The organism is Streptomyces sp. NPDC039465 (genome assembly GCF_055639315.1).
Genome location: NZ_JBVKAP010000009.1, coordinates 1 through 55303 on the forward strand (window position 1 = coordinate 1; position 55303 = coordinate 55303).

52 protein-coding genes, 2 pseudogenes and 1 riboswitch (1 of these 55 cut by a window edge) are annotated in these 55303 nt (G+C 73.5%); of the genes and pseudogenes, 33 read left to right on the plus strand and 21 right to left on the minus strand.

Annotation, left to right across the window (positions count from 1 at the left end; all coding sequences use genetic code 11):
• Positions 1–127: 127 nt before the first annotated feature.
• The gene (locus ACZ7LT_RS26770; RefSeq protein ID WP_471238661.1) at positions 128–1111 is read left to right on the plus strand and encodes an IS481 family transposase; all 984 of its coding nucleotides are present in this window, start codon (positions 128–130) and stop codon (positions 1109–1111) included.
• Here the strand turns inward: ACZ7LT_RS26770 and ACZ7LT_RS26775 are convergent.
• Complete coding sequence (locus tag ACZ7LT_RS26775; protein WP_471238862.1) at positions 1108–2364, minus strand: streptophobe family protein; 1257 nt, start codon at positions 2362–2364, stop codon at positions 1108–1110. The two genes, ACZ7LT_RS26770 and ACZ7LT_RS26775, sit on opposite strands and share 4 nt — an antisense overlap.
• Positions 2365–2539: 175 nt before the next feature.
• Between ACZ7LT_RS26775 and ACZ7LT_RS26780 the strand changes: the two genes are divergently transcribed.
• Positions 2540–3883: a DUF6777 domain-containing protein gene (locus tag ACZ7LT_RS26780; RefSeq protein WP_471238662.1), complete on the plus strand. Its 1344-nt coding sequence runs from the start codon at positions 2540–2542 to the stop codon at positions 3881–3883.
• 8 nt (positions 3884–3891) lie between these two features.
• Here ACZ7LT_RS26780 and ACZ7LT_RS26785 read toward each other — a convergent pair whose 3' ends face one another.
• Positions 3892–4044 carry a hypothetical protein gene (locus ACZ7LT_RS26785; protein WP_471238872.1) on the minus strand — a complete coding sequence of 51 codons (153 nt, stop codon included), beginning with the start codon at positions 4042–4044 and terminating at the stop codon, positions 3892–3894.
• On the opposite strand from ACZ7LT_RS26785, the pseudogene ACZ7LT_RS26790 reads away from it, so the two are divergent.
• Positions 4034–5196 (plus strand): annotated as a pseudogene (locus tag ACZ7LT_RS26790) (glutamate dehydrogenase). The gene ACZ7LT_RS26785 and the pseudogene ACZ7LT_RS26790 sit on opposite strands and share 11 nt — an antisense overlap.
• Here the strand turns inward: ACZ7LT_RS26790 and ACZ7LT_RS26795 are convergent.
• Positions 5193–5348 carry a hypothetical protein gene (locus tag ACZ7LT_RS26795; protein WP_471238663.1) on the minus strand — a complete coding sequence of 52 codons (156 nt, stop codon included), beginning with the start codon at positions 5346–5348 and terminating at the stop codon, positions 5193–5195. The pseudogene ACZ7LT_RS26790 and the gene ACZ7LT_RS26795 overlap by 4 nt on opposite strands.
• Before the next feature lie 8 nt (positions 5349–5356).
• The gene (locus ACZ7LT_RS26800; protein WP_471238664.1) at positions 5357–5791 is read right to left on the minus strand and encodes a VOC family protein; all 435 of its coding nucleotides are present in this window, start codon (positions 5789–5791) and stop codon (positions 5357–5359) included.
• Positions 5792–5873: 82 nt separating this feature from the next.
• Here ACZ7LT_RS26800 and ACZ7LT_RS26805 point away from each other — a divergent pair, with 82 nt between their 5' ends.
• Positions 5874–6497: a TetR/AcrR family transcriptional regulator gene (locus ACZ7LT_RS26805; protein WP_471238665.1), complete on the plus strand. Its 624-nt coding sequence runs from the start codon at positions 5874–5876 to the stop codon at positions 6495–6497.
• Positions 6498–6532: 35 nt separating this feature from the next.
• On the opposite strand, the gene ACZ7LT_RS26810 is transcribed toward ACZ7LT_RS26805, so the two are convergent.
• Complete coding sequence (locus ACZ7LT_RS26810) at positions 6533–6700, minus strand: hypothetical protein (RefSeq protein WP_471238666.1); 168 nt, start codon at positions 6698–6700, stop codon at positions 6533–6535.
• Between the two features lie 8 nt (positions 6701–6708).
• Positions 6709–7254 (minus strand): type 1 glutamine amidotransferase domain-containing protein, encoded by a 546-nt coding sequence (locus ACZ7LT_RS26815; protein ID WP_471238667.1) that lies wholly within the window; start codon positions 7252–7254, stop codon positions 6709–6711.
• A 141-nt stretch (positions 7255–7395) separates the two neighbouring features.
• Between ACZ7LT_RS26815 and ACZ7LT_RS26820 the strand changes: the two genes are divergently transcribed.
• Both ACZ7LT_RS26820 and ACZ7LT_RS26825 read left to right on the plus strand, forming a co-directional pair.
• Positions 7396–8274, plus strand: a complete 879-nt coding sequence (locus ACZ7LT_RS26820; RefSeq protein WP_471238668.1) for a LysR family transcriptional regulator — start codon at positions 7396–7398, stop codon at positions 8272–8274.
• A gap of 112 nt (positions 8275–8386) precedes the next feature.
• A pseudogene (locus ACZ7LT_RS26825) lies at positions 8387–10123 on the plus strand (amidohydrolase).
• A 7-nt stretch (positions 10124–10130) separates the two neighbouring features.
• Here ACZ7LT_RS26825 and ACZ7LT_RS26830 read toward each other — a convergent pair.
• Positions 10131–11117, minus strand: a complete 987-nt coding sequence (locus tag ACZ7LT_RS26830) for a LysR family transcriptional regulator (protein ID WP_471238669.1) — start codon at positions 11115–11117, stop codon at positions 10131–10133.
• Positions 11118–11229: 112 nt separating this feature from the next.
• On the opposite strand from ACZ7LT_RS26830, the gene ACZ7LT_RS26835 reads away from it, so the two are divergent.
• Entirely contained in the window at positions 11230–11649 is a 420-nt protein-coding gene (locus ACZ7LT_RS26835) for a hypothetical protein (RefSeq protein ID WP_471238670.1), read from the plus strand.
• A gap of 68 nt (positions 11650–11717) precedes the next feature.
• Positions 11718–14006, plus strand: coding sequence for a protein translocase subunit SecD (gene secD / locus ACZ7LT_RS26840; RefSeq protein ID WP_471238671.1), 2289 nt, complete (start codon positions 11718–11720; stop codon positions 14004–14006).
• Between the two features lie 33 nt (positions 14007–14039).
• Here secD and ACZ7LT_RS26845 read toward each other — a convergent pair whose 3' ends face one another.
• Both ACZ7LT_RS26845 and ACZ7LT_RS26850 read right to left on the minus strand, forming a co-directional pair.
• A complete protein-coding gene (locus tag ACZ7LT_RS26845) occupies positions 14040–14705 on the minus strand; it encodes an HAD family hydrolase (RefSeq protein WP_471238672.1) in 666 nt (221 codons plus the stop codon).
• 85 nt (positions 14706–14790) lie between these two features.
• Positions 14791–15012, minus strand: coding sequence for a DUF6381 family protein (locus ACZ7LT_RS26850; protein WP_471238673.1), 222 nt, complete (start codon positions 15010–15012; stop codon positions 14791–14793).
• Positions 15013–15173: 161 nt separating this feature from the next.
• On the opposite strand from ACZ7LT_RS26850, the gene ACZ7LT_RS26855 reads away from it, so the two are divergent.
• Together ACZ7LT_RS26855 and ACZ7LT_RS26860 are read left to right on the plus strand one after the other, a co-directional pair.
• Entirely contained in the window at positions 15174–16136 is a 963-nt protein-coding gene (locus tag ACZ7LT_RS26855) for an LLM class F420-dependent oxidoreductase (RefSeq protein WP_471238674.1), read from the plus strand.
• Positions 16137–16188: 52 nt separating this feature from the next.
• Positions 16189–17238, plus strand: a complete 1050-nt coding sequence (locus tag ACZ7LT_RS26860; protein WP_471238675.1) for an NAD-dependent epimerase/dehydratase family protein — start codon at positions 16189–16191, stop codon at positions 17236–17238.
• Between the two features lie 128 nt (positions 17239–17366).
• On the opposite strand, the gene lysA is transcribed toward ACZ7LT_RS26860, so the two are convergent.
• Together lysA and ACZ7LT_RS26870 are read right to left on the minus strand one after the other, a co-directional pair.
• Positions 17367–18713 carry a diaminopimelate decarboxylase gene (lysA, locus tag ACZ7LT_RS26865; RefSeq protein ID WP_471238676.1) on the minus strand — a complete coding sequence of 449 codons (1347 nt, stop codon included), beginning with the start codon at positions 18711–18713 and terminating at the stop codon, positions 17367–17369.
• 10 nt (positions 18714–18723) lie between these two features.
• On the minus strand, positions 18724–19182 hold the full coding sequence (locus ACZ7LT_RS26870; RefSeq protein WP_471238677.1) for an SAV_915 family protein: 459 nt from the start codon (positions 19180–19182) through the stop codon (positions 18724–18726).
• Positions 19183–19521: 339 nt separating this feature from the next.
• On the opposite strand from ACZ7LT_RS26870, the gene ACZ7LT_RS26875 reads away from it, so the two are divergent.
• A complete protein-coding gene (locus ACZ7LT_RS26875) occupies positions 19522–20097 on the plus strand; it encodes a 3'-5' exonuclease (RefSeq protein WP_471238678.1) in 576 nt (191 codons plus the stop codon).
• Positions 20098–20165: 68 nt separating this feature from the next.
• Here the strand turns inward: ACZ7LT_RS26875 and ACZ7LT_RS26880 are convergent, their stop codons facing one another.
• On the minus strand, positions 20166–20663 hold the full coding sequence (locus ACZ7LT_RS26880; protein WP_471238679.1) for an NUDIX domain-containing protein: 498 nt from the start codon (positions 20661–20663) through the stop codon (positions 20166–20168).
• A gap of 177 nt (positions 20664–20840) precedes the next feature.
• Between ACZ7LT_RS26880 and ACZ7LT_RS26885 the strand changes: the two genes are divergently transcribed.
• Entirely contained in the window at positions 20841–21824 is a 984-nt protein-coding gene (locus tag ACZ7LT_RS26885; protein ID WP_471238680.1) for a bile acid:sodium symporter, read from the plus strand.
• Here the strand turns inward: ACZ7LT_RS26885 and thrS are convergent.
• Positions 21776–23074 carry a threonine--tRNA ligase gene (gene thrS, locus ACZ7LT_RS26890; RefSeq protein ID WP_471238681.1) on the minus strand — a complete coding sequence of 433 codons (1299 nt, stop codon included), beginning with the start codon at positions 23072–23074 and terminating at the stop codon, positions 21776–21778. The genes ACZ7LT_RS26885 and thrS overlap by 49 nt on opposite strands.
• A gap of 303 nt (positions 23075–23377) precedes the next feature.
• Here thrS and ACZ7LT_RS26895 point away from each other — a divergent pair, with 303 nt between their 5' ends.
• From ACZ7LT_RS26895 to ACZ7LT_RS26945, 11 genes are all read left to right on the plus strand, one after another.
• Entirely contained in the window at positions 23378–24112 is a 735-nt protein-coding gene (locus tag ACZ7LT_RS26895; protein WP_471238682.1) for a DJ-1/PfpI family protein, read from the plus strand.
• 78 nt (positions 24113–24190) lie between these two features.
• Entirely contained in the window at positions 24191–24724 is a 534-nt protein-coding gene (locus ACZ7LT_RS26900; RefSeq protein WP_471238683.1) for a GNAT family N-acetyltransferase, read from the plus strand.
• Positions 24725–24834: 110 nt separating this feature from the next.
• Positions 24835–25827, plus strand: a complete 993-nt coding sequence (gene dhaK, locus ACZ7LT_RS26905; RefSeq protein ID WP_471238863.1) for a dihydroxyacetone kinase subunit DhaK — start codon at positions 24835–24837, stop codon at positions 25825–25827.
• 8 nt (positions 25828–25835) lie between these two features.
• Positions 25836–26447, plus strand: coding sequence for a dihydroxyacetone kinase subunit DhaL (gene dhaL / locus ACZ7LT_RS26910; RefSeq protein WP_471238684.1), 612 nt, complete (start codon positions 25836–25838; stop codon positions 26445–26447).
• On the plus strand, positions 26444–26854 hold the full coding sequence (locus ACZ7LT_RS26915) for a PTS-dependent dihydroxyacetone kinase phosphotransferase subunit DhaM (protein ID WP_471238685.1): 411 nt from the start codon (positions 26444–26446) through the stop codon (positions 26852–26854). Before dhaL ends, ACZ7LT_RS26915 begins: the two co-directional genes overlap by 4 nt.
• A gap of 45 nt (positions 26855–26899) precedes the next feature.
• A riboswitch (cobalamin riboswitch) is annotated at positions 26900–27092 on the plus strand.
• Positions 27093–27122: 30 nt separating this feature from the next.
• Positions 27123–27827, plus strand: a complete 705-nt coding sequence (locus tag ACZ7LT_RS26920) for an energy-coupling factor ABC transporter permease (protein ID WP_471238686.1) — start codon at positions 27123–27125, stop codon at positions 27825–27827.
• Positions 27824–28216 carry an energy-coupling factor ABC transporter substrate-binding protein gene (locus ACZ7LT_RS26925; protein ID WP_471238687.1) on the plus strand — a complete coding sequence of 131 codons (393 nt, stop codon included), beginning with the start codon at positions 27824–27826 and terminating at the stop codon, positions 28214–28216. Before ACZ7LT_RS26920 ends, ACZ7LT_RS26925 begins: the two co-directional genes overlap by 4 nt.
• A gap of 6 nt (positions 28217–28222) precedes the next feature.
• On the plus strand, positions 28223–28972 hold the full coding sequence (gene cbiQ, locus ACZ7LT_RS26930) for a cobalt ECF transporter T component CbiQ (RefSeq protein WP_471238688.1): 750 nt from the start codon (positions 28223–28225) through the stop codon (positions 28970–28972).
• Positions 28969–29808, plus strand: a complete 840-nt coding sequence (locus tag ACZ7LT_RS26935) for an energy-coupling factor ABC transporter ATP-binding protein (RefSeq protein ID WP_471238689.1) — start codon at positions 28969–28971, stop codon at positions 29806–29808. The genes cbiQ and ACZ7LT_RS26935 overlap by 4 nt, the downstream gene beginning before the upstream one ends.
• Before the next feature lie 130 nt (positions 29809–29938).
• Entirely contained in the window at positions 29939–31954 is a 2016-nt protein-coding gene (locus tag ACZ7LT_RS26940; protein ID WP_471238690.1) for an NADPH-dependent 2,4-dienoyl-CoA reductase, read from the plus strand.
• Positions 31955–31977: 23 nt separating this feature from the next.
• Positions 31978–32568: a PadR family transcriptional regulator gene (locus ACZ7LT_RS26945; protein ID WP_471238691.1), complete on the plus strand. Its 591-nt coding sequence runs from the start codon at positions 31978–31980 to the stop codon at positions 32566–32568.
• Between the two features lie 111 nt (positions 32569–32679).
• On the opposite strand, the gene ACZ7LT_RS26950 is transcribed toward ACZ7LT_RS26945, so the two are convergent.
• Positions 32680–34602: a heavy metal translocating P-type ATPase gene (locus tag ACZ7LT_RS26950; RefSeq protein WP_471238692.1), complete on the minus strand. Its 1923-nt coding sequence runs from the start codon at positions 34600–34602 to the stop codon at positions 32680–32682.
• A gap of 126 nt (positions 34603–34728) precedes the next feature.
• On the opposite strand from ACZ7LT_RS26950, the gene ACZ7LT_RS26955 reads away from it, so the two are divergent.
• Complete coding sequence (locus tag ACZ7LT_RS26955) at positions 34729–35106, plus strand: ArsR/SmtB family transcription factor (protein ID WP_471238693.1); 378 nt, start codon at positions 34729–34731, stop codon at positions 35104–35106.
• 33 nt (positions 35107–35139) lie between these two features.
• Entirely contained in the window at positions 35140–36549 is a 1410-nt protein-coding gene (locus ACZ7LT_RS26960; RefSeq protein ID WP_471238694.1) for an NAD(P)/FAD-dependent oxidoreductase, read from the plus strand.
• 14 nt (positions 36550–36563) lie between these two features.
• On the opposite strand, the gene ACZ7LT_RS26965 is transcribed toward ACZ7LT_RS26960, so the two are convergent.
• Positions 36564–37892 (minus strand): DUF2252 domain-containing protein, encoded by a 1329-nt coding sequence (locus ACZ7LT_RS26965; protein WP_471238695.1) that lies wholly within the window; start codon positions 37890–37892, stop codon positions 36564–36566.
• A 297-nt stretch (positions 37893–38189) separates the two neighbouring features.
• Between ACZ7LT_RS26965 and ACZ7LT_RS26970 the strand changes: the two genes are divergently transcribed.
• The gene (locus ACZ7LT_RS26970; RefSeq protein ID WP_471238696.1) at positions 38190–38963 is read left to right on the plus strand and encodes a GntR family transcriptional regulator; all 774 of its coding nucleotides are present in this window, start codon (positions 38190–38192) and stop codon (positions 38961–38963) included.
• 58 nt (positions 38964–39021) lie between these two features.
• Here the strand turns inward: ACZ7LT_RS26970 and ACZ7LT_RS26975 are convergent, their stop codons facing one another.
• Both ACZ7LT_RS26975 and ACZ7LT_RS26980 read right to left on the minus strand, forming a co-directional pair.
• On the minus strand, positions 39022–40446 hold the full coding sequence (locus ACZ7LT_RS26975) for an amino acid permease (protein ID WP_471238864.1): 1425 nt from the start codon (positions 40444–40446) through the stop codon (positions 39022–39024).
• Positions 40447–40614: 168 nt separating this feature from the next.
• Entirely contained in the window at positions 40615–41595 is a 981-nt protein-coding gene (locus tag ACZ7LT_RS26980; protein ID WP_471238697.1) for a hypothetical protein, read from the minus strand.
• 398 nt (positions 41596–41993) lie between these two features.
• Between ACZ7LT_RS26980 and ACZ7LT_RS26985 the strand changes: the two genes are divergently transcribed.
• From ACZ7LT_RS26985 to ACZ7LT_RS26995, 3 genes are read left to right on the plus strand one after another with little or no spacing between them, the layout of a single operon-like run.
• Positions 41994–43430: an FGGY family carbohydrate kinase gene (locus ACZ7LT_RS26985; RefSeq protein ID WP_471238698.1), complete on the plus strand. Its 1437-nt coding sequence runs from the start codon at positions 41994–41996 to the stop codon at positions 43428–43430.
• Positions 43427–44830, plus strand: coding sequence for an FAD-dependent oxidoreductase (locus tag ACZ7LT_RS26990; RefSeq protein ID WP_471238699.1), 1404 nt, complete (start codon positions 43427–43429; stop codon positions 44828–44830). Before ACZ7LT_RS26985 ends, ACZ7LT_RS26990 begins: the two co-directional genes overlap by 4 nt.
• Positions 44827–46059, plus strand: coding sequence for an NAD(P)/FAD-dependent oxidoreductase (locus ACZ7LT_RS26995; protein WP_471238700.1), 1233 nt, complete (start codon positions 44827–44829; stop codon positions 46057–46059). Before ACZ7LT_RS26990 ends, ACZ7LT_RS26995 begins: the two co-directional genes overlap by 4 nt.
• Before the next feature lie 12 nt (positions 46060–46071).
• Here the strand turns inward: ACZ7LT_RS26995 and ACZ7LT_RS27000 are convergent, their stop codons facing one another.
• Positions 46072–47484, minus strand: a complete 1413-nt coding sequence (locus ACZ7LT_RS27000; protein WP_471238701.1) for an MFS transporter — start codon at positions 47482–47484, stop codon at positions 46072–46074.
• Positions 47481–48056 (minus strand): TetR/AcrR family transcriptional regulator, encoded by a 576-nt coding sequence (locus tag ACZ7LT_RS27005; RefSeq protein ID WP_471238702.1) that lies wholly within the window; start codon positions 48054–48056, stop codon positions 47481–47483. The genes ACZ7LT_RS27000 and ACZ7LT_RS27005 overlap by 4 nt, the downstream gene beginning before the upstream one ends.
• A 182-nt stretch (positions 48057–48238) precedes the next feature.
• On the opposite strand from ACZ7LT_RS27005, the gene ACZ7LT_RS27010 reads away from it, so the two are divergent.
• The 4 genes from ACZ7LT_RS27010 (at position 48239) to ACZ7LT_RS27025 (ending at position 50805) form a co-directional block, all read left to right on the plus strand.
• On the plus strand, positions 48239–48973 hold the full coding sequence (locus ACZ7LT_RS27010; RefSeq protein ID WP_471238703.1) for a D-Ala-D-Ala carboxypeptidase family metallohydrolase: 735 nt from the start codon (positions 48239–48241) through the stop codon (positions 48971–48973).
• A gap of 42 nt (positions 48974–49015) precedes the next feature.
• On the plus strand, positions 49016–49519 hold the full coding sequence (locus ACZ7LT_RS27015; RefSeq protein WP_471238704.1) for an NUDIX hydrolase: 504 nt from the start codon (positions 49016–49018) through the stop codon (positions 49517–49519).
• Positions 49520–49575: 56 nt separating this feature from the next.
• On the plus strand, positions 49576–49818 hold the full coding sequence (locus ACZ7LT_RS27020) for a hypothetical protein (protein ID WP_471238705.1): 243 nt from the start codon (positions 49576–49578) through the stop codon (positions 49816–49818).
• Positions 49819–49941: 123 nt separating this feature from the next.
• The gene (locus tag ACZ7LT_RS27025; RefSeq protein WP_471238706.1) at positions 49942–50805 is read left to right on the plus strand and encodes an alpha/beta fold hydrolase; all 864 of its coding nucleotides are present in this window, start codon (positions 49942–49944) and stop codon (positions 50803–50805) included.
• Between the two features lie 96 nt (positions 50806–50901).
• Here the strand turns inward: ACZ7LT_RS27025 and fxsT are convergent, their stop codons facing one another.
• Positions 50902–54864: an FxSxx-COOH system tetratricopeptide repeat protein gene (gene fxsT / locus ACZ7LT_RS27030; RefSeq protein WP_471238707.1), complete on the minus strand. Its 3963-nt coding sequence runs from the start codon at positions 54862–54864 to the stop codon at positions 50902–50904.
• Position 54865: 1 nt separating this feature from the next.
• Positions 54866–55303, minus strand: the final stretch of a protein-coding gene (locus ACZ7LT_RS27035) for a TIR-like protein FxsC (protein ID WP_471238708.1). It continues 894 nt past the right edge of the window; only the last 438 of its 1332 coding nucleotides appear in the window; the start codon falls outside the window, past its right edge; it ends in the stop codon at positions 54866–54868.

Genomic DNA, 55303 nt, shown 5'->3' on the forward strand with positions numbered 1-55303 from the left:
CACGACGTCCACACATCCCGCAAGACGGGCGCTACCACGTCCCGGAACAAGAAGTCGACCACTCCCCGCCCCCGCCGCACAGGTTAAAGATCAAGTTATAGGCTCCACACCACACACGGAGGTCTTCGTGTCCCACCGTAATGCCCGGCTGACCGTCTTCGGGAGGCGGCTGTTGGTCGAACGTGTCCGCTCGGGTCGTCCGGTCGCGCACGTCGCGGCCGAAATGGGCATCTCGCGGGCCACCGCCCACAAGTGGATGCGCCGGTGGCGGGCCGAGGGCGAGGCCGGGCTCGTCGATCGCTCCAGCCGGCCACGCACGACGCCGCACCGCACCCCGGCCGCCCTGGAGGCCCGCATCTGCAGCCTGCGGCAGGCCCGCAAACTCGGCCCGGCCCGCATCGGACCGATCCTGGGCCTGCCCGCCTCTACCGTGCACCGCATCCTGACCCGCCACGGCCTGCACCGCCTGGCCTGGCTCGACCGGCCCACCGGCGAACCCGTCCGCCGCTACGAACGTGTCCGGCCAGGCGAACTGGTCCACGTCGACATCAAGAAGCTCGGCAACATCCCCGACGGCGGCGGCCACAAGGTCCTGGACCGCCGCCGGGCCATGGACAACAAGATCGCCACCACGGACGAGCGCAAGAGCTGCAAGCCGGTCATCGGCTACAGCTACATCCACTCCGCCGTCGACGACCACTCCCGCCTGGCCTACAGCGAAGTCCTGCCCGACGAACGCCAGCACACCGCCGCAGCGTTCTGGCAGCGGGCCCAGGCGTTCTTCACCACCCACGGCATCACCGTCGAGCGGGTGCTGACCGACAACGGCTCCTGCTACAAGTCCAAGCTGTTCACCCAGACCCTGACCGCTGCCGGCATCGCCCACAAGCGCATCCGCCCCTACCGCCCGCAGACCAACGGCAAGGTCGAACGCTTCAACCGCACCCTGCTGGACGAGTGGGCCTACCTACGGCCCTACACCAGCAACACCGAGCGGACCGAGGCCCTGGCAGACTTCCTCCACACCTACAACCACCACCGCTGCCACACCGCACTGGACGGACACCCGCCCATCAGCCGCGTCAACAACGCTCCGGGTCAATACACCTAGTCCTGGACTTCGCCGCGGCGGCGCACGTGCGAGGCGAGCAGGCCGCCGAGGAATCCGGCGACCAGGCCCCACAGGAGGGCCAGGCCTGCCGCGGCCCACGGGTGCGGTCGTAGGAGGACCTCGCCGCCGAGGGCCTCGATGTCGCCGATGCCGAGGAGCGAGAGGCCGTAGCGGGCGGAGATCCGGGTGACGGGGCCGATGACGAGCAGGGTCAGGGCGAAGGCGACGCCGAGGTGGAGGGCGTGCTGCCAGAGCCGCGTCCGTGCCGGGGAGCGCACGGCCATGACGAACGCGGCGGCGAGCAGGAGCACGGCGGCGATGGGCACCAGCCACCAGGCGCGTTGGTCGTAGGAGGTGAGCGCGCCCAGGTCGAGGGTGGTGTTCTCCCGGCCGCGGAGCACCTGGTCGAGGATGTGCGGCATGGGCAGCCCGAACGGCCCGTCGACCTTGCCCTCCCAGGAGGCGCCGATGCCGAGGCCGAGCGCGAGCCAGGAGACGTTGGGCAGGCCGAGCAGGATCACGGCGAACGTCTCGGCGGGGTGGCCGCGGGTGGCGGCCACGACCAGCCCGATGACCAGGCCCAAGACCGCGCACGCGAGCAGCAGGAAGAGCATCGCGAAGGCGGCGGGACGGACCGGCTCCTGGTAGCGGACGAACCGGGCCGGGAGGGGCGCCGTACGGGAGACGAGCAGCGCGATGGTGAGGACGCCGAGCACCCACAGGAGCCCGAAGAGGACGGTCGGGCCCATGTCGGCCTCGAAACCGACGGTGATGGCGTCTTCGAGCAGCTCGCCGAAGATCTCGGCCGTGGGGTCCTGGCCGAGGTCGGGGGTGATGCCGAAGGTGTGCCGGGCGAGAGCGGCGGCGCCGACGAGGGCGGCCAGCCAGAGGAGCGTCGTACGGGCGATCCGGGCGAGGAGTTCGCCGGTCGAGGCGATGGCCCGATGGCGCAGGGGGCGCAGGAAGGCGATGCCGGTGGCGAGGGCGCCGGCCAGGGTGACGGTGAGGGGCATGGCGGACAGCTCGGCCTCGGTCCCGGCGAGGGGTCCCGCGTCGCCGGTCACGTCGATGGAGCCGCCGGCGGCCATCACGACGACAGCGGCGACCACGCTCGGGAAGGAGCCGTCGGGCAGGTCCGCGGCGCCGGCGGCCCACAGGCCCAGCGCCGCGAAGACGATCATGGCGAGGAATCCGGCGACCACGGCGACGAGGGCGTCGCGCCAGTCGTACGCGGCGCGCTGAGCGCCGGTCATGGCGGCGGTGGGTCCCTGACGGCTCACCCTGCCCACGCTAGGCCGCCTCTCGCGCCCTCGCCCGTCGGAGGGTCCATGTGGGCGGAGGCCTCCGACGCGACCCGGGCCCGCCCCGCCGTGCGGCGAGGGGCGTGCGACCACACAATGGCGCCGATCCGGAAGAAAGGGATGAAACGTGACTTCCGAGCCTCCCTCCGGCCGCCCGACCGGTCCTCCCTCGGGTCCTCTGTCCGGCCCCTCCTCCGGTCCTTCCTCAGGGCCGGGGCAGGCCGGTCCGCCCCCGCCGCCCGCCCCCCCTGGGGGCCGGGGCGGTCCCGGCGGGCCCGCGGGTCCCGGCGGTGAGGGCGGTGGCGGGGGCCCGTGGTGGCGGTCCGTGCCGAAGGTCGCCGCGCTCACCGCCGTTCTCGTCGCGGCGGCCGCGCTGACCGTCGTCCTCACCCGTTCGGACGGGGACGGAGGAGGCGGCGCGGCCGGGGGCGGCGGCGAGGTGTTCCTCGAGGCCGCGGCCGCGGAGGGCGCCGAGCCGTACACGAAGTCGACCGCCAACGAGAACGCCGTACCGCAGTCGCCCGCCCCGCTCCCGAGCCCGACCCAGGGCGGGACGAACACGACGCGCGGGGTCACCGGATCGTCGCCCGGGCTGTACGGCGGCACCAGGAACGTCGCCAGCTGCGACGTCGAGCGGCAGGTCGCGTATCTCGACGCCGAACCGGCCAAGAAGTCGTCGTTCGCGTCGGTCCTGGGGATCCAGCCGGACGCCGTCGCCGGGTATCTGCGCGGGCTGACGCCGGTGCAGCTGCGGTACGACACCCGTGTCACCAACCACGGCTACCGGGACGGGCGCGCCAACGCCTACCAGGCCGTCCTGCAGGCCGGGACCGCGGTCCTGGTCGACCCCCGGGGCGTGCCGCGGGTCCGCTGCGCCTGCGGCAACCCGCTCAAGGAGCCGGTGCCCCAGTCGAACCCGCAGCCCAAGGGCGCCGCCTGGCCGGCCTATCGCCCGGCCAGCATGGTGTTCGTCCGGCCGTCGGTGACGATCGTGAAGGTCTTCGTGATCTACGACCAGAAGAACCGCGAATGGGTGGCGCGGGAGCGCGGTGACCACGGAAAGAAGGACAAGAAGACCCGCCCGCCGAAGCAGCCTCCGATTCCGGTGTCGCCGATGCCTCCGAGTCCCGTGGGGCCGACCCCGTGCGTGACGGTGACGGGTGACGGCGAGTACAGCGGCACCGCGATCCCGTGCCCGCCCACCTCCAGCGCCCCGCCTCCCAAGTCCCCGGACACCGCGTCGCCCGACACCCGGTCGCCCGCGCCCCGGTCACCGGAGACCCGCTCGCCCGCGCCCCAGTCACCGGAGACCCGGTCGCCGGACACCGGGACCCCGACCGAGACGGAGACCGGGACCGAGCCGGACACGCAGTACGGCTCCCCGGCCTCCGAGTCCGCGGAGACCGCGCCGCCGCCCGATTCGCCCGAGGACGTCCCACCCTCACCCGCCTCGCCCGCACCACCGGACTGAATGAGGAGTCAGTAGCTGGGCTCGTTGACACGCACGCCGGGGCCTACCCTCGTCACCGTTCCTGAGGAGGCCTCCCGATGACCCGTGACGACGAGCCCGGCCGCGACCGCGGCGACGACCCCGGCGGCGCCCGCGGTCCCGCCGCCGCTGATGTCGTCCACCTGGACCGACCATGTCACCGGCCGACAGGGGTTTCTGGTGATTGACCGGCTCGTCCGCGGGGTGTGCAGCGGCGGGCTGCGGATGCGGGCGGGCTGCACCCGGGACGAGGTCGCGGGGCTGGCCCGCGGGATGACGATGAAGGAGGCCCTGCACTACGACCCGACGGCCCGCTACATCCCGCTCGGCGGCGCCAAGGGCGGGATCGACTGCGACCCCCGGGATCCGGAGGCCTACGGCCTGCTGGTGCGCTATTTGCACGCCATGCGGCCCTACATCGAGCGGTTCTGGACGACCGGCGAGGACCTGGGCCTCACCCAGGACCTCGTGGACCGGGCCCCCGCCGAGGCCGGTCTCGTCTCCTCCGTGCAGGCCGTCTACCCCTGCTGGACGACGAGGGGACGGCACGGGAGCGGCTCGCGGCCGCGTTCGCGGTGGACGTCGACGGCATCGGCCTCGACGAACTGGCGGGCGGCTGCGGCGTCGCCGAGTCCGTCCTCGCCGTCCTGGACCGCGCGGGTGTGCCGTACGACGGGACCCGGGTCTCCGTTCAGGGCCTGGGCACGATGGGCGGGGCCACGGCCCGGTTCCTGGCCGCCGCCGGGCTGCGCGTCGTCGCCGTCGCCGACGTCAAGGGCACGATCGCCCACCCCGACGGCCTCGACGTCGAGGCGCTGCTCGCCGCGCGCGACCACCACGGCACTGTGGACCGGGGCGCGCTCCGCCCCGGCGACCTGGAACTGCCCGGGGACGCCTGGCTGTCGGCCGACGCGGAGGTGCTCGTACCGGCCGCCGTCTCGTACGTCATCGACGCCGCCAACCAGGCACGGATCACGGCCCGTTGGGTCGTCGAGGCCGCCAACATGCCGGTCCTGCCGGAGGCCGAGGAACTGCTCGCGGCCCGCGGGATCACCGTCCTGCCGGACGTCGTCGTCAACTCCGCCACCAACGCCTGGTGGTGGTGGACCCTCTTCGGTGACATCGGCGCCGACGCGCAGGAGGCGTTCACGCACATCCGGCGGTCGATGCGGTCCCTCGTCGACGCCATGCTGACCCCCGCCGAACGCGACGCCACCACACCCCGATCGGCGGCACACACCCTGGCCGAGGACCGGCTGCCCCTGATCGCGGAGCGGTGCGGCTGGTACCCCTAGGGTCGGTCTTCGGTGGCGGCCTTCGCGCCGCCCAGGCCGTCGGGCGGGACGCCGATGCTCCGCCGCATGATGCGGCGCATCTCGCCGAGCTGGTCCCAGAACTCCACGATCTGGGTGTGCACCCGCTCCGGGGACTCGCCCCTGTTGTTCATCCGGTATCTCAGTGGAGGATGCAGAACTCGTTGCCCGCCGGGTCGGTGAGGGTGGTCCAGGTGTACGGGCCCTGGCGGCCGTGGTGGAGGAAGGTCGCGCCGCGGGAGAGGAGTCGTTCGACGACTGCCTCGGGGTCGTCCCCGCCGGTGGTGACGTCGAGATGGATGCGGTTCTTGACCTGCTTGGGCTCCGGGACGAGCTGGAAGAGGATGCGGGGCGCGCGGTCCGGGCCCTCCGGGTGGCGGATCCCCGCTCCCGCCTTCCACACCAGCGTGCCACGGTGGGTGGTCGTGTCGTCCTCGGTGGCCGCGCCTTCGGCGACCATCCGGCGGATGAACGGCTCGTCGCTCGGCTCCACCTCCCAGCCGAGCGCGTCCGCCCACCAGTCGGCGAGCGCGTGGGGTTCGTTCGAGTCGACGGTCACCTGGAAGAGATACGCCATGGGGCCGACCCTACTCAGCGGGGCACGGAAGAGGGGGCCGCGGCCGGGCCGGGGGTGTCGTGGCGCTGTGTACTGTGACGCCGTGGCCAGAGTTCGCTTGAGCGTGGAGGAGCGGCGCGAGGAGATGATGCGCGCTGCCGTCGAACAGATCGAGGCGCGTGGGGTGACGGCGGTCCGGATCGCCGATGTCGCCTCCGCCCTCGGGGTCAGCAACGCGCTGGTGCTGTACCACTTCTCGTCCAAGGAGAAGCTCGTCGCCGCGGCCTTCGCGTACGCCGCCCAGAGCGATCTGGCCCATCTGCGCAAGCTGCTCGGCCGCCGCACCACCGCCGTACGCCGGCTGCACGCCGCGATGCGCTGGTACGCGCCGACCGGGCAGGCCAAGGGCTGGCGGTTGTGGATCGAGGGCTGGGGGGCCGCTCTGCGGGAGCCGGGGCTGCGCGCGGTCACCCGTGACCTGGACCGGCAGTGGAAGGCGGCGCTGACCGACGTGATCGCCGAGGGCGCGGCGTCGGGCGAGTTCCGCTGCGCGTCCCCCGCCGACGCGGCCTGGCGCCTGACCGCGCTCCTGGACGGACTCGCCATCCAGATGACGTCGTACGCCGGCGCACCCGGCGGGCTCACCCGCGCCCGGATGCTGGACTGGACGGACGACGCGCTCGCCCGTGAGCTGGGCATCGACCGCGCGGACCTGCCGAGCCGCTGACGACCCGGCCCCCCTAGGCAGGGGCCGGGTCGTGTCTAGTCGGGCGGTTCCGGCAGGGGACGGTCGCCGGGCTCCGGGTCCATGGGGGGTTCCTCCGGCGGGCGGGGCTCGTCCGTGTCGGGCTCGGGCGGCTGGGGGTCGTGCGGTACGGGATCGGGGGTGGTCGGCACCGGGCCCGGTCCGTCTGGCGGCGGCTGGGTCATGACACCTCCTACCGGCTGCTCAGGGCCGCGAACTCGGCCAGGAGCGCCTTGTTGAACGCCTTCAGGTCGCCCGGTTTGCGGCTGGTGACCAGCGTCGAGGGGGCGGCGTGGCAGACCACGGCCTCCTCGTCCACCCAGATCCCGCCGGCGTTGCGGATGTCGGTGCGCACACTGGGCCAGGACGTGAGGGTCCGGCCGCGTACGACGTCGGCCTCCACCAGCGTCCAGGGCGCGTGACAGATCGCTGCGACGGGTTTCCCGGCCCCGAAGAAGTCCCGTACGAACCCGACGGCGGCCGCGTCCAGCCGCAGTGCGTCGGGGTTGGCGACGCCGCCGGGCAGGACCAGGGCGTCGTAGTCCTCGACCGAGCTGTCGGCGACCGTCGCGTCCACGGGGAAGGTGTCGGCCTTGTCCAGGTGCTTGAAGGCCTGGATACGGCCCGGCTTGGTGGACACGAGGGCCGGCTGTCCGCCGGCGTCCAGGACGGCCTGCCAGGGCTCGGTCAGCTCGACCTGTTCGACTCCCTCGGGAGCCATCAGGAACGCGACGCGCATACGCTCACTTCCTTCGCGCTCGTCTTGGTGCGGTAGTGCTCCAGTCGCGCGTCTGCCCCTGTCCGGCCACTTCACACAGCTTCGTGTGCCCCCGCGGCCGCGGCCCGCGGGGCCAGGTCTAGAGTCGGGACCACAGGCTTGATGATCTTGGTGGGGGCGGGTGTGGAGCTACGGCAGGTGCGCTACTTCGAGGCGGTCGTCCAGCAGGGCAACCTCACCCGCGCCGCCGAGGCCCTCGGGCTGCGCTCGTCGTCGCTGAGCGAGCAGATCATCGCCCTGGAGCGGACGCTCGGCGCGCCGCTCTTCCACCGCACCCCCTCCGGGATGGAGCCGACCCCGGCGGGCCTGGCGCTGGTGCCGTACGCCCGCGCCCTGCTGGAGACGGCTCGGGCCGCCGCACGGTCGGTGCGGGAGGCGTCGGCGGGGCAGGTGATCCGGATGGGGGTCACTCCTGGCAGCCCGCACACCGTGGTCGAGCGGCTCTGGCAGTGCTTCAAGGACCGGGAGCGCACCCTCGAACTGCTGGACGTGCCGACGGCCGACCAGCTCTGTGCCGTACGGCACGGGGCGCTGGAGGCGGGCCTTGTCGTCCTGCCCGCCGACACCGGCGGCCTGCGGACCGCGCCGGTGAGCGACGAGCAACTGGGCGTGCTCGTCGCGCACGATCATCCGCTCGCCGCCAAGTCCCGGCTCACCTGGGACGATCTGGACGGCGAGGAACTGCTCTGGTTCCCGCGCGATCTGGCGCCCGGCTACCACGACGACGTACTGTCCGTCTGCCATGCGGCCGGCTGGTGGCCGCGGCTGCGGGCCCGTCCGCCCCGCCGGAACCTCTTCGTCACCGAGCTGCGCAGCGAGCCCCGGCTGGTGGCGCTGCGGCCGCGCTGGGCGCTGGCGGACGGGGAGGGGCTCGCCTGGCGCCCGCTGGAGGGCGCTCCGACGCTGGTGCACGCGCTGATCTGGGCCGAGGGGACCGGCGCGGTGGTCGAGGAGGTGGCCGAGCGGCTACGGGTGGCCTGACCCGGCCCGCACGACGCGCGGCGTGGCCTGACCCGGCCCGTACGGCGTGGCCGAACGGACGTACGGCACCGCCGCGTGGACAGCCGAGACCATGATCGGCTTCTGTGGCGGTATGGCTACTTCTCTTCCCTCCCGCGCCGCGGACCTGGTGTTCCTCGACGGCACGGTGGTGACTGTGGACCGGGAGTTCACCGTCGCCACCGCCCTCGCCGTGACCGGTTCGGTGATCACTGCCGTGGGCGGACGCGCCGATGTCGAGCCGTACATCGGCCCGGACACGCGGGTCGTCGACCTCAAGGGCGCCACGCTCCTGCCCGGCATCAACGACTCGCATCTGCACGCCTGTCACTTCGGGCTCAGCACGCCCCCGATGGCACTCGACATCGCCTTCCCGGCGGTGCGGTCGATCGCCGACATCGCCGAGACGGTACGGGCCGCCGCCGCGTCGGCCCCCGCCGGGCAGTGGCTCACCGGCATCGGCTGGGACACCAGCACGCTCGCCGAGTGCGTCGCCGAGCCGGAGCGTCTGCCCTGACGCGCGGACCTGGACGCGGCCGCGCCGGACCACCCCGTCCTGCTCCAGGACCTCTCCGGACACGCCTCCTGGGCCAACTCCGCCGCGCTCGCCCTCGCCGGAATCGGCCAGGACACCGTCGCCCCGCCCGGCGGCGAGATCGTCAGGGACGCCCAGGGCGAAGCGACCGGTCTGCTCCGGGAGGGCGCCCAGGCGCTGGTGCAGCAGGCGGTGCCCGCGCTCACGCCCCAGGTCCGGGCCGACGCGATCCGTTCGGCCCTCGCCCAGCTGCGGGCGCTCGGCATCACCAGCTTCACCGAGCCGGGGCTCGGCCCGGGCGGCGAGGACATGTCCGGCGGCTCGATGGGCTCGGGCACCCTCGACGCGTACCGCACACTGCTGGCCGCCGGTGAACTGACCGCGCGGGTGGCGGTGTTGCTCCTGCCGACCGGACTGAGCAGCACCGCGGAGGAGTTCGCGCGTGTGACCGAGGCGCTGGTCCCGGTCGAGGACGGCGCCGATCCCCGGTGGCTGAACGTCATCGGGCTGAAGATCTTCGCCGACGGTGTGCCGCCCAACAAGACGGCCTGGATGCACGAGCCGTACGTGTCCGGGGGCTGCGGCGCCCTCGCCGTGGAGGGCGCGGACGACCCGGAGCGGATCGCCGCGATACGGGAAATGGTGCTCACCGGGCACCGCCACGGTCTCCAGCTGGGTATCCATGTGACCGGTGACCGGGGCATCGACACGGTCGTCGACGCGCTCGCCGCGGCGGCCGAGTCGGATCCGCGGGCGGACGCCCGGCACTACCTCATCCACGGCGACTTCCTGCCGGCCGGTGCGATGAAGCGGCTGGCGGCGCTCGGCTACGGCGTCAACATGAACCCCACCCTCAAGTGGGCGGTGGCCGACATGGAGGAGGAGCTGGTCGGGGCGGAGCGGGCGGCGTACGCCTGGCCGTACCGCGACGCGCTGGACGCGGGCGTCACGGTGACCAGCAGTTCGGACGCACCCGTCACCTTCCCCGACTGGCGTCAAGGGGTGTCCACGATGATGCTGCGCGAGTCCCGCGGTGGCCGGGTCAGCGGTCCCGGTCAGCGGATCTCGCTCGCCGAGGCCCTGCGGACGTACACCGCCGACGCGGCCTGGCAGGACTTCGCCGAGGACTGGAAGGGCTCCCTGGAGGTGGGGAAGGTCGCGGATCTGTGTGTGCTCGGCGGGGAGCTGCTCGACGCCGACCCGCGGGAGATCCCCGGGATGCCGGTGCTGCTGACCGTCGTGGACGGACGGGTCGTGCACGACCTGATGGCGCAGGCGCCCGAGGACGGCGTCTGACGGGGGATCACCAGTCCCGGGCCGCCGCCAGGAGCCGGTCGCGGACCAGGGCGACATGCGGGTGAGCGCCGGTGCCCGGACGCTGGACGAGATAGGCGGTGTTGATCGGCGGGTCGTCGGGGTCGTGGAGCGCGACCAGCGCCCCGGAGGCCAGTTCGGCCCGGCACAGATACCGGGGCAGCACGGTGAACCCGGCGCCCGCGGTCACCGCGGCGAGGACCCCACGCAGGTCGGGAACGGTGACGGCGGCGTGCCGGGTCAGCCGGGCGGCGAAGACGTGCCGCCAGTACCGGCGGGCGATCGGCAGGTCCTCGGCGTAGGTGACCAGCGGGACGCCGTGCAGCGCGGCGGGGCCGTCGGCGGCCACCCGGCCGGGGCCGCCGATCCGCTCGGCCCAGACCGGTGCCGCGACCAGGACGAACTCCTCGTCCGCGAGCGGCACGGCGGTCAGCGTGCGCCCCTTCGGCCGGGCCGTGGAGAAGACCAGGTCATGGCGGCCCGCGCGCAGTTCCTCCAGGAGCGGATCGGTCAGTCCTGTGGTCACCCGCAGCCGGACGCCCGCGTCGACCAGCGGTGCGAGCGCGGGCAGCGCGAGGACGCACAGCGCCTCGGCCGGGCCGGCCAGATGGACCGGCTCGGCGGGGCGGCTCCCGCCCGGGCCGTCCTCCTCGCCCGTGGCCGCGGCCAGCGCGTCGAGGGGTGCCCCGATCCGGGCCGCCAGTTCGTCGGCGTACGGCGCGGGGGCGACCCCGCGCGGCAGCCGCTCGAACAGCTCGCGCCCCATCTGCCGTTCCAGGGACCGGATCTGGGTCGTCACGGTCGGCTGGGAGAGGCCGAGCAGCCGGGCCGCGGCGGTGAACGATCCGGAGCGGTGCACGGCGAGGAAGGTGCGCAGCAGATTGAGGTCCGCCGGACCCGAGGCCGCTCCTGATCCCGATCCCGATCCCGGTCCGGGCCCGGGTCCCTGCGAACTCTCCGTACTCCTCTGTCCCATGGGTCTGATGCTAGGGGGGTTCCCGGGGCAGGGCCCACCACCGGGAGGGCGCTGTAGAGTCTGCCGGAGATACGTGTTCGGACCGGGGGACCACGGCGGGGGGCGGGGGCTGATGCGACAGCGTGTGCGCGGCATCGTCGCGACCGTACTGCCGTCCGTCCTGCTCGGCGTGTGGGCCACCTTCCTCGTCCTCACCGGTGCCACCACCCCGCCCACCCAGGCCGCCCCGGTGGCCGCCGCGGCGATGTCGCAGCCGGTACGCGCCGACGCCCCCACCCGTCTCCGGGAATCCCGGGAGACCCGGCAGGCACGGCAGACCGAACGGGCGCCGGTGGCACGGCAAGCGGTGGCCACCGACGTCACGGCGCGGCCTCCGGTGCCCACCGGCGCGCTCGAAGGGCCGGCGCCCTACGGCGACGAACGGCCGCTCGTCGGCGGTGAGTCGGTGCTGCCCCGCCAGGAGCGGGCGCCGCCGTCCCACGCGTACCACCCGCGCCACAGCCGCGCACCACCCTCCACGCGGAGCAGCTGAGCCTTCCGCCCTGCCCGTATGCCCCGTCGGCCCCATGTGCCGACGGGTTCTTCTCCGTGGAGAGACCCATGTCTTCTCGTGCCACGGCCTGGCGTGCGCTGTTCGCGCTCGCCGTCGTCGCCGTGTCCCTCTTCTTCGCCTTCCATGCCCCGGCCCGTCTCGGACTCGATCTGCGCGGCGGCACCCGTATCGTCCTGGAGACCCAGGACTCCCCCACCGTGCGCGCCGACGCGGCGGCCACCGACCGTGCCTTGGAGGTGCTCCGGCAGCGGGTCGACGCGCTCGGTGTCGCCGAGCCGACGCTCGCCCGCTCCGGTGAGCGGCGGATCGTCGTCGAACTGCCCGGCGTACGCGATCCGCGGGAGGCGGCCGCGCTGATCGGCCGCACCGCCCAGCTGTCCTTCCACCCCGTGCTCGGCCAGGCCGCGACGCCCGACGGCAAGAACGTCCTCGCCGACCCGGACGCCCCGGGCCGCGCCCTGCGCCTCGCCCCCGCCGCGCTCACCGGCGACGGGGTCAAGGGCGCCGACGCCGTCCTCGACGCCCAGTCGGGAAGCTGGCGGGTCGATCTCGCCTTCCGCGGCAAGGCCGGCGAGCAGTGGGCCCGGATCACCAGCGAGGCGGCGTGCGCCCCGCAGGGCGACCCCAAGCGGAGGGTCGCGATCGTGCTCGACGGGCGGATCGTGTCCGCGCCGGGCATGCAGACGGGTGTCCCGTGCGGCGCGGGGATCCAGGGCGGGTCCGGCCAGATCACCGGCGGATTCGACGCGGCGGCGGCCCGGGAGCTCGCCGCGCTGGTCGAGGGCGGCGCGCTGCCCGTGCCGGTGACGACGGTCGAGCAGTCCACGGTCGGCCCGACGCTCGGCGCGGACGCGATCCGGGCCAGCGCGCAGGCGGCCCTGATCGGTCTGGTGTGCACCGCCGTCTTCGTGATGGTCGTGTACCGGCTGCTCGGGGCGCTCGCGACGGTGGCGCTCGCGCTGTACGGGCTGATCGCCTACGCGTGCGTGGTCGCGCTGGGCGCCACGCTGACCCTGCCCGGTCTCGCCGGGTTCGTCCTCGCGGTCGGTATGGCCGTGGACGCGAACGTGCTGGTCTTCGAACGGGCCCGGGAGGAGTACGCGAACGGCGGCGCGCGGTCCAAGGGGGCGGGCGCTGTGCGGGATCTGCGGCGGCCGCTGCGCACCGGTTTCGCCAAGGCGTTCAGCGCCGTCGTCGACTCGAACGTGACCACGCTGCTCGCCGCCGGTCTACTGTTCTTCTTCGCGACGGGCCCGGTCAAGGGGTTCGGGGTGACGCTGGCCGTCGGCGTCGTCGCGTCGATGCTGTCGGCGCTGGTCATCACGCGGGTCCTTGCGGAGTGGGCGGTGCGCCGCCGGTTCGTGGCCCGGCGGCCGGGGCTCACCGGCATGGCGAGCACGGGCCGGGTGCGCGCCTGGCTCGACCGTCGCCGGCCGCGGCTGATGCGGCGGCGCAGGCTGTGGCTGGGGCTGTGCGCGGGGCTCGTGCTGTGCGCGCTGGCCGGTATCGGCGTGCGCGGCCTGGAGCTCGGGGTCGAGTTCACCGGCGGGCGGGTCGTCGAGTACGCGACCGGGCGGACGCTCGACGCGGACACGGCCCGGGCGGCGGTGTCGGAGGCCGGGTTCCCGCGGGCGGTGGTACAGACGTCGGACGGCGACGGGGTCACCGTACGCACCGGGGAGCTCTCCAACGACGAGCAGGAGCGGATCCGGGCGGCGCTGGCGGCGGCCGGGGGGTCGGCGAGCGTGGAGCGGGACGAGCTGATCGGGCCGAGCCTCGGAAGTGAGCTGCGCACGAAGGCGCTGATCGCGCTGGGGGTGGCGGTGGCCGCCCAACTGGTCTATCTCACCGTCCGGTTCCGCTGGACGTTCGCGGCCGCGGCGGTCACGGCGATGGTGCAGGACGTCCTGCTGGTGGTGGGGCTCTTCGCCTGGCTCGGCAGGCCGGTCGACAGTGTGTTCCTGGCGGCGCTGCTGACGGTGATCGGCTACTCGGTCAACGACACCGTGGTCGTCTTCGACCGGCTGCGCGAGCTGCGCCGGGCGGCCGGGCGCAGCCCGGTGTGGCCGGAGCTGGCCGATCGCGCGGTGACGCAGACCGTGCCGCGGACGGTCAACACCGGTATGGGCGCGCTGTTCGTGCTGCTTGCGCTCGCCGTGCTCGGCGGGGACTCGCTCACCGACTTCTCGATCGCGCTCCTCGCGGGCGTGGTCGCCGGGATCGCGTCGTCCGTGTTCACGGCGATGCCGCTGGCGGTCGTGCTGGAGACCCGTCATCCGGCGCCGGTACGTCCGGAGCGCGGCGCGGCGCGGAAGGGTACGGGCGCGGTGGTGTGACCTCCGGCGGGCTCGGACGGGTGGCCCTTCGGGTCATCCGTCCGGGCCGAAGGGGCTGTCGTCCAGGTGGGCCAGCAGGTCGGCCGGGTCGCGGAACACCACCTTGGCGCCCGCCGCTTCGAGGTCGGAGCGGGGGATGCCGCCGCACAGGAGGCCGACGCAGGGGACGCCCGCGCGGCTGGCCGCCTTCATGTCCCAGACCGTGTCGCCGACGAAGACCGCGTCCGAGGGGTCGGCGCCGACGGCCTCCAGGGCCTGTTGGACGGGTTCGGGGGCGGGTTTGCCCTGCTCCACGTCGTCGGCGCTCGCCGTGGTCGTGATGGCCTCGTCCGCGTCGATGGCGCGGCGCAGCGCGTCGAGTTCGGTGCCTTCGGCGGAGGTGACCAGGACGACCTTCCGGCCTTGGCCTGCGAGGGTCTTCAGCAGCTTCCCCGCGGAGGCGAAGGCGGTGAGCCGTTCGAAGTACGTGCCGTAGAGGGTCTTGTGGGCGTCGGAGAGGGACTCGTCCTCGTCCTTGTCGCGGTCCTCGCCGAGCACATGGGCGATCAGGTCCTCGGCGGGGCGGCCGACGGCCCGGTGGATGTCATGGGTGGGCACGCGGTGGCCGGCCTGGCGGAACGCCTCCCACCAGCAGACGACATGGAGATGGTTGGTGTCGACGAGCGTGCCGTCGACGTCGAAGAGTGCCGCGCGCGTCATGCCGCCACCTCGTCTCGGGTTCGGGGCGGCCGTGGCCGCCCGCCTTTCGCCCCAGGCTCCGCAGGGAGCCGCTCGGAGGCTCCGCCTAGCGCGGGTATTCCTCGCGGATGTCTCCCCGTTCGGTCTCCGGTTCCTGCCTCAGGGCCCGCTCGCTCTGCTCCTTGAGCCGTTCTCCCTGGTCGCGGAGGCGCTGGGCCTCCTCGGGGTCGGTGGACAGACGGGCCCGGCGCAGCAGGTTCTCGGCCTTGTCGCGCTGGTGTTCGGCCCGCGCGCGTGCGCCGTCACGCGCCCTGTATTCGTCACTCACCGTGGCCTCCTCGACGTGCGGGGCGCCCCGGGCTGACGTACGGTGCCGTACCGGCGGTGGGCGCCGCGGCCACTGGGCGGCTTCCCAGACCGCGGAACGCAAAACACGACATTCGGGCGGTCCGCACGTTTCGGCGCGGCCGGACCGGCAAACCGCCCGACATGGTGCACATCGGATACACAATGATGACCGAGCAAGCCGGCCCCCAGGAGCTGGTCGAGCACGTCGTACGGGCCGAGGAGGCCGGGTTCGACTTCTCCGTCACCTCCGACCACTACTTCCCGTGGCTCGACACCCAAGGGCACGCCCCGTACGCCTGGAGCGTGCTGGGCGCCGCCGCGCAGGCCACCTCGCGGATCCCGCTCATGACGTACGTGACCTGCCCCACGGTCCGCTACCACCCCGCGGTCGTGGCGCAGAAGGCGGCGACGATGCAGCTGCTGTCCGGCGGACGGTTCCGTCTCGGCCTCGGCTCCGGCGAGAACCTCAACGAGCACGTCGTCGGCGCCGGCTGGCCCGCCGCCCACGTCCGCCTGGAGATGCTGGAGGAGGCCATCGGCATCATCCGCGCCCTCTTCGAGGGCGAAGAGGTGAACCATCACGGCCCCCACTACGACGTCGAGAACGCGCGGCTGTGGGACCTGCCCGACACCCCGCCGCCGATCGGCGTGGCCGCCTCCGGCGACCGGTCGTGTGCCCTCGCCGGCCGGCTGGGCGATCTGCTGGTCGCGATCGAGCCGAAGAGTGAGCTGGTGGAGGCGTTCGACCGGCACGGCGGCGCGGGCAAGCCCCGGGTCGGGCAGCTGCCCATCTGCTACGACACGGACCAGGAGGCGGCGCTGGCCCGGGCCCACGAGCAGTTCCGCTGGTCGGTCGGCGGCTGGGACGTCAACGCCGAGCTGCGCGGGCCCGCCGGGTTCGCGGCGGCCACCCAGCACGTACGGCCCGAGGACGTCGCCGAGACCATCCCCTGCGGCGACGACGTGGACGCGGTCGTCAAGGCCGTGGGCGAGTTCGCCGAAGCCGGCTTCACGGAGGTCGCCCTCGTCCAGGTCGGCGGCGACCAGCAGAGGCCGTTCCTGGACTGGGCCCACAAGGAGCTGCTCCCCGCGCTGCGGGCGTGATCTCCCCAAGGAGCCCGACCGCAAGGAGCCTGACCCGAAGGAGCTTGACCCCATGCAGCCTGACATGAACAGCGACTCGGGTCTGCGGGTGGTCGTCACCGGCGCCACCGGCAATGTGGGCACGAGCGTCGTACGGGCGCTCGTCGCGGAGCCGCTGGTCGGTTCCGTGGTGGGCATCGCCCGTCGGCGGCCCGGGCTCGAACTGCCGAAGACGCGCTGGGAAGAGGTCGACCTGTCGAAGAACGAGGACGCGGGCGCGCTCCTGACGTGCGTCCGGGGAGCGGACGCGGTGGTCCATCTGGCCTGGCGGTTCCAGCCGACCCACAATCCCGGGACGACCTGGCGGGCGAACGTGCTCGGCTCGCTGCGGGTCTTCGAGGCGGTGGCGGCCGCCGGGGTGCCCTCGCTCGTCTACGCCTCGTCGGTCGGCGCGTACTCCCCCGGCCCCAAGACCGAGCCCGGGGTGGACGAGTCGTGGCCGACGCACGGCTGGCCCGGCGCCGCCTACTGCCGGGAGAAGTCGTATCTGGAGCGGGTCCTGGACACTTATGAGCGCGACCATCCGAAGGTGCGGGTGGTGCGGATGCGGCCGGCGTTCATGTTCAAGGAGCAGTCCGCGAGCGAGCAGCGCCGGATCTTCGCCGGGCGCTTCTTCCCCGGTCCGCTGCTTCGGCCCGGGCTGCTGCCGTTCGTCCCGGACATCGAGGGGCTGCGCTTCCAGGCCCTGCACACCGACGACGCGGCGCAGGCCTACCGGCTGGCCGTCATCGGCGACGCCCGAGGGCCGTTCAACCTGGCGGCGGATCCGGTGATCGACGCGCGGCGGCTCTCCGAACTCCTCGACGCCCGCATCGTGCGACTGCCCCGACGGGCCGCGCACGGCGCGATCTCCGCGGCCTGGCACATGCGGGTGGCGCCGGCCTCGCCGGATCTGTTCGACGCGGTGCTGCGGCTGCCGCTGATGTCCACGGCACGGGCCGAGCGCGAGCTCGGCTGGCGGCCCACGGAGAGCGCCCTGGACGCGGTGACCGCCTTCCTGCGTGGCGTACGGGAGGGCAGCGGCGATCTGACGGGTCCGCTCGTGGGGCGCCGGATCGGCTGAGGTGAGCGGGTGACGGGAGGGGCGCGGTGGGGCGCGCCCCTCCCGTGTGTGCCAGGGCGGGCGCGGTGGGGCGCGCTCCTCCCGGGCTTGCCGGGGCCCGTGGACCCCGGCCGCTCAGTGGCCGCGGCTCAGAGGCCGATGTCGCGGGCCCGCATGTCCTCCGGGGACTCCCGGCGGACCAGCAGCCGGGCGTGGCCGTCGTGGACGGCGACGACCGGGGGCCGGCCGACGAGGTTGTAGCCGGAGGCCATGGAGAGGTGGTAGGCCCCGGCGACCGGCACGGCGAGCAGGTCGCCGGGGCGGACGTCCCCGGGCAGCGGCACGTCGGCGGCGAGGATGTCACCGGCCTCGCAGTGGCGGCCGACGACGGTGGCCGTGGCGGGCGGGGCGTCGGTGGCGCGGCCGACGAGGCGGGGCGCGTACCGCACCCCGTACAGCGCGGGCCGGGGATTGTCGCTCATCCCGCCGTCGACGGCGACGAAGGTGTGTTCTCCGGTGCGCTTGACGGCGAGGACGCGGTAGAGCGCGATGCCCGCGGGCCCGGCGACGGCCCGGCCGGGCTCGACGGTGAGGCGGGGCACGGGCAGGTGGGCGGCGGCGCAGCTCTCGGCGAGGGCGGCGCGCACCCGGCGGCCGAGGACGGCGATGTCGAGGGCTTCCTCGCCAGGCCGGTAGGCGACGCCGTGGCCACCGCCGAGGTCGAGCTCGGGCAGCCGGACCCCGTGCTGGTCGCGGATGCGGGCCAGCACGCCGACCATGCGGCGCACGGCGGACAGGAACGGTTTGACGGTGGTGATCTGGGAGCCCAGGTGGCAGTGGAGTCCGACGAGTTGGAGTTCGGACCGGGCGAGGATGCGGGTGATGGTGTGCAGGGCGGAGCCGTCGGCGACGGACAGGCCGAACTTCTGGTCGTCGGTGCCGGTACGGATCTTGTCGTGGGCGCCCGCGGTGATCCCGGGCACCACTCTGACCAGCACCTTCTGCCGGCCGTTCGGGCCGAGGGCGGCGGCGAGGCGGGCTATCTCGGAGGCGCTGTCGATCACGATGCGGCCGACGCCGAGCCGCAGCGCGGTCTCCAGGTCCCGGGGGCTCTTGGCGTTGCCGTGCAGCACGATCCGTTCGGGCGGGAAGCCCGCGGTGACGGCGAGTTCGAGCTCCCCGGCGGAGCAGACGTCGAGGCCGAGGCCCTCCTCGTCGACCCAGCGGGCCATGGCCCGGCACAGGAACGCCTTGGCGGCGTAGACGACGTCGGCGTCCGGGAACGCCGCGCGGTAGGCGCGGCAGCGGGCGCGCACCTCGGCCTCGTCGAGGAGGTAGACGGGGGTGCCGAACCGGGCGGCGGCCTCGGTGAGCGGGACGCCACCGACGGCGAGGTCGGCGCCGTCGAGCCGGGTCGTGGAGGCGGGCCAGACCGACAGGTCGTCGCCGGTGGTCCGGGCCCGGGGCACGGACCGTACGAGCGGCATGGTGGTCATCGGGTTCCTTTCAGCCGGTCCACGGGGTGAGCGCGTCGGCGGGCGCCGCCGGGCGGTCGCCCCAGGGGCGCGCGGGCCGCCCGGCCGGGCCGGTCCCGACCGGCTGATCCGCCAGGCCGGTGGCGGATTCGCCGGGCGCGTCCCGGTCGCCGGCGGGCAGGGGTGTCGCGGCGGGGGCCGCGAGCTGGGGGTCGACGGTGAGGGCGCCGACGCCGAGCGGCGCGGTGAGCGCGCGCAGCGCGGGCTCCGCGAGTCTGATCCATGCCTGGTGTGCGCCGAGGACGGCGTGGAGCCGGCGCTCGGTGGTGAAGCCGACGGCGGTCCGGGCGCCGAGGGGCGTACGGAACAGCCGCGCGGCGTATCCGGAGGGGGCCGGCCGGACCGGGACGTACAGGGGTCCGGCCGGGGGCCGTGGTGAAGGGTCGGGGTCGTCGCCGTCGGAGGCGCTGCGGCGGGTGAACTCGGGCATGGGCTTCCTTCGTGACGGGGTGTGGGTCCGTTCGAGCTCCGGCCGCGGAGCGGGGAACCGGAGCCCGCCCTGTGACGCTATGCCCGGTGCACGGGTCCCCTCGGCGCCTCTTGACGGGACGCTGACGATGCTTTGCGAGGTGTTGACACGGCGACCGCGCGGGGGCGGCTCCGGAGCGGGCGGACGGGGTGTCAAAACCGCGCGGAGGGCGTGCCGGTGGAGCGTCGAGCGGCGCATGCGCGGGCGGCCGGGCCGCCGCCCGGGACTCAGTACGCCCAGCACATGCCCGGCGCCACAATGCGATGGCGCGGGCGGCCGGCGGCTCTCTACCCTCGGCCCATGGATCACGTGGATCAGGGTGCCGATGTCCTCAATGTCGTCGACGTGGAGGCGACCTGCTGGGACGGCCAACCGCCGCCCGGGGCCGTCAGCGAGATCATCGAGATAGGTCTGACCGTGGTCGACCTGAGGGCGGGCGAGCGGTCGGCCCGCCACCGCATCCTGGTGCGGCCCGAGCGCTCGGCTGTGAGCACCTTCTGCACCGAACTGACCGGGCTCACCCAGGAGGAGGTGGACACCGGCCTGTCCTTCGCCGAGGCGTGCCGGACGCTCGCCGTCGAGCACGCGGCCGGGATGCGTCCGTGGGCCAGCTGGGGCGACTACGACCGCCGTCAGTTCGCCCGCCAGTGCCGGGCGACCGGCACCCCGTACCCCTTCGGCCGACGCCACACCAACGCCAAGGCCGTCTTCACCGACGCGCACGGCCTTGGCAAGCGCCCGGGCATGGCGCAGGCGCTGCGGATCGCGGGGCTGCCGCTGGAGGGGCGGCACCACCGGGGCGAGGACGACGCCTGGAACATCGCCGCCCTGGTGCTGTCGCTGGCGAAGGCCGGCCACTGGGGGTCCCCCGGCTGAGCCAGGGGGGACGATCGGCGGGACCGCGGGACGGGGTGGTGACCCGATTCCTCCGGCGGCCGGGTCCGTCAGGCGAATCCCGTCTCCAGGTATACGGCCTCGCCGCTGCGGCGGGCCCGGTCGACCTGGGCGAGGTGGGCGAAGGTGCGCGGGGTCATGGTCCGCTCCCACTCGTCGAGCGAGCAGACGCGGTATTCGGTGTGTTCCTCGGGGTCCAGGACGACCTGTTCGAGCTGGGCGTCGGTGAGGGTGCCGCCGTCGAAGATGAAGCCGACGTGGCTGGCGGGCCAGTCGTCGCCGACGGGGGCGTTGAAGTGGGCGCCGAGCAGGCGGGGTTCGCCGTCGAAGACGATGCCGGTCTCCTCCCGGCATTCGCGGACGGCGGTCTGCCACAGCGTCTCGCCGGGGTCCATGTTGCCGCCGGGCCACTGCCACCGTTCCGTCCCGTACCTCGCCTTGAGCTGGAAGGGGCGGCCCTGGGTGTCGGTGAAGTAGAGGCAGGCGTACGCCGTGACCTTCGGCAGGGTCGCGATGTACTCGGCGGGTGGCAGCCAGGTGTTGGCCATCAGGTCAGCTCCCTCGTCGGGCCCGTCACGGCCCGGAGCGGCGTGTCCGGGCCGTCTGCGTCACCCGCTCATCCTCCCGGCTCGGCGGGCCCGGCCCCGTGCCCGGCGGCGGCGTCACCGGATCGTGTGATGTGCTCGTCCCGACGGGGAGTACCGACGGAACGAGGAGCGGTGCGGGTGTCGCCGAGGACGCAGGACCTGGCCGGGTGGCTGGAGCGCCGTCAGGTGCCGGTCTATCTGGGTGCGCTGGCGGCCGGGGCGCTGCTCGGGTGGGCGGCGCCCGGTGCGGGGCCGGGGTTCGAGCGTGCCATCAATCCCGTGCTCGGGGCGCTGCTGTACGTGACGTTCCTTCAGGTCCCGGCCGCCGAGCTGGTGCGCGCGCTGCAGGACGGGCGGTTCCTGGCGGCGGCGCTGGGCGTCAACTTCGTCGTCGTACCGCTCGTCGTCGCCGCGCTGTACCCCTTCCTCCCCGCCGACCAGGCGGTGCGGCTCGGGGTCCTGCTGGTGCTGCTGTGTCCGTGCGTGGATTACGTGATCGTCTTCAGCGGTCTGGCGGGCGGCAGCAGCCGGCGGCTGCTGGCCGCGACGCCGGTGCTGCTGCTCGCGCAGATCGCGGCGCTGGCGCCGCTGCTCCTGCTGTTCATGGGTCCGGGGCTGGCGGACACCGTGGCGCTGGGCCCGTTCCTGGAGGCGTTCGGATTTCTCATCGTGCTGCCGCTGGCGCTGGCCTGGGCGACCCAGGCGTGGGCCGCGCGCGGGGCGGCGGGGCGGCGGGTGTCGGCCGCGGCGGCCACGACGATGGTGCCGCTGATGGCGGCGGTCCTGCTGGTCGTCGCGGCCTCCCAGGTGCCCAAGCTCGGCGGCCGCCTGGGTGACGTGGCGGCTGTCGTGCCCTTCTATGTGCTGTTCCTGGTGGTGATGGCGTTCGCGGGCCGGGCCGTGGCCCGGCTGCTGCGGCTGGACGCCCCGGCGGCCAGGGCGGTCGTCTTCTCGGGCGCGACCCGCAACTCCCTGGTGGTGCTGCCGCTGGCGCTGGCCCTGCCGGGCGAGCTGGCGGTCGCGGCGGTCGTGGTGGTGACCCAGACGCTGGTGGAGGTGGTCGGCATGGTCGCCTACGTACGACTGGTGCCCCGCCTGGTCCCGGCGGGCGGGGTCCACTGAACCAGACGGGACTTTCGAAACACGCCGCCGGCGCTCTCGTCCCACAGTTCGGTGCTGTGGGCGGCGACGAGGGCGCCGATACGGGCGAGGACCTCACCGACCGGGCGCGGACCGAGGCGGCGTCCGTCGCGCAGGCGCAGCGCGACCTGGTCGTCGGCGGCCTCCTTCGCGCCGACGACGGCCTGGTACGGCACCAGCCGGGCCTCCCGGATCCGGGCGCCCAGGCTGCCGCGGTCGGGCGCGGCCATCTCGGCCCGCAGTCCGAGCCCGGCGCAGCGCCGGGCCAGCGCCTCGGTCTGGGGCAGCTCTGCTTCGGAGACGGGCAGGACGGCCATCTGGGTGGGGGCGAGCCAGGCCGGGAAGGCGCCGCCGTGCTGCTCGACGAGGTGGGCGACGGCCCGCTCCACACTGCCGATGATGCTGCGGTGCACCATGACCGGCCGGTGTTTCGCGCCGTCCGGCCCGATGTAGTGCAGATCGAAGCGCTCGGGCTGGTGGAAGTCGATCTGGACGGTGGAGAGGGTGGACTCCCGGCCGGCCGCGTCGGCGACCTGTACGTCGATCTTGGGGCCGTAGAAGGCGGCCTCTCCTTCGGCCGCTTCGTAGGGCAGCCCGGAGCGGTCGAGGACGTCGGTCAGCAGGGCGACGGAACGCCGCCACAGCTCGGGGGCGGCGACGTACTTGCCGCCGGGGCCAGGCAGGGAGAGCCGGTGGCGGACGGGGCGGATGCCGAGCGCCGCGTAGGCCCGGCGGATCATCTCCAGGGCGCTCTGGGTCTCTTCGGCGACCTGGTCCAGGGTGCAGAAGATGTGCGCGTCGTTCAGCTGGATGGCCCGGACGCGGGTGAGTCCGCCGAGCACGCCGGAGAGCTCGGAGCGGTACATTCCGCCCAGTTCGGCCATACGCAGGGGGAGTTCGCGGTAGCTGTGGGGGCGGGAGCGGTAGATCACCGCGTGGTGGGGGCACAGGCTGGGCCGCAGGACGACCTGCTCGCCGCCGAGGTCCATGGGCGGGAACATGTCGTCGCTGTAGTGGGACCAGTGCCCGGAGATCTCGTACAGCTCCCGCTTGCCGAGGACCGGGGAGTAGACGTGGCGGTAGCCGGCGCGGCGCTCGGCGGCGCGGATGTACTCCTCCAGGGTGTGCCGGACGGTCGCGCCGTCGGGCAGCCAGTACGGCAGCCCCGCCCCGATCAGCGGGTCGGTGTCGAACAGGTCCAGCTCGCGGCCGAGCTTGCGGTGGTCGTGCACGGTGGTCTCCTCGCGGGTGGGGGCGGGTGACCCGGCACGACGAAGCCCCGGGGCACTCGCCCCGGGGCTTTCGACTGAGACAGCGTTCAGCGCGCCGGGACACTCTCCGGCGTCGTCGTGATGGCAGCGCGCTTCATACGGAGCACGGTAGACAGGCAGCCGCGAAGGCCGCACATGATTTTTCCGGCCGCGGTCCGTGCCCTTCCGAGACGCACGGGAACTCCACTGAGTGGTGATGCGACCAACTTCCCGTGAGGCCGCCGGGGTTCGGCGGCGCGGACGGGCGGGGCGGAGGCTGGAGCCATGGTGGGGATCGATCGTCGGAGCGCGCTGATCTCGGCGGCGGGTGTGGGCGCCGCCGCGTGGGGCGTGGCGGCCGGGACCGCGGCGGCGGCCGCGCCGCGGTTGCGCAGTGCGCGGGAGCCGCTGCGGGTGCACATCGTCGCGTTCGACGGCGCGGAGGAGCTCGATGTGTTCGGCCCACTGGAGGTGTTCGCCGCGGCGGCCTCCATGGGGCATCCGGTGCGGCCGCTGCTGGTGACCAGCGGCGGGCCGGGCCGGGTCACGGCGAGCTTCGGCACCGACATCGCGGTCCCGGGCTCCTGGGATCCGCGGGCGGCGGACGTGATCGTCGTCCCCGGCGGCGGCTTCCGGAACCGGCAGGGGCCGGGAGTCTGGTCCGAGATCGCCAAGGGCGTCCTCACCCGCGGGCTGCGGCGCGCCGAACGGCCGTCGCTGACCCTGCTCGGGGTGTGCACCGGAGTGATCGTCCTGCACGCGGCCGGCGTGATCGGCGACCGCCCCTGCACCACCCACCACCGCGCCCAGCAGTACCTGAAGGACGAGGGCGCGGACGTGCGTACCGTCCGCGTGGTGGACGACGGAAACCTCGTGTGCGCGGGCGGGGTCAGCTCCGGCATCGACGGGGCGCTGTGGCTCCTGGAACGGGAGCTCGGCTCCCAGGCGGCGACGTCCGTCGAGGCTCTGATGGAGTACGAGCGCCGGGGCACGGTGCTGCGCACGGCGGGCACCTCGTAGGCCGGGCGGCCCGCGTCCGGACCCGAGGGGTGTGACGCCGCCTCTCGGGCGGCCGACGCGCGGTGACAGGATGGAGGCATGACCGAGATCTTCACTCCCCGCCTCCTGCTGCGCCGCTGGCGCGAGGAGGACGTGATCGCCATGGCCGAGATCAACGCCGATCCGGCCGTGATGCGCTGGATCGGCGACGGGTCCGTGCTCGACCTGGAGCAGACGGCGGAGGCGATCGAGCGCTGGGAGGAGGAGTGGGACGACGAGGGCTTCGGGTTGTTCGCGGTCGAGCTGCTGGGCTCGGGCGAGCTGGCCGGCTTCACCGGTCTTTCCGTGCCTGAGTTCCTGCCCGAGGTGCTGCCGGCCGTGGAGGTCGGCTGCCGGCTCGGGACCCCGTTCTGGGGCCAGGGCTATGCCTCGGAGGCCGCACACGCCTCGCTGGAGTTCGCCCTGCAGGACCGCGGGCTCGACCGGGTGGTCGGCATCTGCCGGGCCGGCCACGACGCCGCGGAGAACGTGATGCGCAAGCTGGGCATGCGGCTGGAGCGGGAGACCGTCGACCCGCGGTTCGGCTTCCCGCTGCTGGTGCACGCGATCGACCTGACGGAGTACAGCGGCTGAGCGGCGCCCCCTGGCGCGCGAGGAGGGAATATCCGTCGCGACGCGTGTGAAGGATGGGATGGACGACCGACGCCCCGTCGATCGTGCGGCCGATCCGCGAGGAGATTCCGTTGAGAATGCTGATCAACGTCCCTGAGACCGTCGTCGCCGACGCGTTGCGCGGCATGGCCGCCGCGCATCCGGAGCTCACCGTCGACGTGGAGAACCGGATCGTGGTGCGGCGGGACGCGCCGATGGCCGGGAAGGTCGCGCTCATCTCCGGTGGCGGGTCCGGGCATGAGCCGCTGCACGCGGGGTTCGTGGGGCCCGGGATGCTGGCGGCCGCCTGCCCCGGGGAGGTGTTCACCTCCCCGGTGCCCGATCAGATGGTGCGGGCCGCGGCCGCCGTGGACAGCGGGGCCGGGGTGCTGTTCGTGGTCAAGAACTACACGGGGGACGTCCTCAACTTCGACATGGCCGCCGAGCTCGCCGAGGACGAGGGCATCCAGATCGCCAAGGTCCTCGTCAACGACGACGTGGCGGTGACCGACAGCCTCTACACCGCCGGACGGCGGGGCACCGGCGCCACCCTGTTCGTGGAGAAGATCGCGGGCGCGGCGGCCGAGGAGGGGCAGCCTCTGGAGCTGGTGGAAAGCGTCGCGCGGCGGGTGAACGAGAGGTCGCGGAGTTTCGGGGTGGCGCTGAGCGCCTGCACCACTCCGGCCAAGGGCAGCCCCACCTTCGATCTCGCCCCCGGCGAGCTGGAGTTGGGGATCGGGATCCATGGCGAGCCGGGGCGTGAGCGGCGCGCCATGATGACGTCGCGGGAGATCGCGGACCTCGCCGTCGACGCCGTCCTGGACGATCTGCGGCCCGGCGGCCCGGTGCTGGTCCTGGTCAACGGCATGGGCGCGACACCGCTGCTCGAGCTGTACGGGTTCAACGCGGAGGTGCAGCGGGTGCTCAGCGAGCGGGGGGTGTCGGTCGCCCGAACGCTCGTGGGGAACTATGTGACCTCGCTTGACATGGCCGGCTGCTCCGTCACCCTCTGCCAGGCCGACGAGGAGCTGCTGCGACTGTGGGACGCGCCGGTGAAGACGCCCGCCCTGCGCTGGGGACGGTGAGGGCCGCCATGTCCGACCCGACCGCTCTGGACGCGCTCTTCTTCCGGCGCTGGCTGACCACCGCCGCGGCCGCCGTCGACCGTGAGGCCGACCGGCTCACCGAACTGGACTCGGCCATCGGCGACGCCGATCACGGCACCAACATGCGGCGCGGTTTCGCCGCCGTCGCCGCCGCCCTCGACAAGGAGGAGCCCGCCACGCCCGGGGCCGTACTGACCCTGGCGGGGCGGCAGTTGATCTCGACCGTCGGCGGGGCGTCCGGGCCGCTGTACGGGACGCTGCTGCGGAGCACCGGCAAGGCGCTGGGTGAGGCCTCCGAGGTCAGCCGCGACCAGCTGGCCGAGGCGCTGCGTACGGGCGTGGCCGCGGTCGCCCAGCTCGGCGGCGCCGTGGCCGGGGACAAGACGATGCTGGACGCCCTGGAGCCGGCGGCCTCGGCGCTCGGCCAGTCGTTCACGGCGGCGCGGGAGGCCGCCGAGGAGGGCGCGCTGGCTACCGTACCGCTGCGGGCGCGCAAGGGCAGGGCCAGTTATCTCGGCGAGCGCAGTGTGGGGCATCAGGACCCGGGGGCGACCTCGTCGGCGCTGCTCGTCGCGGCCCTGGAAGAGGTGGCCCGGTGAGCGCCGTAGGACCGGTCGGGATCGTGCTGGTGTCGCACAGCGCGCAGGTCGCGGCCGCCGTCGCCGAGCTGGCCGTGGGGCTGGCGGCGGGCGGCGCCACCGCACCCGTCGCCCCGGCCGGCGGGGCGCCGGACGGCGGGCTCGGCACCAGCGTGGAGCTGATCACCGAGGCCGCGCGGGCGGTCGACCGGGGCGCGGGCGTCGCGGTCCTGGCCGACCTGGGCAGCGCCGTACTGACGGTGAAGGCGCTGCTCGCCGAGGGGGACGAACTGCCCGAGGAGACCCGGCTGGTGGACGCGCCGTTCGTGGAGGGCGCCGTCGCGGCGGTCGTCACGGCGTCGGCCGGCGGGGACCTGGACGCGGTAGAGGCGGCGGCCGGGGAGGCGTACGCGTACCGCAAGTCATGATGCGTACGCATCCGTGCGCGGCTTGTGATGCAGCAGGTCAACGCACTAGTGTCACACCGCCTTGGTGAACGGGAAACCGGTGAAGTACCGGTGCGGCCCTCGCCACTGTGATCGGGAAGTCCGGCTCCCTCCGCAAGGAAGCCACTGGACCGCCGCGGGAGACCGCGGCGTCCGGGAAGGCGGAGCCCGGGCGGCAGGACCCGTCAGCCAGGAGACCGGCCAAGGCGCGTCAGTCCATCCACGAGGTGCTGGAGAGGGTCTCCCAACCATGCATATAGCCGAGGGGTATCTGCCCCCGTTGCACGCGGCCGCCTGGGGCGTCGCGTCCGCTCCCTTCGTCGTCCACGGCGTACGTGCCCTGACCCGCGAGGTCAAGGCCAATCCCGAGTCCACTCTGCTGCTCGGCGCGTCGGGCGCCTTCACCTTCGTGCTCTCCGCCCTGAAGATTCCGTCGGTGACGGGCAGTTGCTCGCATCCGACCGGGACGGGTCTGGGCGCGATCCTCTTCCGGCCGCCGATCATGGCGGTGCTTGGCACGATCACACTGCTCTTCCAGGCGCTGCTGCTCGCGCACGGCGGTCTGACCACCCTGGGCGCCAACGTCTTCTCGATGGCGATCGCCGGGCCATGGGCCGGCTTCGGGGTGTACTGGCTGCTGCGCCGCTTCGACGTGCCGCTGATGGTGAGCGTGTTCTTCGGCGCGTTCGTCGCGGATCTGGTGACGTACTGCGTCACCAGCGTCCAGCTCGCCCTGGCGTTCCCCGACCCGAGCAGCGGCTTCCTGGGCGCGCTGGCCAAGTTCGGTTCCATCTTCGCCGTCACCCAGATCCCGCTGGCGGTCAGCGAGGGCCTGCTCACCGTCCTGGTGATGCGGCTGCTGATCCAGTCCAGCAAGGGTGAACTGACCCGGCTCGGCGTGCTGCTCCAGGGCGGGCGCAAGGGCGACACGACGACGGAGGCCGCGGTCCGATGAGCCGTAACGCGAAGATCAACACACTGCTGCTGCTCGTCGTGGCGGCGCTCGCCGTCCTGCCGCTGGTGCTGGGGCTCGGCGACCACAAGGAGGAGCCGTTCGCCGGCGCCGACGGCGAGGCCGAGGCGGCGATCACGGAGATCGAGCCGGACTACGAGCCGTGGTTCAGCCCGCTGTACGAGCCGCCGTCCGGCGAGATCGAGTCGGCGCTGTTCTCCCTCCAGGCGGCGATCGGCGCCGGAGTCCTCGCGTACTACTTCGGGCTGCGCAGGGGCCGCCGCCAGGGCGAGGCCCGGGCCAAGGCCGCCGAGCACCACGAGGTGGCCGAGGCGCACGGGACCGGCGACGGTGCCCGTGACGGATCCGCCGCCGGTCATCCGCTCCCCTAGCCGCCGGTGCTGCCCATCGACGCGGCGGCGCACAGCAGTCGCTGGCGCCGCCGTCATCCGTGCGAGAAGGCCGCGCTCGGCTTCGGACTGACCCTGTGCGCGGTCTGTCTGCCGCCGTGGCCGGGGGCCGTGCTGGTCGCGGCCGTCACGCTGGCGGTTCTCCTTGGCCCGGCGGGGGTCGCGCCGCGCCAGCTGTGGCGGGCATTCCGGATCCCGCTGGGTTTCTGTGTGACGGGGGCGGTGCCGCTGCTCTTCCAGGTCGGCGGGGCGGAGGGGTTCGTCACCCTGGCCCCCGACGGGCCGGTGCGGGCCGGCGAGCTGCTGCTGCGGACCTCGTCCGCGTCGCTCGGGGTGCTGCTGTTCGCCTTCACGACACCGGTCTCCGACGTGCTGCCGCGGCTGGTACGGGCCGGGGTTCCGGCGCCCGTGGTGGATGTCGCCCTGGTCATGTACCGGATCAGCTTTCTGCTCCTCGACGCCATGGCCCGGATCCGGCAGGCGCAGGCCGCGCGGCTGGGGCTGACCACCCGGGCAGCGGCCTGGCGCTCGCTGGCCGGGCTCGGCGCGACCGCGTTCGTCCGCGCCTTCGACCGGGCCCAGCGGCTGCAGGGCGGTCTCGCCGGGCGCGGCTACGACGGCACGCTGCGGGTGCTGGTGCCCGAGGCCGTCGTCTCCCGCCGTTTCCTCGCCGCGACCGGGGCGCTCCTCGCGGGTCTGGTCGCCGTCACTCTCGTACTGGAAAGGTCCCTGCCGTGAGCCCTGAGTCGCCTGTTGTTGAGCTGGTCGGGGCGGGTTTCGCCTATGAGGACGGCCCGCCCGTCCTGGAGGGGATCTCCTTCGCCGTACCGCGGGGCCGGGCGATGGCGCTGCTCGGCCGCAACGGCAGCGGCAAGACGACGCTGCTGCGGCTGCTCAGCGGCGGGCTGCGGGTGGGCCGGGGCCGGCTGCTGCTCGACGGCGAGGATGTGTCGTACGACCGCAAGGGTCTTACCCGGCTGCGGACGACCGTGCAGCTGGTCGTGCAGGACCCGGACGACCAGCTGTTCGCGGCCTCGGTCGAGCAGGACGTGTCGTTCGGGCCGATGAATCTGGGGCTGGCCGAGGAGGAGGTACGGGCCCGGGTGGCCGAGGCCTTGGAGGCGCTGGACATCGTGGCGCTGGCGGACCGGCCGACGCATCTGCTGTCATACGGGCAGCGCAAGCGGGCCGCCATCGCGGGCGCCGTCGCCATGCGGCCCCGGGTGCTGATCATGGACGAGCCGACGGCCGGGCTCGACCCGCACGGGCAGGAGCGGCTGCTGGAGGCGCTGGCCCGGCTGCGGGCGTCCGGGACGACGGTGGTGATGGCGACGCACGACGTGGATCTGGCGTTGCGCTGGGCGGACGACGCGGCGGTGCTCTCGCCCCAGGGGCTGCGGACCGGCCCGATCGCGGAGCTCCTGGCCGACGACGCGCTGCTGGACGCGGCGCGGCTGCGGCGGCCGTGGGGGATGGCGGTGGCGGCGGTGCTGCGCGCGCAGGGCCTGCTGGACGAGGGTGCCGCGGGGCCGCGTACGCCAGAGGAGCTGGACGCCTGGGTGGCGGCCCGATAAGGCGGGTTCGTCCGCGGCTTTGCTACCGAGTAGTAGAGCTCACACCCCCACCCTTCTGCAACTAGTTGCATAACCGGTTGGGGTCCCTTAGAACGGAGGTCGACGAAGACTGCGCGAGGAGGCGCCCCCCATGACCCCGTACCCGCACCTGCTGAGCCCGCTCGACCTCGGGTTCACCACCCTGCCCAACCGGGTGCTCATGGGATCGATGCACGTCGGGCTCGAGGAGGCCGAGAACGGCTTCGCGCGCATGGCCGCCTTCTACGCCGAGCGGGCCCGCGGCGGCGTGGGCCTCATCGTCACCGGCGGCATCGCGCCGAACGAGGCCGGGCGCCCCTGGGACGGCGGCGCCAAGCTCACCACCGAGGAGGAGGCGGCCGAGCACCGCCTCATCACGGACGCGGTGCACGCCGAGGGCGGCCGGATCGCCCTGCAGATCCTGCACTTCGGCCGGTACGCCTACCACCCCGCCCTCGTCGCGCCGAGCCCGATCCAGGCCCCGATCAGCCCCTTCGTCCCCAACGAGCTCACCGACGCCGAAGTCGAGCAGACCGTCGAGGACTACGCCCGCTGCGCCGAGCTGGCACGCGCCGCCGGTTACGACGGCGTCGAGGTCATGGGCTCCGAGGGCTATCTGATCAACGAGTTCATCGCCTCGGCCACCAACCGGCGCACGGACCGCTGGGGCGGCAGCTACGAGAACCGGACCCGCTTCCCACTGGAGATCGTCCGCCGTATCCGTGAGCGGGTCGGCGAGGACTTCATCGTCGTCTACCGGCTCTCCATGCTCGACCTGGTGCCCGGCGGCTCGACCCTGGAGGAGGTCGTCGCGCTCGCCAAGGAGATCGAGGCGGCCGGGGCCACGATCATCAACACCGGCATCGGCTGGCACGAGGCCCGTATCCCCACCATCGCCACCTCGGTGCCGCGCGGCGCCTACACCTGGGTCACCAAGAAGCTGATGGGCGCGGTCTCCGTGCCGCTGGTGACCAGCAACCGCATCAACACGCCCGAGGTCGCCGAGGAGATCCTCGCCGAGGGCCGCGCGGACATGATCTCGATGGCCCGGCCGTTCCTCGCCGATCCCGACTTCGTCGCCAAGGCCGCCGAGAACCGCGCCGACACCATCAACACCTGCATCGGCTGCAACCAGGCCTGCCTGGACCACACCTTCAGCCTCAAGATCACCTCCTGTCTGGTGAACCCGCGCGCCTGCCACGAGACCGAACTGGTCCTCTCCCCCACCCGGCTGGCCAAGCGGATCGCGGTCGTCGGCGCGGGCCCGGCCGGTCTCGCCTGCGCCGTCTCGGCCGCCGAACGCGGCCACCAGGTCACGCTGTTCGACGCCGCGCCGGAGATCGGCGGCCAGCTCAACATCGCCAAGCGGGTGCCGGGCAAGGAGGAGTTCAACGAGACGCTGCGCTACTTCCGTACGCAGCTCGACCTACGCGGTGTCGACGTCCGCCTGGACACCCCGGTCGGGGCGGGCGACCTGGACGGCTTCGACGAGATCGTGGTCGCCACCGGCGTCACCCCGCGCACCCCCGAGATCGAGGGCATCGACCACCCGAGCGTCGTCAGCTACCTCGACGTCCTGCGCGACGGGGCGCCCGTCGGAGAACGCGTCGCCGTCATCGGTGCCGGCGGTATCGGCTTCGACGTCGCCGAGTTCCTCACCGACGGCGGCGAGGGCGCGAGCCAGGACGCGGAGACGTACTTCCGTCAGTGGGGCGTGGACACCTCCTACGAGACGAGGGGCGGACTGCGCGCCCCCGAGCGGCCCGCCCCGCCGCGTCAGGTCCACCTCCTCCAGCGCAAGACCTCCAAGGTCGGCGCCGGGCTCGGCAAGACCACCGGCTGGATCCACCGCACCGAACTCAAGCACCGGGGCGTGACGATGGTCGCCGGAGCGTCCTACGAGCGGATCGACGACGCGGGCCTGCACATCACCGTCGACGGCCAGGCGCAGACCCTGCCCGTGGACACGGTCGTACTCTGCACCGGCCAGGAGCCGCGCCGGGACCTGTACGAGGAGCTGTCGGCGGCGGGCCGCCCGGTGCACCTGATCGGCGGCGCCGACGTCGCGGCCGAACTGGACGCCAAGCGCGCCATCGACCAGGGCACGCGGCTCGCCGCCGCCCTGTGATCACCCCGGCCTAGGATGCGGTCATGTCCCTGCCGCACGCGATTCTCACCGCACTGCTGGAGAAGCCGTCCTCCGGTCTCGAACTGACCCGGCGCTTCGACCGGTCGATCGGCTACTTCTGGTCGTCCACGCACCAGCAGATCTATCGCGAACTGGGCAGGCTGGAGCAGGCCGGATACATCCGAGCCCTCCCCAGCGAGGCGCCGGCCCGCGGACAGAAGAAGGAGTACGAGGTCCTGCCCGCGGGCCGCGCCGAACTGACCGAGTGGGTCGCCGCGAGCGAGGACCCGAAGCCGGTACGGGACGCGCTGCTGCTGCGGATGCGCGCGGCGGCGGTCGTCGGCACCGCGGGCCTGCGCGCCGAGCTGGAACGCCATCTGGCCCTGCACCGGCGCCAGCTGGAGGAATACCGGTCGATCGAGGAACGGCACTTCCCCCCGGAACGGGACGCCGAGGAGGACCGGTTGCGGCATCTGGTGCTGCGGGGCGGGATCGACATGGAGCGCTTCTGGATCGAGTGGCTGACCCAGGCGCTGAAGGAGCTCGCGGAGCTGGAGGCCCGGCCGCCGGGCCGGAGACGTGCGGCGGCCCGGGAACGGCCGCCAGGCCGGTGACCTGCGACGGCCCGGGGACGATCGCCGGGCCGAGGACGGCCAGCGGCCCGGTCACGGCCGCGGGTCGGAGACGTGCGGCGGGCCCCGGAGCGATCCGGGGCCCGTCGTATGTCAGGCGGCTGCCTTCCGCCAGGCCGCGTCCCGCAGCAGGCGCAGGCCGTTGAGGCCCACCAGGATCGTGGAGCCCTCGTGCCCCGCCACGCCCAGGGGCAGCGGGAGGTGACCGAAGAGGTCCCAGAGGACGAGCGCGCCGATGCAGACGCCCGCGATGACCAGGTTCTGGACGACCAGGCGGCGCGCGCGGCGGGCGAGGGTCAGCACCGCCGGGATCGTGGCGAGTTCGTCGCGTACGACCACCGCGTCGGCGGTCTCCAGGGCCAGGTCCGAGCCGGCGCGGCCCATCGCGACCGAGGTGTGGGCGGCGGCGAGGGCCGGGGCGTCGTTGACACCGTCGCCGACCATCAGGACCCGCTCCCCGGCCCCTTCCCACTCCCCCACCGCCGCGGCCTTGTGCTGCGGCAGGAGTCCGGCGCGTACGTCGGTGATGCCCGACTCGGCGGCGATGCGGTGCGCGGCGCGGTCGTTGTCGCCGGTGAGGAGGGTGGGCGGCGTGCCGGTGAGCCGGGTCAGGGCGGCGACCGCGGCCGGGGCGCCGTCGCGCAGCCGGTCGGTGAGGGCGAGCACGGCGACGAGGGTGCCGTCGACGTGGACGGCGACCTGGGTGCGGGCGCCGTCGTCCGGGACCTGGAGGCCGTCGGGGGCGCCGACCCGTACCTCCCGGCCGTCCACCACGGCCCGCACGCCGTGGCCGGGGCGGGACGAGAAGCCGCTCGCGTCGGCGATGGGGAGCCCGCGTTCCTGGGCCGCGGTCACCACGGCGCGGGCCAGGGGGTGTTCGCTGGGCCGCTCGGCGGCCGCGGCCAGGGCGAGGACGGTGTCCTCGTCGAGTCCGCCGCCCGGCAGGAGCCGTACGCGCTCGACCGTCGGGGCGCCTTCGGTGAGCGTGCCGGTCTTGTCGAGCGCGACCCGGGTGACGGAGGCCAGACGCTCCATCACCACGGCCGACTTGACCAGGACGCCGTGGCGGCCGGCGGTGGCGATGGCCGACAGCAGGGGCGGCATGGTCGCGAGGACGACCGCGCAGGGCGAGGCGACGATCATGAAGGTCATGGCCCGGAGCAGGGTCTCGGTGAAGTCCGCGCCGAGCGCCAGCGGGATGCCGAAGAGGGCGAGCGTGGCGACGACGACGCCGATCGAGTAGCGCTGTTCGACCTTCTCGATGAAGAGCTGGGTGGGGGCCTTGGTGGCGCTGGCCTCCTCGACCATGGCGACGATCCGGGCGATGACCGAGTCGTCGGCGTCCTTGTCGACGGTGACCTTGAGGGCGCCGGTGCCGTTGAGCGTGCCCGCGAAGACCTGGTCGCCCGTTGACCTGGGGACGGGCAGGGGTTCGCCGGTGATGGTGGCCTGGTCCACGTCGCTGCTGCCGTCGAGGACGGTGCCGTCGGCGGGCAGCCGCTCCCCGGGCCGTACGAGGAGGGTGTCGCCGACGCGCAGGGCGGTGACATCGACCCGCTCCTCGCCGCCCCCGGTCAGGCGTACGGCCTGGGCGGGGGCGAGGTCGAGCAGTCCCCGGACGGAGTCGGCGGTGCGCCGGGTGGCGAGGGCCTCCAGCGCGCCGGAGACGGCGAAGATGACGATCAGCAGGCCGCCGTCGAGGAACTGGCCGATCGCCGCGGCGCCGAGGGCCGCGACCACCATCAGCAGGTCGACGTCGAGGGACTTCTCGCGCAGGGCCTGGAGCCCGGCCCAGGCCGGCTCCCAGCCTCCGGCGGCGTAGCACAGGGCGTACAGCGGACCCCAGGTCCAGGCGGGGGCGCCGGTCAGGTCCAGGGGCAGGGCGCAGAGGAACGCGGCGGCGGCCAGGGCGGCCCAGCGGATCTCGGGGAGGGCGAACAGCCGTGTGACGCTGGCCGGTCTCGGGCCCTGCCGGGGCGGGGTGGCGGCCTGGGTGTCGAGCACCGGGGATGCCATCGGGCACTCCTCTTCGGGGGTCGGGGCGGGAGGGGCGCGACCACCATAGCGGAATACATGAAGAGCTCTTCATTCATCAGATGAAACGTTCCATGCCCCCGGGACGTGCGCGGATACGATGTGCCCATGGGACACGGAGTGAACGGCGAGACGACCCCGGCAACCCACCTGGACCCGGAGTCCGCGGCCACCATCGCCGCCACGCTCCAGGCCCTCGCCACCCCGTCCCGGCTGATGATCCTGACCCGGCTGCGGCAGGGGCCGTGCGGAGTCACCGAACTCGCCGAGTCGGTCGCCATGGAGCAGTCGGCCGTCTCCCACCAGCTGCGCCTGCTGCGCGCGCTGGGGCTGGTCACCGGCGTACGCCAGGGCCGCCGGATCGAGTACAGCCTCTACGACAACCATGTCGCCCAGCTGCTGGACGAGGCGGTCTACCACATCGAGCATCTGCGGCTCGGCGCACGTGAGGTGCCCCATCGGACCGTGGATACTGGTCAGTCGTAGATCGACAACCTCGTGGTGGCTGAAGGGGCGGGCATGGAGGACCAGTTGACGGCAGGGACAGGGCTCCGGACACGGCACGCGGTGGTCGTCGGCGGCAGCGTCGCAGGGCTGCTCGTGGCCCGGGTGCTCGCCGACCACGCCGAGGAGGTGACCGTCGTCGAGCGCGACCGGTTCCCCGACGGCGCCGAGCCCCGGCCGGGTGTGCCGCAGGGCCGCCACATCCATGTCCTGCTGGAGGGCGGTCAGCGGGCGCTGGAGGAGCTCCTGCCGGGCCTGGTCGGCGAGTTGCGGGAGCAGGGCGCGCCCCGGGTGGGCATGCCCGAGGACTTGGTGCAGTGGCAGAACGGCCGGTGGTTCCGCCGCCTTCCGGCGACCTCGCATCTCTTCACCGGCTCACGCCCGCAGTTGGAGGCGCTGGTGCGCCGCCGGGTGCTCGCCGATCCCCGGATCCGGACGGTCGAGGGCACCGAGGTCGTCGGACTGCTCGGTGACTCCCGCCGGGTGCGCGGAGTGCTGGTACGGGAGCGGGGCGCGGGCGCGGCGAAGGAGGCCCGCCCGCTGGAGGCGGACCTGGTCGTGGACGCCTCGGGCCGGGGCACACGCGCCGGCGACTGGCTGGCCGCCATCGGGGCCGAGGCGCCGCACGAGGAGACCCTCGACACGGGCCTCGCCTACGCCACGCGGGTCTACAAGGACACCAAGGGCCGCATCGGCCGGGATCATCTCGGCTACTACATCATGCCCAATCCCCGTCAGGTGTACGGAGGTGTGGCGCTGCCGGTCGAGGACGGGCGGGTGCTCGTGACGCTCTCTGGGCTGCGCGGCTCCGAACCGCCCACGGACGAGGCCGGGTTCGAGGAGTTTGCGGGCCGGCTGCCGCATCCGGTGCTGCGGGAGTGGATCGCGGGGTCCGAGCCCGACTCGCCGGTGCACGGCTTCCGGCAGACCGCCAACATCCGTCGCCGTTACGACCGTCCGGGCCGCCGCCCGGCCGGGTTCCTCGCCGCCGGTGACGCCCTGTGCTCCTTCAACCCGGTCTACGGCCAGGGCATGGCGGTGGCGGCGATCGGCGCGGTGGCGCTGCGCCGGGCCCTGTCCGATCCGCGGCGTACGCCGACCACGTTCCGGGTGCAGCGGGCGCTGTTCGACGCCTCGCGGCAGGCGTGGGACATCTCCTCGGGGTCGGACAAGAAGATGCCGGGGGCGCGCGGGGACGGGCTGCGGTCGAAGCCGGGCGACAAGGTGGCGGGCTGGTATCTGGAGCGGGCGCTGGCGCGCTACACCGGCGATCCGGTGGTGGGTGCGGCGCTGCGGTCCGTACTGACGCTGAGCGCGCCGCTGGGTGTGCTGTTCGCGCCGAAGGTGGTGCGGGCGGTGCTGTTCAAGCCCCAGGCGATGACGCCGCTGGAGCCGCCGTTGCTGCGCGAGGGCGCCGCCCGCTGAGGGGACGCGCGCGCTCAGACGTCCGGCGCCGCGCTGATCGTGCCGGCGGCGGTCAGCGCGGCGTAGTCGTCGGCGTTCTGGTCGGCGTAGCGGATGGCGAAGTCGGCGACGGCGCGGTCGAAGGTGTCGGAGCCGCCGAGGTAGGCGGCGACGGCGATCCGGTCCCCGGAGCGGGCGTGGGCCCGGGCGAGGGCGCGGCCGCACAGCCCGGCGTATTCACGGAGCATGGACGGGGGCATCGCCTCGACCTCGGCGGTGCCCTTCATGTCGCGCAACTGGCGCCAGTAGAAGTGGCGTTCCTCGGGTCCGGTCATCCAGCCGAGGAAGATGTCGCTCGCGGCCTGGAGCAGGCGCTGTCCGGCGACGACACGGTGGCCGTGGTGGGTGTGGGGGCCGGGGCCGAGGTGTTCTTCGAGGACGGATGCTCCCGCCTCCTTGATCTGAAGGAACAGGGGGTCGCCGGCGTCGCGTCCTTCGAGCAGCAGGACGAAGCAGCGGGTCCCGACGCTGCCGACGCCGACGGCCTTGGCCGCGGCGTCGACGAAACGGTAGCGGTCCAGCAGGACGCGGCGTTCCTCGGAGAGGGAGCTGCGGTAGTCGCTGAAGATCTTGCCGAGGCCGGTGCGGTCGACGCCGTCGACCCGTTCAAGGAGGGGCGGGTCCTCGATGATGCGCCGGCCGTCGTCGGTCTCCTCGGTGAGCTTGCCGAGGGCGTGCAGGCTGGTGCGGCGGCGGGCGCGGGCGAGGGTGGCCTCGACGCGGCGTCTGCGCGAGCGGCCTACGAGCGGAAGCAGGTCGGCCGCGTCGATGCGTTCGTACCAGACGTCCAGTTCGCCGAGTGCGGCGAGGCGGCGGACGGAGAGGCGGTACGACTCGACGGCGACGCGGGCGGCGGCCTGCGCCTTGGCGCGGGTGCTGCCGTTCTGCAGGGCGGCCACCGCGACGCTGGCGGCGAGGCGTTTGACGTCCCATTCGAAGGGGCCGGGGAGGGTCTCGTCGAAATCATTGAGGTCGAAGAGCAGGGCGCGTTCCGGCGAGGCGTAGAGGCCGAAGTTGAGGAGGTGGGCGTCGCCGCTGAGCTGGACGGTGAGGCCGGTGTGGGGCTGGGCGGCGAGGTCGCCGGCCATGAGGGCGGCGGCGCCGCGGAGGAAGGCGAACGGCGAGACGGCCATGCGGCCGTAGCGGACGGGCAGCAGGCCGGGGAGCCGGCCGGCGGCCTGTTTCTCCAGCACGGTCACGGGGTCGGGGCGGTGCGGGGCCGGTATCCAGCGGCCGTGGGAGGACCGGGAGACGGTCTTACGGGCGGCTCGTCCGCGCGCAGCCCGCTCGGAGGGCGTCAGCATCGGTCTCACCCGCCTCTCACGCCACATCCGGAACTTCCCTCACTCGGGTGCGTTCCTGGGCGCTCGTCTGGACCCAGTAAATGGCCATGACGGGGCGTTCGCATCCGGAGCGGCGGGGTAGCAGGCCCGTGTTCATGGGGCCCTTGGCCCGCTGCCGGCCGCACTTTCGGCCAGACTCTGGGGCAGCCCTTCCAAACAGGTTTAGACCAATGATAGAGATTGATCACCCATACGGGCCAAGCGGTTACGCTGAGCGAAGAACAGCGCACGGACCGAAGAGCCGAAGAGAGGTTGATCATGGCTGAGCCCGATCACGACCGTACGGAGCTTCCGCTGTACCTCCGGGTCGCCACCGCCCTGCGGGACGATCTCACCCACCGCCGCATCCCGCCGGGCAGCAGGCTGCCCTCGGAGCGGTCGATGGCGCACCGCTTCCGCGTCAACCGCCAGACCGTCCGCAGCGCCCTCCAGCTCCTGCGGGACCAGCGGCTGGTCGTCACCGACCGGCGCGGCACCTTCGCCGCGAGCGGCGAACACGAGGCGCGCGGACCGGTCCTGACGCCGGGCCAGCAGTACTTCCCGGGCGGTACGGAGGCCACGGGCGCGCTGATCAGGGCGGGGCTCACCTGGGAGGCCCCGGCCGTGGACCTGGCCGCGCAGCTCTCGCTCGCGCCCGGCGAGCCCACGCTCGTCCACCACCACCGGGTCCTGACGCCGAGCGGCACTCCGGTGCAGCGGTCGGTCTCCCGGTTCTCCGCCCACGCCCTCGCCGAGATCCCGGAGCTGCGCCGCTACCGGCGCGGCAAGGACTGCGACCAGCAGCCCGATCTGCGGCTGCTGTACCACTGGATGCATCAGGCGGGGCTGCGGCTGACGAGGCGGGAGACGATCGGGGTGCAGCAGCCGGACTCCATCGGCCGGGCGGGCGGGCTGGTGCGCGGGCCGGAGGCGGGCGGTGCCCGGCTGGCCGTCCACCGGGTGGTGAGCGACCAGCACGGGCACGCGCTGGAGATCACGGACATCGACTTCGCCGCGCACGCGGCGGACTGGACCTACGAGTTCTCCGGCTGACGGGCCCCCGGAGCGGGGGCCGCCGCGCGGGCCGGAGGAGGCCGGTCCGAAGGGGCGGTCAGACGATGCCCTCGGCGATCTCGGCCTGCTCGCGGGCGTTGCCGTACGCGGACGGGGTGCCGTACGAGCGCCGGGCGACGTACCACCAGACACTGGCCAGGACCAGTACGACGGCCAGGGCGATGACGGCGTAGTTCATGGAGTCGACCGTGACGGGGGACTTCTGCGGCAGGCAGAACAGGACGGTGACCAGTGCCACCCAGACGACGGCGGTCCAGCCGATGGGCTTGCTCCAGCGGCCCAGGCTCCAGGGCCCCGGCTGGAAGCGGTCACCGGCGCGCAGCCGCAGATAGATGGGGATGGCGTAGGCGGGGGTGATGCCGATGACGTTGATGGCGGTGACCGCGCCATAGGCGGTGGCGGAGTAGAGCGAGGGCAGGGCGAGCACACCGGCGACGACGACCGAGAGCCATACGGCCGGGACGGGCGTCTGGGTGCGGCCGCTGACCTTGCGCCACAGCGCGGAGCCGGGCAGGGCGTTGTCGCGGCTGAAGGCGAAGACCATCCGGCTGGCGGCGGCGACCTCGGCGTTGCCGCAGAAGAGCTGCGCGACGATCACGACGAGCAGCAGGGCGGTGGCGCCGCCGGAGCCGAGTGCGTCGAGGAAGATCTGGGCGGGCGGGACGCCGGTCGCGCTGCCCTGGGTGGCCGCGTAGTCCTGGATGGCGAAGGTCAGCCCGGCCAGCAGCGCGAATCCGGCGATCCAGGAGACCCAGATGGCGCGGACGATGCCCTTGGCGGCGGAAACGGAGGCGTTGGAGGTCTCCTCGGAGAGGTGGGCGGAGGCGTCGTAGCCGGAGAAGGTGTACTGGGCCAGCAGCAGACCGATCGCGGCGACGTAGAACGGGTTGGCCCAGCCGGTGTCGTTGACGAATTCGGTGAAGACGAACTGGGGTGACTGGTGACGGTCGGGGACGAGGGCCAGGGCGCCGACGATGACGGCGACACCGGTCAGATGCCACCAGACGCTGATCGAGTTGAGGACGCTGACGAGGCGGACGCCGAAGAGGTTGAGCGTGGCGTGCAGCAGCAGGATGCACAGGAAGATCAGGAAGGTGGAGCCGGGGGTGGGCTCGAACCCCCACTGGAGGTTGAGGAAGGCGCCGGTGAAGAGGGCCGCGCCGTAGTCGATGCCGGCGATCGCGCCGAGCAGACCGAGCAGATTGAGCCAGCCGGTGTACCAGCCCCAGCGGCGGCCGCCGAGCCGGTCGGCCATGTAGTAGAGCGCGCCGGAGGTGGGGTAGGCGCTGGTCACCTCGGCGAGGGCGAGGCCGACGCAGAGGACGAAGAGCCCGACGCCCACCCAGCCCCACATCATCACGGCGGGCCCGCCGGTGCCGAGGCCGAAGCCGTAGAGGGTCATGCAGCCGGAGAGGACGGATATGACGGAGAAGCTGATGGCGAAGTTGCCGAAGCCTCCCATCCTGCGGGCGAGGACGGGCTGGTAGCCCAGTTCTCTGAGCCGCTCCTCCTCGTCCTGCGGAGCGGCGGCCTGGGATGGCCGGCGGGCGGCCCATGCGGTGCGGGACACGGTGGTACCTCCGGGGGTGGTGAGCACGGGGGACGGTGGTGCACGGGGGGTGCGGGGGTTTCAGCCGCGGCCGGAGAGGCTTCGGGCACGGGCCCGTACGAACACCTCCTCGGCGAGGGCCTGGTCGGCGGGGTCGCGGGTGCGGAAGGCCCAGGGGTGGGTGGTCCAGTACGGTCCGATCGCCTCGAAGACGCGGGCCGCGTCGCCGAAGTGGAGCGCGCCCCACAGCGCGTGGGCGAGGTGGTTGAGGTCGAGCGGGGAGGCCAGGTCCGTCGCCGTGAGGAGGAACCACGTGTCCAGCGCGTGCTGGGCGTCGCGTACGGCGTCCTCGGCGACCCAGTGGAGGTCGAGCGCCCTTTCCTGGCCGCGTTCGCGGCGGTAGCGCTCGACCCGGACGTAGAGCGGCAGGACGTGCAGGGCCGAGCCGGCGGGGGCGGAACCGGCCGCCCACTGGACGAAGTTGAAGGCCTCGGAGAGCGGGCCCCGGCTGCGCGCGTACATGAACTGGAGCATGCGGTGGTACGCCTCGCGGTTGTGCGGGTCGCGCTTGTCGGCCTCGGCGAGCAGGCCCCAGGGGCCGGGCGGCAGCATCGGGCCGGGCGGTGCGAGGCGGTGCTCCTCCATCTGACCTTGTTCGTCGAGGAGGGACAGGGCCAGCAGGCAGACCCAGGGCACGGGGTCGGCGGGGGCCGCGTGGGCGGTGAGCCGGCAGGCCTCCCACGCCTCCTGCCACAGTTCGCGGGTGCGCGGATGGCCGCCGCGGTGGGCGCGTACGGCCCGTTCGACGGTGACGCGGGTGTGCATCACGGCCGCGGCGAGGCTGTGGGGTTCCTCGGCCCGCCAGGCCTGGACGACGTCGGATCCGGCGGCGACGGCGGCCAGGACCTGTGTGCGCTGGGTCCACAGCCCCCAGTCGGGCGTCCGGGCGAGGAGCTGCGCCATCGACACCCAGCGGCCGGTGCGCAGGTCCTGGACGGCGACCCGCAGGGCGTTGTCATGGCCCGCGGGGTGGTAGACGGGGCGGAACTGGCTGCCGCCCATCACCCCGTCCCGGTCGGCGGACGGTGGCGGCGTGGTGGTCGTGCGGTGGTCGTGGGCATCGGTCCTCGGATCACATGGGGGGTGGGTCGGTACGGCGTGCGGTCGCCGCGCTGCGGCCGCGCCGACGTCAGGAGCCCCGAACTGCTCGGCGGAGTCCTGGCGTTGACCCCCGGCGGCGTCACTCGCCGTTGATCGGCGATCACTATAGAGGCCGATGGCGCCTACGCATCCGGATTCTCGTTCGAACGCAACTATCAAGCCATCGGCTGAATTTGACTTTACGTCAGCTCAGGTCTTGACACGGCGGATCCTTGACGCCGCCCGTCCGGCTGATGAAGGCTTTCCGCCGACGATCAAGCGTCTTCCCACGTATGCCGACACCAGGAACGGGAGTGGTAATGACGGGCCCCGTGCTCGCTGTCGACCAGGGCACATCGGGCACCAAGGCACTGGTCATCTGTCCCCGGCGCGGTGTCATCGGCTCCGGGTCCGCGCCCGTACGGCCCCGGTACCTGCCGGGCGGCCGGGTCGAGGTCGATCCGCGTGAGCTGCTGGCCTCGGTCGTCGCCGCGGGCCGCCAGGCGCTGGCGGAGGCGGGTGAGCCGGTCGTGGCGGTGGGACTCGCCAACCAGGGCGAGACCGTCCTGGCCTGGGACCCCGCCACCGGCGAGCCGCTCACCGACGCGATCGTCTGGCAGGACCGGCGGGCCGAGCAGCTCTGCGCCGAACTCGCTTCGTACGCCGAGGCGTTGCGCGAACGGACCGGGCTGCCGCTCGACCCGTACTTCGCCGCTCCCAAGATGGCCTGGATACGCCGCCACCTGACCGGGGACGGGGTCGTGACGACCAGCGACGTGTGGCTCGTACACCGGCTCACCGGCGCGTTCGTCACCGACGCCGCCACCGCGGGGCGGACCCAGCTGCTCGACCTCGACACGGTCGCCTGGTCGGACGAAGCCCTGGCCGTCTTCGGCCTGGCCGACGAACGGCTGCCGGCGGTCGTCGACGCGGACACCCTGGTCGGCACCACCTCCGCCTTCGGGCCCGAACTCCCCCTCACCGGGCTGCTGGTGGACCAGCAGGCCGCGCTGCTCGCGCAGAGCGTCACCGAGCCCGGCGTCGCCAAGTGCACCTACGGCACGGGGGCGTTCCTGCTCGCCCAGACCGGTCCGCTCCCCCGCCGCAGCGGCTCCGGCCTGGTCGGCTGTGTGGCCTGGCGGATCGCCGGGCGGACCAGTTACTGCCTGGACGGGCAGGTGTACACGGCCGCCTCGGCCGTCCGCTGGCTGACCGACCTCGGCGTGCTGTCCGGCGCCGAGGACATCGACCCCGTCGGCGCGAGCGTGCCGGACGCGGGCGGTGTCACGTTCGTACCGGCGCTCGCCGGGCTCGCCGCGCCGTGGTGGCGCGGCGATCTGCGCGGCTCGGTCACCGGTCTCGGCCTCGACACGACCGCCGGCCATCTGGTGCGCGCGCTGTGCGACGGCATCGCAGCGCAGGTCGTGGAGCTCGCGGACGCGGCCGCCGCCGACCTGGGCGCGCCGCTGAGCGCCCTGCGCGTCGACGGCGGGCTGACCCGCTCGACGCTGCTCATGCAGACACAGGCCGACCTCCTCCAGATCCCCGTGGAGGTCTCGGCGCTGCCGGACGTCACGGCGCTCGGTGTGGGTGCGGTGGCCCGGCTCGGGCACGATCGCGGTCTGGCACTCGGCGACGCCGTGCCGCCGTGGCGGCCGTCGGCCGTCTACGAGCCGCGGATCGGCCCGGAGCGGGCGGCGGAGCGGCTCGGGCGGTTCCGGGCAGCGGTGGCGGCGCTGGTCGACGGTCCGGCATGACGGTCACCACGGCCGGGCCGCTCCCGGAGGAGGTGTACGACGTCACCGTGGTCGGCGCCGGTGTCGTCGGCTCCGCGATCGCCCGCGAGCTGGCCCGGCTGCCGCTGCGTACGGCCCTGGTCGAGGCCGCCGACGACGTGGGCGAGGGCACCTCCAAGGCGAACACCGCGATCCTGCACACCGGTTTCGACGCGGTGCCGGGCTCGCTTGAGGCCCGGCTCGTCCGGGAGGGGCAGCGGATGCTCGCCGCGTACGCCGCCGACTGCGGCATCCCCGTCGAGCCGCTCGGCGCGCTGCTCGTGGCCTGGGACCAGGAGCAGCTGGCGGCCCTGCCCGTACTCGCGCGGAAGGCGGTGCGGAACGGCTACGACGCGGCCCGGATCCTGGACGCCGAGGAGGTGCGGGCCCGTGAACCGGGTCTCGGCCCGGGGGCCCTGGGAGCGCTGCACGTACCCGGTGAGTCGATCATCTGCCCCTGGACGACGACGCTGGCGTACGCGACGCAGGCCGTGCGCGGCGGAGTCGATCTCCATCTCAACTGCCGGGTGCGGACAATAACTTCGGGTGAGCCGCATACGCTCGGGACATCGCGGGGCGTGCTGCGTACGCGTCATCTGGTCAATGCGGCCGGGCTGTACGCGGACGAGCTGGACCGGCTGCTCGGGCACGCGGACTTCACGGTGACGCCGCGGCGCGGCCAGCTGATCGTCTTCGACAAGTTCGCCCGTCCGCTGGTGCGGCACATCCTGCTGCCCGTGCCGGGCGCGCTGGGCAAGGGGGTGCTGGTCTCGCCGACGGTGTACGGGAACGTGATGCTCGGCCCGACCGCCGAGGATCTGGACGACAAGACCGCCACCGGTTCGACCGCCGAAGGCCTCGCCCAGCTGCGGGAGAAGGGCCGGAGGATCCTGCCCGCGCTCCTGGCGGAGGAGGTCACGGCGGTCTACGCGGGGCTGCGGGCCGCCACCGAGCACGACGACTACCGGATGGTCGCCAGGCCGGAGCAGCGCTGTGTGACGGTGGGCGGGATCCGCTCGACGGGCCTGACCGCGTCGATGGCGATCGCCGCGCATGTGGTGGATCTGCTGGGTGAGGGCGGGCTGCCGCTCGGCGGGGCGCGCGAGCTCGCGCCGGTGCGGATGCCGAATCTGGGCGAGGCCTTCCCCCGCCCGTACCGCAGTGCCGAGATGATCGCGGCGGATCCCGACTACGGCAGGATCGTCTGCCACTGCGAGCGGGTGACCCGCGGCGAGATCCGGGACGCGCTGGCCGGGGCGATCCCGCCCGGCTCGCTCGACGGGTTGCGGCGGCGCACCCGCGCCCGGGGCGGACGCTGCCAGGGGTTCTCCTGCGGACCCGCGGTCCAGGCGCTGTTCGAGCAGGCGGGAGCGGGGCAGTGAACCGTACGGTCGACGTGCTGGTGATCGGGGCCGGGCCCGCGGGTCTGGCCGCGGCGGCGCGACTGGCGGCGCTGGGCGCGGGCCGGGTGGAGGTCCTGGAGCGGGAGTCCGAGGCGGGCGGGGTGCCCCGGCACTGCCACCACGGCGGCTTCGGCGGGTGGCTCCAGGGGCCGGTGTACGCGCGGAGGCTCACCGATGCGGCCGTGCGGTTCGGGGCCACGGTGCGGACCGGCGTGTCGGCCACCGGCTGGGACGGGCCGCTGACGCTGGAGGTCACCGGGCCGGGCGGTCTTGAGCGGATCACGGCACGGGCCGTGGTCCTCGCCACCGGCGCGCGGGAACGGCCGCGCAGCGCCCGGCTGGTGCCCGGTGCCCGGCCCGCCGGGGTGCTGACCACGGGCGAGTTGCAGCAGGCTGTCCATCTGTACGGGCAGCCTGTGGGCCGCCGTGCGGTGGTGGTCGGCGCGGAGCCGGTGGCGTTCCACGCGGTGCGCACACTGCGGCGGGCGGGGGCGCGGGTGGTGGCGGTGGTCACCGAGCGGCCGCGCAGCGCCTGGGCGGGAACTACGGCCGGGGTGCTCGGCGCGGGCCGGGCCGGGGGCGGGCCGCTCGCTCCCCCGCCTCCGCTGCTCACCGGCACCGAGGTGACCGAACTGCTGGGCCGCGGCCGGCTGTCCGGGGTCCGCATCCGCCACGCCGACGGCCGCTCGGGGGTCGTCGGCTGCGACACCGTCGTCTTCACCGGCGACTGGATCCCCGACCACGAACTGGCCCGGTACGGCGGTCTCGCCCTGGACCCGTGCACCCGCGGACCTGCCGTGGACGCGTCGTTCCGTACGTCCGAGCCGGGCGTCTTCGCGGTGGGCAACGTGCTCCGGGGCGTCGAACGCGCCTCCACCGCGGCCGCGGAGGGCGCCGCCGCGGCCGATCAGGTCGTCGCCCATCTGTCGGGCGCGCCGTGGCCGGTGCCCGGCCCGCCGCTGGTGGTACGGGCACCGCTGGTGTGGGTGTCGCCGAACCGGGTCACGGGGCCGGGCGCGGGGCGGATGCTGCTGCGGTCCGGGGCGCCGCTCATGAACCCGGTGGTGACGGTCGTTCAGGACGGTGTGCCGCTGCACCGCGGGCGGGTCCTGGGTCCGGTCTCGCCGTCGCGGTCGATGCGGCTGCCGCTGCGGTGGACGGCGCGGGTCGACCTGGACGGCGGGCCCGTCGTGATCGGTGTGGTGTAGGCCGGGTCGCGGTCAGGGACGGGTCCGGCCGCGGCGCTCGCGGTCCGGCAGCCGGGTGGCGAGGAACGCGCCGAGCAGGGCGATGCCCGCGAGGGCGGCCAGGGTGGGGCCGGGTGCGGTGAGACCGGTGAGCATCGTGGCCGTGGCGACGCCGACGGCGGGGCCGGTGTTCATCGCGGTCTGCTGGAGTCCGCCGGTGACCCCGGCCGCGTCCCGGGGTGCCCGCTGGACGACGACGGTGGTGGCGGTGACCATCGCCGTCCCGAAGCCCGCGCCCAGGAGGGCGCAGCAGACGCCGGTCGCCAGTGCGCCGGAGCCCTGGTCGAGCCGGGACATCGCGAGGGCGCCCAGCGCGAGCAGGATCATGCCCGCGACGGTTGTGAGGCGCGCCCCTTGGCGGCGCAGAAGTGCGGCGGAGGCGGGTGCGGAGAGGACCATCGTCACCGCCAGGGGGAGCATCCACAGCCCCGTGGTGAGCGGGTCCAGGGCGAGGACGTCCTGAAGGAGGTACGTGGCGAGGAAGAGGGCGCCGAACAGGGCGGCCGACGCGCACAGCAGCACGCCGAGGCCGTGGGTGACGGCGGTCGTGCGCAGCACGCTCGGGGGGATCAGCGGGCTGGTGGTGCGGCGTTCACGGTGGACGAAGGCCGCGGCGGCGAGGACCGTGGCGGCGAACCCGGCGGCGGTGGCCGCGGGCCGGCCTGCCTGCGGGAGGGTGACAAGGGTGTGCACCAGGCACATGAGGGCCGCCGCGAGGAGCGCCGCGCCGGGCAGGTCGAGGCCGGCGGGGGTGGTGGGGCAAGGCTCCGGTATCCGTACGGCCAGGGCCAGGAGGCCCGCGGCGAGGGCGGGCACGACGCCGATGAGGAAGACGGACCGCCAGCCGGCGTGGGTGACGAGCGCCCCGCCGATGAGGGGTCCGGCGGCGGCCGCCAGGCCGATGGCGCCGGTCCGCAGGGCGAGCGGGCCGCCGAGCCGGTCGCGGGGGTAGACGGCGCGGAGCATGCCGAGGGTGGCGGGTTGCAGCAGCGCGCCGAAGACACCTTGGGCGGCGCGCAGGGCGATGACCCAGCCGATGCCGGGGGCCAGGCCGAGGGCGGCGGAGGTGGCGGCGAAGCCGAGGATCCCGACGGCGAAGAGGCGGCGGTGGCCGTAGCGGTCGCCGAGGCGGCCGGCGAGGACGAGCAGCCCGGCGACGGCGATGAGGTAGGCGGTGCTGGTCCACTGGACCTGTGCGAGCGAGGCGTCCAGGTCCCGTTGGAGGGTGGGCTGGGCCATGGTGAGGACGGTGCCGTCGACGGCGACGATCACGGCGCCGGTGATGCTTCCGGCGAGGACGAGACGCTGGTGGCGCCTGGAGCGCGGGCCGTCTTCGGTGACGGCTTCGGGGGCGGGGGCGGGGGCGGGTGCGGGTGCGGGGGTCATCGGGCGGCCGGTCCCAGATGGGCGTCGAGCGTGGCGCGCAGGAGGGGTTCGACGTCGTCGGTGCCGGTGGCCAGGCGCAGGCTCCCCCAGCCCCAGAGCTGGGCGACGCCGTGCAGATTGGCCCAGAGGGCCCCGGCGAGGACGCGCGGGTCCTGGTCCGGACGGAGCGCGGCCACCAGCTCGGTGAGGGTGGCGAAGAGCGGCAGGCTGGTGTCGCGCAGGCCCAGGCGGCCGCTCTCCAGCAGGTCGTGGCGGAACATCAGCTCGAACATGCCGCGGCGGGTGCGGGCGAAGTCGAGGTAGACACGGGCCAGGGCGGTGAGCCGCTCCCGTGGGTCGGGTCGCCCTTCGGTCGCCTCGGCGGCCCTGGCGGCGAGTTCCTCGAAGCCGCGGCGGGCGATGGCGGACAGCAGGTCGAGGTGGGTCGGGAAGTGGCGGCGGGGCGCCCCGTGGGAGACACCCGCCCGACGGGCGATCTCCCGCAGGGTCAGGGGCCCGGCGCCCTCCTCCGTCACGAGGTCGACGCCGACCTGTACGAGACGGGCCTTCAGATCCATGTCGTGATCGTTCATGGACACTGTCTACCAGGAGTGAGTAGACAGTGTCTACGCACGATCGACCCGCCAGAGGTCAGGTCCTGTGCCGCTCTCCGCGCGCCGTTGACCAGCAGGGCCGGGCAGCGCCATGCTCATGCCACATCCGGAGACGGGTCTCCCCGGCCCCGTTCCGGGCCCGCTCACGACACGGAGGTGTCATGGTCCGGCGTACGACACGAATCCTGCTCGGCATGGTCATGGTGATCGCGGCGGCCCTCACGGGCACCGTCGCCACCACGGGCACCGCCCACGCCGACGAGTGCTACACCTGGGGACGCACCCTCTCCTCGGGCATGTCCGGCGCGGACGTCACCCAGTTGCAGATCCGGGTCGCGGGCCATCCCGGTTACGGCGCGGTCCTCGCCGTCGACGGCGCCTACGGCCCCGCCACCAAGGCGGCCGTCACCCGCTTCCAGCAGGCGTACGGGCTGACCGCCGACGGCGTCGCGGGCCCGGCCACCTTCGCCAAGATCTACGCACTCCAGGACGCCGACTGCACCCCCGTCCACTTCACCTACGCCGAGCTCAACAAGTGCAACTCCGACTTCTCCGGCGGGGCGGTGAGCGCGGCCACCGCGAAGTCCAACGCCCTGCGCGCCATGTGGAAGCTGGAGGCGATGCGGCACGCGCTCGGTGACGTGCCGATCAACGTCACCAGCGGCTTCCGCTCGCGGGCCTGCAACGACGCGGTCGGCGGCGCCTCCGACAGCCGCCATCTCTACGGCGACGGCATCGACCTCACGGGCTCGCCCTCGCTGTGCCGGCTGGCCCAGCAGGCCCGTAACCACGGCTTCAACGGGATCCTCGGGCCGGGCTACCCGGGCCACGGCGACCACACCCATGTCGACACCCGCGCGAGCCGGTTCTGGTCGGCGAGCAGCTGCGGCATCTGAGCCCACTGGCACAAAGACCCGCGCTCGCCCAGACTTGACGGCATGCCGGTCAAGCGCAGCGCGGGTCTTCTTCTCTACCGCACGACGGACGACGGCCTGGAAGTGCTCATCGGCCATATGGGCGGGCCCTTCTGGTCGTCGCGCGACGTGTCCGCCTGGTCGATCCCCAAGGGCGAGTACGGCCCCGACGAGCCCGCCGAGGCTGCCGCTCGACGGGAGTTCGAGGAGGAACTGGGCCTGCCCGCACCGGACGGGGAGCCGGTGCCCCTGGGCGAGGCCCGGCAGACCGGCGGAAAGATCGTCACGGTGTGGGCCGTGGAGGCCGACCTCGATCCCACCATGGTCGTCCCCGGCACCTTCTCCATGGAATGGCCCCGCGGCTCGGGCACCCTCCAGGACTTCCCGGAAATCGACAAGGTGGGCTGGTTCACCCCGGAAGCGGCCGCTCCGCTGCTCGTGGCGGGGCAACGCGTCTTCCTGGACCGGCTGGTCAGCCACCTCGGCGGGCAGGGCGACGGGGCGGGCCCCGGGCCGGACGAAGGCTGATTGTCAGACCCTTACGACATGGTGGGAGGTGCCAACCTGTCGACAAGGAGCCCGACATGACGACCATGACGCTCACCGCCCCCGAGCGCGCCGCCGCCCAGGCCTACCTCCGCCTCATGGAGACCGCCCAGGCCGTGCTCTCCGATCCCGGCCTCGCCCCCATGGCGGGGCTGGTGTTGTCCCACCCCATGGCCGAGGCCGACGAGGCGCTCCGGGCAGCCGGACTCAGCGGGAACGAGGCGCATCTGCTGCGCCTGGTGTCGACCCTGCGCGCGGCCGGCCCGGCCCACTGTGCGTAGCCCGCCGGGGCCGGCTTTCCCGCCCCGCCGCCGAAGGCCGGTTATTCGGCCGGTGCCGGTATGTTCCTTCGCATTCATCCGCCCCATACTGGCCGCGTGTCGGTCGTACGGGGGAGGCACCAGGTGGCGGAGCTGATTCGTACTCAGGACGGCCGGGAGCTCGCCGTGGAACACCGCGGCGATCCCGGCGGCAGACCGGTCTTCCTGCTGCACGGCACGCCGGGCAGCAGGCTCGGACCCGCCCCCCGCACGGCGGTGCTCTACCGGCTGGGCGTGCGCCTGATCACGTACGACCGGGCCGGCTACGGCGATTCGGACCGGCTGCCGGGGCGGCGGGTCGCGCATGCCGCGGCCGACGTGGCGACGATCGCCGACGCCCTGGGCGTCGAGGAGTTCGCGGTGGTCGGCCGCTCCGGCGGCGCGCCGCACGCGCTGGCCTGCGCGGCGCTGCTGCCGGACCGGACGGTGAAGGCGGCCGCGCTGGTCGGGCTCGCGCCCCGGGACGCGAAGGGCCTGGACTGGTTCGAGGGCATGACCGAGTCGAACGTCCGTGAGTACCTCAACGCGGCGGCAGGGCGGCGCCAGCTCACCGGCTCGCTGGAGTTCCGCACGCTGACGATCCGAGCCGATCCGGCGGCCTCCATCGCGGACATGCGCAGCGCGCTGCCGGAGCCGGACCGGGTGATCGTGGCGGACAGCGGAATCCGCGCGATGCTGGTACGGAACTTCGCCGAGGGCTTGCGCAGTTCGGCCGACGGCTGGGTGGACGACGTGATGTCGTTCTCCACCGACTGGGAGTTCCGGCCCGAGGACATCCGGACACCCGTGCTGCTGTGGCACGGCGAGAAGGACGTGTTCGCGCCGGTCCAGCACACCCGCTGGCTGGCCGAGCGGATCCCCCGCGCCGAGATGGTGGTGGAGCGCGGGGCGGCCCACTTCGGGGCGCTGCGCGTGCTCACCCGGGTCCTGAGCTGGACCACGTGGTGAGCGCGGCCACCGCCGGATCCGGCGCCTGGGCCGCGGCGCGCGTGCGGCGCGCCGCGCCCTGAGGCCCCGGGCGCGCGGCCCGGGGCCCTGGCCGCGTCAGACCGGCTGCGGCTCCAGGTCGCGGTTGAGCCGGCGCCAGGACCGCGCGCCCTCGGTGATCGGATGGTCGGCGCCGAGCTGTTTCGCGGCCAGCTCCAGGGCCCGCGAGCGCAGCTTCTGCGCCTCCTCCTCCCGGCCGATGGAGCGCAGCGTCACCGCCAGGTTGGACTGGCAGACCAGCACGTCCGGGTGGGCGGAGCCGTACCGCTCCAGGAGCCCGTCCAGGGCGGCCCGCTCCCACCGCTCGGCGAGATCCACCCGCCCGATGTCCCCGTACGCGTTGGCCAGGTTGACCGCCGCGCACAGCGTGTGCGGATGGCGGGGGCCGAGCGCCTCCTCCAGCGCGGCCCGTACGGCCTCGCCCTCCTGCGCGGCCTCCGCGGCGGCCCCCACCCCGCGCAGGTAGATGACCAGGTTGTTGCGGCAGGCCAGGGTGAAGGGATGGCTCGCGCCGAGCTGTTCGCGGTAGCCGTCGAGGATCTGCAGGGCGAGGTCGAGCGCGGCCTGCTTGTCCCCGGCGGCCGAGTAGTCGGCGGCCAGGTTGAGGCCGCAGGCGAGGGCGTCCGGCACCTTCACGCCGTACCGCTCGCGGTAGCGGCTGTAGGTGTCCTCGGTGATCCGTTTCGCCTCGTGCGGGTAGCCGGCCTTGCGCAGCGAGACGGCGAGGCTCTTGGCGGTGCGCAGCACCTCGGGCATGTCGGCGTTGAGGACCCGTTCGAAGGAGGCGGTGACCTCCCGCAGCACCTTCACGGACTCGCGGTAGTCGCCCGAGTCACGCAGGTCGCGGGCGAGGTGGCCCTTGGTGGTGAGGGTGTAGGGGTGGTCGTCGCCGAGCAGGGCGCTGCGGCGTTCGAGGGTCTCGTCGTCGAGGCGGCGCGCCTCCTCGCTGTCGCCGGTGAGGCGGTGGTCGATGGCGAGGTTGTTGGCGGCGATCAGGGTCCTGGGGTGGTTCTCGCCGAAGATCTGCCGCAGCCCGTGGTAGATCCGCAGGTCGCGTTCGAGCGCCTCCTCGAAGCGGCCGAGGCCCCGCAGGTCGGCGGCGAGGCTGCCGGAGGTGATCAGGATGCTGGGGTGGTCCTCGTGCAGGACCTGCATCTGGCGGTTGAGGGTGTCCTCGTCCATGGCGCGGGCATCGGCGTACTTACCCTGCGAGCGCAGCGCGTTGGCGAGTTCGAAGCGCAGGTTGAGGGTCTGCAGGTCGTTCTCGCCCAGTTCGCGGGTCCAGGTCTTGTTGAGCTGGTTGCCGAGCACCCGTGCGCTCTCCAGTTCACCGCGCTTGAGGAGATAGCGGACGCGGTCCACGAGCAGCTGGCGGCCCTTCTCCTCGTCGCAGTCGACGATGCCGGAGGGGCCGAGGTGCGGCCAGATCAGCTCGAACGCGGGCCAGCTCTTGGGGTCGTTGACGGGGTTGTCGGTGTCCACGACCTCGGCCGGGCGGGCGGCGGCGAGGATGCGGTGGACCTCGTGCTTGGCCGCGTCCTGCTCCTCCGGGGTGAGCCCGGCGCGGACGGCGGCCTGGACGAGGCGGTGGACCTGGATACTGCTGTCCGCCGGGTCGACCTTGGCCAGCGCGAACCGGTTGAGGGCCTGGATGACCTTGCCGAGCATGAAGCGTTCCCGCAGGTCGGGGTCGTACGGGCGGAGCGCCTCCAGCATCGTTCCACTGCCGATCAGCCGCATGGAGATCGGCTCGGCGGAGAAGAACGCGCACAGTTCGAGGAGCCGGACGGCCGCCTTGGACTCGCCGCGCAGCCGGGCGATGGAGATGTTCCAGGTGGCGCCGATCTGCTGGGCGTAGTCCTCCGGCTTGCCGCCGAGGGCGAGGACCTTGGTGGACTGCTCCCGCAGCTGCTCGACGTAGGAGTCGACGGGGGTGGCGGTCTCGGCCAGCCAGGCGGCGGCGACCTCGACGGCCAGCGGCAGGTCCCCGACGGCGTCGGCGACCCGGTCGGCGTCCTGGGCGGGGAGTTTGTGCACGCGGCGGCGCAGATGCTCGACGCTCTCGGGCCGGGTGAAGACGTCGACCTCGATGGTCTCCACCCGGGTGGAGACGGGTTTGTTGCGGCAGGTCGCCAGGATGTGCCCGTAGAGGGAGTCGGAGATGGGCCCGGTCTCGTCGGGCAGCATCTCCAGGGTGCGGTCGAGGTCCTCGACGTTGTCGAAGATGAGCAGCCAGCGGGCGTACGGTACCCCGGACCGCAGGGCCTTCAGGGCCGCGGTGGCGGCCTCGGCGACGCTGTCGCCGGAGGAGATGTCCAGCTCCACGGCGAGTTCGGCGAGCGAGGAGACGACCCGGTCGGGCTGTTCGGCCTCGATCCACCACACCAGGTCGTAGTCGGCGCGGAAGCGGTGCGCGTACTCCCGGGCGACCTGCGTCTTGCCGACACCGCCGAGGCCGTAGAGGACCTGCGGGAAGCGCTGGCCCGCGCGGGTGTCGCCGCGCAGCTGGTCGCGCAGCCGCTCCAGCATGGAGCTGCGGCCGGTGAACCAGGCGTGCCTGGGCCGTACGTTCCACACCTGCGGCACGGCCCCGGGGAAGCGGGGCCCGCCGGCGGGGACGGGCGTGGTGGTGACGGCCTCCTCCCGGTCCAGGGCGGTCAGCAGAGCCGTGGCCGCGTCGGGGGCGTCGAGCCGGACGAGGTCCACCACACCGCGGCTGCTGAGCGGCAGCCCGAGGCGTACGTCACCGACCCGGACGGGGACGAGCTGGCGGCGCCCGGCGGCCGGGTCGAGGTGGGCGCCGGTCTCCCACAGGGCGCGGGCGCGGCGGGAGTTGAGGTAGCCCTGGGAGACGACGGAGACGATGCGGTAGCCGCCGACGGTGGAGAACTCGGACTCGATGCCGGCGAGGGGGGTGGTGTGGACGTCGACGGGGACGACGTGGAATCCGGCCTGGGTGAGCACCGCGGCGATCCAGTCGGCCCACATCTGGTCCTCGGCCACGTACGACACGACGACGTTGGACGGGGGGACGGGCCGGCGGCGGGTGTAGGCGGCCACGTAGGTGAGCCGTTCCGCCTCGTCGAGCGGGGGCATGGCGTTGACGGTGCCTTCGGTGAGGACGGAGGTGAGCCGTTCGCAGGCCGTGAGCAGCGACGACGACACGTTCGGGGCGTCGCCGAAGGTGGCGAGGATCTCCTCGTAGGCGTAGAAGGGCCGGTACGGGATCTCCACGGAGCCCCAGTAGTGGGCGAGTTCCTCGCTGTTCATGCCGGAGGGCAGGCCGGGGAAGCTCTTGCGGGCGAGCGCTCGCCCGGCGTCGGCCTTCTCCTTCTCGCCGTCGTCGATCCGCATGGGGACGGGCAGGATACGGATGTTGCGGTCGCCGAACCGTTCCTCGATGTCCCGGGCGACGGCGGACGCGCCGTCGATGCTCTGGTCGCTGAGGGTGAAGCAGACCACCAGTATCTGGGGCATCTGCACGGTGCAGATGTCGGCGATGTCGCTGAGGCCGGTACGGCTGTCGATGAGGGTGTAGTCGTAGTGGCGGCGCATGTCGGAACGCATCGCGTCGAAGAACTGGCCGCCGCCGAACCGCTCGTAGAAGTCGTCCCAGTCCATCCGGCCGACCGTCGAGGAGTAGTCGCGGTTACGGCGCCCCGCGGAGAGGAAGTCGAGGCTTCCGCCGTAGGGGAAGGACCAGTTGAGGGAGGTGGCATGGGGGCGGACCCGGGCGTAGTCACGGTGCCAGTCCGGTTCCCGGTCGGCGGGCCGCCGGGCCTCCTCCTGGTATTCGGTGATCAGATTGATCAGACCCGGGGTGGCCTCCAGGTCGGCGAGGTCGAGGAAGGGGTGGAAGAAGCGGTGCAGGCCGGGCGCCTCCAGGTCCCAGTCGACGGCCAGGACCCGGTAACCGTTGGCCGCCAGGATCCAGGCCGTGTTGGCGAGGGCCATGGTGCGGCCCGTGCCGCCCTTGTACGAGTAGAACGTGACGACGGTTCCTTCACGGTTCTCGGTCATGTCATGACCCCTCAGACTTCTCGGCGTCGATCGATGGGTGGTCCGTGCCATGAACGGGGCGTGCGGGGACACCGGAGCCGTAGCCGATGCCGGTGGGCAGTACGTGCGGGATGGGCTCGCTCGGCCCCTCCGGAGGGTAGGTGCGGGCGTGTGCCGTGTAGTGCTTTTCGGCGGCCTTCACTGCCCCGGGGAGTTCCTGGCTGAAGGCCTCCAGGGTGGCCGGCCCGCCGCCGGGTGAGCGGTGGCCGCTGCTCTCCTGGACGCGCGGCGCGAGGGCGTCGTCGACGGCGGCCCGCAGCTCGTCGTCGCGGGGGGCGGCTTCCGGGTCGTCCCGGTTCCAGGGGACCATGACGCTGATCCAGGGCCGGTCCTCGGCGCTGAGGCGGCGGACCAGCTCCCGGCCGTGCGGGGTGGCGAGGGCCCAGCGGTCGAGCAGCAG

Excerpts from the sequence above, each read along its gene's own strand:
- secD (WP_471238671.1), top strand. The coding sequence starts at position 11,718 with ATGTCTTCTCGTGCCACGGCCTGGCGTGCGCTGTTCGCGCTCGCCGTC.
- ACZ7LT_RS26880 (WP_471238679.1), bottom strand. The coding sequence starts at position 20,663 with ATGGCCAACACCTGGCTGCCACCCGCCGAGTACATCGCGACCCTGCCG.
- ACZ7LT_RS26960 (WP_471238694.1), top strand. The coding sequence starts at position 35,140 with ATGGAGGACCAGTTGACGGCAGGGACAGGGCTCCGGACACGGCACGCG.
- ACZ7LT_RS27010 (WP_471238703.1), top strand. The coding sequence starts at position 48,239 with ATGGTCCGGCGTACGACACGAATCCTGCTCGGCATGGTCATGGTGATC.
- ACZ7LT_RS26855 (WP_471238674.1), top strand. The coding sequence starts at position 15,174 with ATGGTGCACATCGGATACACAATGATGACCGAGCAAGCCGGCCCCCAG.
- ACZ7LT_RS26800 (WP_471238664.1), bottom strand. The coding sequence starts at position 5,791 with ATGGCGTATCTCTTCCAGGTGACCGTCGACTCGAACGAACCCCACGCG.
- ACZ7LT_RS26920 (WP_471238686.1), top strand. The coding sequence starts at position 27,123 with ATGCATATAGCCGAGGGGTATCTGCCCCCGTTGCACGCGGCCGCCTGG.
- ACZ7LT_RS27005 (WP_471238702.1), bottom strand. The coding sequence starts at position 48,056 with ATGAACGATCACGACATGGATCTGAAGGCCCGTCTCGTACAGGTCGGC.
- lysA (WP_471238676.1), bottom strand. The coding sequence starts at position 18,713 with ATGACCACCATGCCGCTCGTACGGTCCGTGCCCCGGGCCCGGACCACC.
- ACZ7LT_RS26940 (WP_471238690.1), top strand. The coding sequence starts at position 29,939 with ATGACCCCGTACCCGCACCTGCTGAGCCCGCTCGACCTCGGGTTCACC.
- ACZ7LT_RS26895 (WP_471238682.1), top strand. The coding sequence starts at position 23,378 with ATGGTGGGGATCGATCGTCGGAGCGCGCTGATCTCGGCGGCGGGTGTG.
- ACZ7LT_RS26870 (WP_471238677.1), bottom strand. The coding sequence starts at position 19,182 with ATGCCCGAGTTCACCCGCCGCAGCGCCTCCGACGGCGACGACCCCGAC.
- ACZ7LT_RS27015 (WP_471238704.1), top strand. The coding sequence starts at position 49,016 with ATGCCGGTCAAGCGCAGCGCGGGTCTTCTTCTCTACCGCACGACGGAC.
- ACZ7LT_RS27000 (WP_471238701.1), bottom strand. The coding sequence starts at position 47,484 with ATGACCCCCGCACCCGCACCCGCCCCCGCCCCCGCCCCCGAAGCCGTC.
- ACZ7LT_RS26950 (WP_471238692.1), bottom strand. The coding sequence starts at position 34,602 with ATGGCATCCCCGGTGCTCGACACCCAGGCCGCCACCCCGCCCCGGCAG.
- ACZ7LT_RS26990 (WP_471238699.1), top strand. The coding sequence starts at position 43,427 with ATGACGGTCACCACGGCCGGGCCGCTCCCGGAGGAGGTGTACGACGTC.
- ACZ7LT_RS27020 (WP_471238705.1), top strand. The coding sequence starts at position 49,576 with ATGACGACCATGACGCTCACCGCCCCCGAGCGCGCCGCCGCCCAGGCC.
- dhaL (WP_471238684.1), top strand. The coding sequence starts at position 25,836 with ATGTCCGACCCGACCGCTCTGGACGCGCTCTTCTTCCGGCGCTGGCTG.
- ACZ7LT_RS26810 (WP_471238666.1), bottom strand. The coding sequence starts at position 6,700 with ATGACCCAGCCGCCGCCAGACGGACCGGGCCCGGTGCCGACCACCCCC.
- ACZ7LT_RS26820 (WP_471238668.1), top strand. The coding sequence starts at position 7,396 with ATGATCTTGGTGGGGGCGGGTGTGGAGCTACGGCAGGTGCGCTACTTC.
- ACZ7LT_RS26845 (WP_471238672.1), bottom strand. The coding sequence starts at position 14,705 with ATGACGCGCGCGGCACTCTTCGACGTCGACGGCACGCTCGTCGACACC.
- ACZ7LT_RS26875 (WP_471238678.1), top strand. The coding sequence starts at position 19,522 with ATGGATCACGTGGATCAGGGTGCCGATGTCCTCAATGTCGTCGACGTG.
- ACZ7LT_RS26900 (WP_471238683.1), top strand. The coding sequence starts at position 24,191 with ATGACCGAGATCTTCACTCCCCGCCTCCTGCTGCGCCGCTGGCGCGAG.
- ACZ7LT_RS26815 (WP_471238667.1), bottom strand. The coding sequence starts at position 7,254 with ATGCGCGTCGCGTTCCTGATGGCTCCCGAGGGAGTCGAACAGGTCGAG.
- ACZ7LT_RS26970 (WP_471238696.1), top strand. The coding sequence starts at position 38,190 with ATGGCTGAGCCCGATCACGACCGTACGGAGCTTCCGCTGTACCTCCGG.
- ACZ7LT_RS26975 (WP_471238864.1), bottom strand. The coding sequence starts at position 40,446 with ATGGGAGGCTTCGGCAACTTCGCCATCAGCTTCTCCGTCATATCCGTC.
- ACZ7LT_RS26835 (WP_471238670.1), top strand. The coding sequence starts at position 11,230 with ATGCGACAGCGTGTGCGCGGCATCGTCGCGACCGTACTGCCGTCCGTC.
- ACZ7LT_RS26860 (WP_471238675.1), top strand. The coding sequence starts at position 16,189 with ATGCAGCCTGACATGAACAGCGACTCGGGTCTGCGGGTGGTCGTCACC.
- ACZ7LT_RS26795 (WP_471238663.1), bottom strand. The coding sequence starts at position 5,348 with ATGAACAACAGGGGCGAGTCCCCGGAGCGGGTGCACACCCAGATCGTG.
- ACZ7LT_RS26965 (WP_471238695.1), bottom strand. The coding sequence starts at position 37,892 with ATGCTGACGCCCTCCGAGCGGGCTGCGCGCGGACGAGCCGCCCGTAAG.
- ACZ7LT_RS26775 (WP_471238862.1), bottom strand. The coding sequence starts at position 2,364 with ATGACCGGCGCTCAGCGCGCCGCGTACGACTGGCGCGACGCCCTCGTC.
- ACZ7LT_RS26955 (WP_471238693.1), top strand. The coding sequence starts at position 34,729 with ATGGGACACGGAGTGAACGGCGAGACGACCCCGGCAACCCACCTGGAC.
- ACZ7LT_RS26830 (WP_471238669.1), bottom strand. The coding sequence starts at position 11,117 with ATGGGACAGAGGAGTACGGAGAGTTCGCAGGGACCCGGGCCCGGACCG.
- fxsT (WP_471238707.1), bottom strand. The coding sequence starts at position 54,864 with ATGACCGAGAACCGTGAAGGAACCGTCGTCACGTTCTACTCGTACAAG.
- ACZ7LT_RS26980 (WP_471238697.1), bottom strand. The coding sequence starts at position 41,595 with ATGGGCGGCAGCCAGTTCCGCCCCGTCTACCACCCCGCGGGCCATGAC.
- ACZ7LT_RS26925 (WP_471238687.1), top strand. The coding sequence starts at position 27,824 with ATGAGCCGTAACGCGAAGATCAACACACTGCTGCTGCTCGTCGTGGCG.
- ACZ7LT_RS26985 (WP_471238698.1), top strand. The coding sequence starts at position 41,994 with ATGACGGGCCCCGTGCTCGCTGTCGACCAGGGCACATCGGGCACCAAG.
- ACZ7LT_RS26945 (WP_471238691.1), top strand. The coding sequence starts at position 31,978 with ATGTCCCTGCCGCACGCGATTCTCACCGCACTGCTGGAGAAGCCGTCC.